This window comes from Lysobacter oryzae DSM 21044 (genome assembly GCF_059568595.1).
Window position 1 is genome coordinate 397,726 of the sequence record NZ_JCANTQ010000010.1, and the last position, 56,463, is coordinate 454,188.

Below are 56,463 nucleotides of genomic sequence, written 5' to 3' on the forward strand. Positions count from 1 at the left end.
GGTAGCATCGTGGTCATGCGCACCGAGACGCTTCCATCGGAGCCCCGGATCGTCGAGATCGTGCAACAGCTCGCATCATGCGACGCCGTGGAAGACGTCGTGCGCGTGGTGGCCACGTCGACGCGGCGCTACGTCGGCGCCGACGGCGCGACCGTGGTGATGCGCGACGGCGACCGCTGCCGCTACCTCGAGGAGGATGCGATCGGTGCGCTGTGGAAGGGCCGCGACTTCCTGGCCGAGGAATGCGTGTCCGGCTGGGCAATGCTGCAGGGCCGCCAGGTCGTGATCCCGGACACCCGCGACGAGCCGCGCATCCCGCGCCCGCTCTACGACACGACGTTCGTGCGCAGCCTGGTGATGACGCCGATCGCGTGCGCGGGAGAAGTCGTCGGGGCGCTGGGCGCCTACTGGTCGCAGCCGCGCACGCCCTCCGACGCCGAATGCGCGGTCCTGGCGGCGATCGCGAATTCCGCCGCGCTGGCGCTGGTCAATGTGCGCCTGCTGGCCGAGATCCGCCTCGACGAGCAACGCAAGGAACGCTTCCTCGACGGGCTCGCCAACGAACTCAGCGCGCTGGTCGGCCCATTGCGCACCTCGCTGCACACGCAACGCCACTCCACCGACGCCACGGCGATCCGGCGCGCGGGCGAGGTCATTACCCGTCAGCTCGCGGGCCACGCGCGCCTGATCGACCATCTGCGCGACGGCAGCGCGCTGCTTTCGGGCAAGGACGATCCGTCGTTCTGGCCGATCGACCTCGCCGGCCCGATCCAACGCGCACTGGAAATGCGCGGCGAGGCCGCCGCCGCTGCCGAGGTCGAACTCGTGTTCCGCACCCCGTCAACCCCGTTGCCCGTGCTTGGCGACGAGCACCGGCTGGCACAGGCCTTCGGCCACGTGCTCGACAACAGCCTGCGGTTCACCCCGCCGGGCGGGACGATCGCCATCACGGCCGCGGTCGCGGGTCCCTCGGTGCTCGTGGACATCGCCGACACGGGCGTGGGCATTTCGCGCGAGGTGTTGCCGCGCCTGTTCGAGCCGTTCTATCGGCCGGAGCACGAGCCGGAAAGCAGCATGTCCCGCCTGGGGCTGGGGCTCAGCCTGGTGGCGCGCATCGCCCGCATGCATGGCGGCGACGCCAGCATCGACAGCGCAGGCGCGGGGCTGGGCACGCGGGTGACGCTGCGCATTCCGCTGCTCGACCTGCGCGAGGATGCGCCGGACCGGAAGGTACGCGCGACGACCCGGTGAGCTTCACGGATCCGCCTGCGATGCGCGGGTGTCGTGGGCCGGCAGGACCAGTTTCGCCCGCAGTCCCGGCGCACGGCCCAGCAACAACACGCGGCCGCCGTGGCGCTGTGCGATCGCGCGCACGAGGCTCAGGCCCAGGCCGACGCCCGGCGAACCGCGATGGCTCTCCAGGCGCTGGAAACGGTCGAAGACACGTTCGCGGTCGGCCTCCGGGATGCCTGGCCCGCTGTCGTCGACCCGCAGTTCCACGCCTTCGGCGTCCGTGTGCAGGGCGACTTCGACCTCGCTGTCGGCAGGCGCGTACTTGACCGCGTTGTCGAGCAGGTTGACCACGGCCTGGAACAGCTGGTCGCGATCGCCGCGCGTGCAGGCCGGCTGCAGCCCGGCGACCACGCGCACGCCGCGCTCGGCGGCGCTCGGCGCGTACAGTTCCACCGCATCCGCGACCAGCGCGCGCAGGTCCACCACCGGATCGTGCGGCGCCGGCACCTGCGCCTCGATGCGCGCCAGGCGTAGCAGTGCGCCGAAGGACTGCAGCAGTTGGTCGGTTTCCGCGACGGCACCCTCGAGCGCCGTGCGCTGCGACGCATCGATGGGCTGCTGCCGCAGTTCCTCCAGGCGGTTGCGCAGGCGCGTCAGCGGCGTGCGCAGGTCATGGGCGATGTGATCGGTGGCATGGCGCACGCCGCCAAGCAGTTCCTCGATGCGGTCGAGCATGCCGTTGAAGCGGCGCGCGAGCCGGTCGAACGCGTCGTCGCTGTGGTCGAGCGCGGCGCGCAACCCCAGTTCGCCGCTGCCCACGCGTTCGGCGGTGGCGTCCAGGCCGCGCAGCCGGCGGGAAACCCAGCGCGAGGTCAGCCAGCCGACCAGGGCGCCGAGGCTGGTCGCGAACACGAACGCCACCAGCGCGGTGCGCTGCATCAGCCCCAGGAAGCGGTCCTGCGAGCGCAGGCGCAGGCCAGTGAGCAACTGGCTGCCATCGGGCAGCCGCTGCGCGTAGGCGATCACGCGCAGCGCCGCGTCGCCGCCATCGCGCTGGGTTTCGTCGTATTCGAGCCAGTGGGCGCGCGCGGTCCGATGCATGGGCACGAGGTCGCCGATGAGCCTGCGGCCCTGCGGCGAGACCAGCGCGTACACCGCATCGGGGTCGTCCGGCTGCGCCTGCCGGCGCCGCAGTTCCTCCACCAGCGCGCCGGGCCCGTCCCCGCGATACAGGTCGACCAGCCCCACCGCATCGGTGCGCACGAGTTCGCGCGCGTCGTGCAGCAACAGGGTGGAGACCGCGTAGTACACGCCACCGCCGAGCAGCACGAAGGCGAGCAGGAACGAGCCCATCACCGCCAGCGCCAGCCGCGTGCTGGTGGAGAGCGTCCGCTTCATTCGCCCAGCCGGTAGCCCGCGCCGCGCACGGTATGCAGCAGCGGCCGCGCGAAGCCGTGGTCGATCTTCTGGCGCAGGCGGCTGATGTGCACGTCGATGACGTTGGTCTGCGGGTCGAAGTGGTAGTCCCACACCGCCTCCAGCAGCATCGTGCGCGTGACCACGCGCTCGGCCTGGCGCATCAGGTATTCGAGCAGGCGGAACTCGCGCGGTTGCAGTTCGATGCGTCGATCGCCGCGGCGCGCCTCGCGGCTGAGCAGGTCCAGTTCCAGTTCGCCCACGCGCAGGCGCGTGGGTTCGCGTTCGTCGCCGGCGCGGTGGCGGCGCACGACGCTGTCCAGGCGCGCGCTCAGCTCGGCATAGGCGAACGGCTTGACCAGGTAGTCGTCGGCGCCCGCGCGCAGGCCCTCGACGCGGTGGTCGACTTCGCCCAGCGCCGTCAGCAGCACCAGCGGCGTGCGATTGCCGGCCCCGCGCAGCGTCTGCAGCACGACCAGGCCGTCAAGGCCGGGCAGCATGCGATCGAGCACGATCGCGTCGTAGCTCTCGGTGGTGGCGAGGAACAGGCCCTGCTTGCCGTCGCCGGCGTGGTCGACCACGTGCCCATCCTCGCGCAGGCCCTTGAGGATGAAGCTCGCGGTGTGGGGATCGTCTTCGACCAGCAGGACGCGCATGTCAGCTCCCGGCTCGCAAAAAGGATACCCCGCCGAAATTCTCCGGCGGGGTATCCGGCCCGCATCCACCCACGGGCCGTCGGGGAAGCGGTTCAGCCCTTGCCGCCGTCAGCCGGCTTCTGCGTGGTGGTCTTGGCGTCCTGCTTCTTCAGCTTGGCGACGTGCTTGTGCTTGGCCGTCGCCGGCATGGTCTTGGCCGGTGCGGATGCGGGCGCGGCTGGCGTCGTGGCCGGCGCGGCGGCGAGCGCCGAGCCGGTCAGCGCGGTCAGGGCAACGGCGAACAGGGTCTTGCGGAGGGTGCTCATGGCTTGGCTCCTGGTTGGGAAGGTTTCGAGGCCGGTGGGGTCGTCCCCATCGCAGGTGCAGGTTGCGCGCGCGGCGTTTGCGCCGCCCTTTCCGCGGCATGAACAATCGGTAATGTTCGAGGCCGCATCCGGCCCCGCCCCAGCAACGAGAACGCCACCCGCAGGTGGCGTTCGGGTCACCGCACGGCGTCGGGCTCAGCCGACGCCACTGCCCCGCCGCAGCGGTACCGGCGCGGTCGCGATGCGACTCTTGAGGCCCGCCATCTCGCCGGGCATCACCACCAGGTACTGGATCAACTGCTCGGCCAGCTCCAGCAGGTGCTCGGCGGTGACCTTGTCGATCGCCGTTTCGTCGTCGAAGTGGCGGCCGAATGCGCCATCGGGCGCCATCAGCTCGGCGATGCCCTGCAGGGGCCGGCTGAGGTCGACCTCGCGCGGCAGGGCCTCGAGCTGGCGCGTGAGCGGCATTTCGCGCTTGTCGGCGGGCAGCAGCCGCGCGGCCAGGCCTTCGAGCAGGTGCCGCACCGTCAACGCGGTCGCGCCCCACTCGGCATGGTTGTACAGCTTGAGCGCCGAGTCGTAGCTGCGCGCGAGCGGTCCGGACAATGCCTGCAGGTGCTCCGTGCCCCCCATGCTGCTGCGCCCGCCCGGCGCGGGATACATGAAGAGCGATGCGGGCTTGCAGTTGCCGAAGTCGTCGACGAGTTGCACCAGCAGCGCTTCGAACTCGCAGCGCGTGCAGGCCATCTCGGTGGCGACGATCTGGCGCCCGTGCTCCTGCCACGGCCGGGCCTCGAAGATGGCCTTCTCGTGGCAACGCGGACAGATCAATTCAATCGAACGCGCGAAGCTGTTGGCGAAGCGCGCGTAGACGCTGCTGTCGGGAATCGGATGCATGGCGCACTCTCCCTCGAAGTTACGCAACCGGCATCTGGGGACATCCTTGCGGCGGGCACTGCGAGCGACCCGGCTCGCCGCGCACGCAGTGAATCCTGCTTTCTGTGAATAAAACGTTGAGGCACGCGGCGACCGGACGCGGACGCCGCCTTGAATGCCAGCCCGCGACGAACGGCGGGCGCGGGACGACGGACGCAGCGCGTCCGTTAACGGTTCACAGACCGCGCGCCGCCTCGGCCACGGCGCGGAACAGCGCGCGGCCCTTGTTCATCGTCTCCTCCCATTCCTTCGCGGGGTCGGAGTCGTAGACGATGCCGGCGCCGGCCTGCACGTGCAGGCGGCCGTCCTGGATGACGGCGGTGCGGATGGCGATCGCCGTATCGGCGTCGCCGTGCCAGCCGATGTAGCCGACCGCGCCGGAGTAGACGTTGCGGCGGATCGGCTCGAGTTCGCGGATCACTTCCAGCGCGCGGATCTTCGGCGCGCCGCTGACGGTGCCGGCCGGGAACGTCGCGCGCAGCACGTCGGCGTAACTCAGCCCACCCTTCAGCCTGCCGGTGACTTCGCTGACGATGTGCATGACGTGGCTGTAGCGTTCGATCACGAACTGCTCGCCGACCTGCACCGTGCCCGGCTCGCTGACGCGGCCGACATCGTTGCGGCCCAGGTCGATCAGCATCAGGTGTTCGGCGCGCTCCTTCGGATCGGCCAGCAGTTCGGCTTCCAGCGCCTGGTCCTCTTCGAGCGTGGCGCCGCGCGGCCGGGTACCGGCGATCGGGCGCACGGTGACCTCGTCGCCGACCAGGCGCACCAGGATCTCGGGCGACGATCCGACGACCTGGGTCCCGCCGACATCGAGGAAGTACATGTAGGGCGAGGGATTCAACGCGCGCAATGCCCGGTACACGTCGACCGGGCGTGCCTTGAACGGCACCGAGAGGCGCTGGCTCAGCACCACCTGGAAGATGTCGCCGGCGCGGATCAGCTCCTTGGATTTCTCCACCGCGGCGATGAAACCGTCGCGGGTGAAGCCGGACACGAAGTCGGCTTCGTCGAGAAGGTTGGCATCGCGCGTTTCCGGATAGCCGGGCCCACCCTGGCGCAGGCGGTGGTTGAGTTCGTCCAGCCGCCGCTGCGCGCGCGCGAACGCGCGTTCCTCGCGCGGGTCGGCGTGCACGATCAGGTAGAGACGGCCCTTGAGGTTGTCGAAGACCGCCAGCTCCTCGCTGAGCATCAGCAGGATGTCGGGCGTGCCCAGTTCGTCGGGCTTGTGCTCGCCATCGGCGTGCGCGTCGGCCAGGCGCGGCTCGATGTATTGCACGCATTCGAAGCCGAACCAGCCCACCAGCCCGCCGGTGAAGCCGGGCAGCCCGGCGATCTTCGGCACCGAATGCGCCGCGCGCAGGCGCTCGACTTCCGCGAACGGATCCTCGACGACGCGATGGTCGACCAGTTCGCCGTCCTCGGTCACGAACAGCGTGTGCCCGGCGAAGGCGTACACGCGCCGCGCCGGCAGGCCGATGATCGAATAGCGGCCGAAGCGCTCGCCGCCCTCCACCGATTCGAACAGGTACGTGTGCGGGCCATCGGCGAGCTTGAGGTAGACCGACAGTGGCGTGTCGAGATCGGAGAAGACTTCGCGCACCACCGGAATACGGGTGTGGCCGGCGTCGGCGAGCTGGCGGAACTGTTCGGCGTCGAGCTGCATGGCAACGCTGGGAGGCGCGATAGCGGCGGGGCAGTATGCCACCGGCCTCCCCCCGGCGCTCATGACATGTCGGCGCAAGCGCGGCAACCCATAGAATGCGCGTTCGCTCGATCCAGGCCTTTCAATGCGCTCTGTAGAACACCCGCCCGCGTTGCCGCGGCTGCTTGCGGCACTCGCGCTGGCGTACCTGCTCGCCGGCCTTGCAGCGATGCTGTGGTTGTCTGCGAAGGTTCCGTATGCCGACGGCTGGCGCCTGCTCGGCGAAATGGCCGGACAGGCGTTTCCCGGCAACCTCGTGCACGCGGGCGGCGGCCATCGCGAAGTACTGCCGAACCTGGTGCGGCTGGTCGAGCTGCGCATGTTCGGCGCGAACCAATGGCTGCAGATCGGCGTCGGGGCTGCGCTGGCGCTGGCCACCGCGCTGATGCTGGTGCGAGCGATGCGCATGCTCGAGGAGGACGCGCTGCGCGTGCGTGCGGCGGTGTGCGCCGCGCTGGTGGCGCTGTTCTGGCTCGGCAGCCAGCGCACGCTGGCGCACGGCCACGAAGCCGTGCACGCGTACCTGGTCACGCTCTGCCTCGCGATCGGCCTCGGCCTGGTGCATGCGCGCCGGGACGCGCCCGCGGTACTGGTGGCGGTGGTCCTGGCCGTAGTCGCCGCGTCCAGCTTCGACACCGGCCTTGCCTGCTTCGCCGGCCTGGCGATGGTGGCCTGGCTGCGCCGCCACGGCGCAGGAACCTGGCTGCTGCTGGTGGCCGGCACGGTACTGGGCGCATGCGCCTGGCTCGCCGGCAATGCGGGGGCCGGCGGCCTGCAGTTCGCGCCGGCGACCCAGGCGCCACTGCTGTTGCGCTGGCTGGCGGCGCCGTTCGCCTATGCGCTGTGGCCGGCGATCGATGTCGACGTCGCGGCGCAGGTTCCGGGCACATTGGGCGCGGCGGTGGCGGTGCCGATGGCGCGCACGTGGGAAAGCGTGTTCGGTGCATTCGAGACTGCGACATGGCCGTGGTTGGGCCTGGGCGCGATCGGCATCGCGCTGTTCGTCGCCCTGGCCGCGCGCGCACGACGTCTGGCCGACAACCGCGGCATCACCACCGTGGGCCTCGGACTTGCCGCATTCGCCTTGGCCGCGGGCGCGGTTGTCGTCGCCCGGGCCCACTATTTCAGCCAACTGCATCCGGAGCAGTTGCTGGCCACGGGGTACGTCGTGTGGTCGGTCCTGTTCTGGGGCGGGCTGCTGCTTGCCGCCACGGGCCTGGCAAAGCAGGCGCGCCGTGCCGCCGTGCTCGTCGCCACGGTCGCGATCGTGCTGCTGCCGAGCGAGCTGTGGATGTCGCAACTGGCCTTGCGCATGCGCGCGGCCGCCGAGCGTGGCGCAGCGATGGCCGCCAACAACGTGGTCGATCCGAACGTATCGATCGGCGAGACCGTTCCGGCCGAACTGGTTGCTGCGATGCCGCTGCTGCAACGCGATGGCGCTGCGGCATACGCATGGCCGGAGGTGGCCTACCTGGGCCGGACATTGGATCCGGCCGGACTCGCCGCGGTCGCCACGAGCGCGTGGGAAGTCACCCCGATCACGGGCGCGGACGGGCATGCGGCGGTGCGCGTGGCGTTCCGCACGGAATCGCATGCGCGCCGCCTGCTGATCGTCGACGCCACCGGCATCGTGCGGGGCTTGGCCATCCGCGATCGCAGCAGGCCCGGGTATTGGCTGGGCTGGTCGAAGGACGCGGCATTGTCCGGCGCGTTGCAGGCCACGCCGCTGCCGGCGCACTGAGGCGCGCGCGTCACATCGCCGTCATCGTGGCTCCGGAGAATGGGAGTCCATCCCCAGGGACGACGGGCGGAGGCGGGATTGCCTCCAATCTCCAGCGGCGAACCGGCAACGGTTCGCCGCTTTTCATTGGCGCGGTCGCAATGCGCGATCAGCGCACGCCGGCCACCGCCGCCTTCATCCGGGCGATCACGTCGGCGTAGTCGGCGGCGTTGAAGATCGCCGAACCCGCGACGAACGTGTCGGCACCGGCAGCGGCGATTTCCGCGATGTTGTCCGCCTTGACGCCGCCGTCGATCTCCAGGCGGATCGGCTTGCCGGTGCGGTCGATCATCTCGCGCACGCGGCGCAGCTTGGCCAGCGCGGAGGGAATGAACGACTGGCCGCCGAATCCGGGATTCACCGACATCAGCAGTACCAGGTCGAGGTCCTCGAGCACGTAGTCCAGCACTTCCACCGGCGTGGCGGGGTTCAACACCAGCCCGGCCTGGCAACCGCTGGCCTTGATCAGCTGGATCGTGCGATGCACGTGCGCGCTGGCTTCGGGATGGAAGCTGATCAGCGACGCACCGGCCTTGGCGAAATCGGGAACGATGCGGTCGACCGGCTCCACCATCAGGTGCACGTCGATCGGCGCGGTCACCCCATGCTTGCGCAGGGCCTCGCACACCATCGGTCCGATGGTGAGGTTGGGCACGTAGTGGTTGTCCATCACGTCGAAATGCACCCAGTCGGCGCCGGCCTTCAGCACGGTGTCGACTTCCTCGCCGAGCCGGGCGAAGTTGGCCGAGAGGATGGACGGGGCGATGACGGTGGCTTGCATGGCGGGTTACTTCCTGCGCAGGGACTGGATGCGGTCGTAGGCGGCGTTGATTTCGCGGGCCTTGGCTTCGGCCTGGCGGCGCAGTTCTTCGGCGGCCCCCGCCATGCGGTCGGGGTGGTACTGCGAGATCAGGCGGCGGTAGGCCTGGTCGATCTCCGCATCGCTGGCCTCGTCGGTCAGGCCAAGCACGGTGTAGGGGTTGTCGCGGCGCAGCTTGAACCAGTCGGTGTCGAAGGCGTGGCCGATGAGCAGGCCGATCAGCGCGCCCAACGGCGGGTTGCTCCTGAGCAGGGCCGCGCCGGCGAAGAATCCGAGCAATTTGCCGTACCAGCGTTTCATCGGGCAGCGGGTGGCGAAGGGAGGCGGGCAGTTTACGGCAACACCAAACGTCTTCCGCGGGTTACGACCGCGGCCCGGCGCAGCGCGCCGCGCGTTCGCGTGGCCGCGCCGTGCCGCACGAAAGGTGGCCTGGAGTCACCCTGCACGCCCCGCCCGACCGGCGTACACTGCCCGGCCCTGTCGCGCCCGCGCGCGCGGAGCGCAGGCAGGCACGAGCCATTGCGGCTGCTTTTCGAGGATGTTGCCTTGCCCACCACCGTGTCCCGCCCTTACCTGCTCGAGTCGGATCTTCCCGGCCTGAACCTGCGCCATCGCGGCAAGGTCCGCGACGTGTTCGACCTGCCGGGCGACCGGCTGCCGGCCGGCCATCCCGGCGACCATCTCCTCATCGTCGCCACCGACCGCCTCAGCGCGTTCGACGTGGTGCTGCCCGACCCGATCCCGGGCAAGGGCGAGATGCTCTGCCAGATCAGCAATTTCTGGTTCGGCCTGACCGAGAACATCGTGCCCAACCACCTCACCGGCATCGACGTGGCATCGGTGCTGCCCGCGAACGTCGACGCATCGCTGTACGCGAAGCGCGCGGTGGTGACCAAGCGGCTCAAGCCGGTGTCGGTGGAATGCATCGCGCGCGGTTACGTGATCGGCAGCGGCTGGAAGGATTACCAGCGCACCGGCCGCATCAGCGGCATCGCCCTGCCCGATGGCCTGCGCCAGGCCGAGCAGTTGGCCGAACCGATCTTCACGCCCTCGACCAAGGCCGCGGTCGGCGACCACGACGAGAACATCGACTTCGACACCGTCGTGCGCACGGTCGGCGCGGATCTCGCCGAGCAGGTGCGCGACGCGACGCTGCGCCTGTACAAGTTCGCGCGCGACTACGCGGCGCAGCGCGGCATCCTGCTGGCGGACACCAAGTTCGAATTCGGCACCGACGCCGATGGCCGCCTGTACGTGATGGACGAGATGCTCACGCCGGATTCCTCGCGCTACTGGCCCGCGGACGAATACCAGGTCGGCACCAGCCCGCCCAGCTACGACAAGCAGATCGTGCGCGACTACCTGGAAACCCTGGACTGGGACAAGACGCCGCCCGGCCCGAAGCTGCCGGTCGAGGTGATCGAGCGCACGCGCGCGCGCTACGCCGAAGCGCTGCAGAAACTGGCGGGAATTTCCGTCGACTGATCGCACGGAGCCGGGCACTGCCCGGCTTCTTCTCTGTCCACCTGCGCACACGCGCGTGCGCCGCGCCCACGGCGGCTGACAGCCTGGGGGCCGCGGCGTACAGTTCCCGCCATCCACTCCGGAGCCTGCGATGAACGCCACCGCCGACCGCCCGATCGACCGCTGGTTCGCCAGCTATTCGGGCGATCATCGCAACGAGACCAACCAGTTGATCCACGTGGTCTGCGTGCCGGCGATCCTGTGGAGCGTGATCGCGCTGCTGTGGTGCGTGCCGGTGCCGCCGGGACTGTTCGTACCGGGTGCGTGGGCGGCGATCGCGATGTTCGCCGCGTGGATGTTCTATTACCGCGCGTCGCGTCCGCTCGGTTTCGGCATGCTGGCGACGTTCGTGCTGATGGGCTTCCTGACCCGCTGGCTGTACGACACCCTGGGTCCGACGCGCCTGCTGTACGCCGCGATCGCGGTGTTCGTCGTGGCCTGGATCGGCCAGTTCCTCGGCCACAAGATCGAAGGACGCAAGCCGAGCTTCCTCACCGACCTCACCTACCTGCTGATCGGCCCGGCCTGGGTGCTGGCGAAGCTGTACCGCAAGCTCGGCTGGCAGTACTGAGCGACGGCGACCGCCGACGCACAACCAAACGCATCCCGATGCCCGCACGCGACATTGGCCTGGTCCTGCTGATCTGCCTGGCCTGGGCGCTCAACTTCCTCACGTCCGCGCTGGCGATGCGGGAGATTCCACCGTTCCTGTTCACCGCGTTGCGCTTCGCGCTGCTCGCGATGCCGTTGGTGTTCCTGCTCAAGCGTCCCGCACCGGGGCAGTGGCCGCGGCTGGTGACGGTGGCCCTATGCATTGGCGTGCTGCATTTCGGCCTGAGCTTCAGCGCGTTGCGCCTGGCCGGCGACCTGTCCTCGCCGGCGATCGTGATGCAGAGCTACATCCCGATGACCGCGCTGCTGGCGTGGTGGGTGCTCGGTGAGCGCTTCGCCTGGCGCACCGGCGTGGCCATCGCGGTGAGCTTCGCGGGCGTGCTGGTACTGGGGTTCGACCCGCTCGTGCTCGACCAGCCGATGTCGCTGCTGCTGATGCTGGTGTCGGCGGTGTTCCTCGCCATCGGCACGGTGCTGATGAAGGGACTGCGCGGCCTGGACGTCTTCAGCCAGCAGGGCTGGACCGCGGTCTTCAGTGTGCTGCCGCTGCTGGCGATCAGCACCGTGCTGGAACCGGGCGCGCTGGCGCAGCTGCCGCAGGTGAGCTGGGTGGCATGGGCGGGCGCGCTGTACGCCGCGTTCGTGTCCTCGCTGCTCGGCCATGGCCTGTACTACGTGCTGGTGCAGCGGCACCCGGTGGCGCAGGTGACGCCGTGGCTGCTGCTGGTGCCGGTGCTGGCGGTCGCGCTGGGCATCGTGTTCTGGGGCGATCGCCCCGGCACGCGCCTGTGGCTCGGCGGTGCGATGGTTCTGGGCGGCGTGCTGATCATCGCGCTGCGCGCGATCGCGAAGGCACGGGTGATCCCCGCCAGCGACACGCCGTAGGACGGGCTAAAGCCTGCCAACTGCGTGCATGGCTGCACGGCGGCGGGTTTGAGCCGCCCTACTGCTCCTCGACTTCCTGACGCGTCTCGAACATCCGCGCGGTCGGATGAAACGTGCGCGGCGCATAGCCCAGGTCGCGCCGCGCCGGCGTCGCGTCGAACACCAGGTCCGAACGCATCCGCTGCACCGCCGCCTCGCCCAGGCCGGTACCGCCGGCGAGCTTCGCCGCGGCGAGCGCGAGGTTGAACAGCGGCGACGGCAACTCGACCAGCGCAGGCGGCGGATCGAGCACGGCGAGCACGCGCCGCACCATCTCGCGATAGGCCAGCGTTTCACCGCCGGGCAGCGCATACGTCTGGCCGTGCGCCGCCGCGCTGCCCAGCGCGGCGAACGCCGCGGTAGCCAGGTCGTCGACGTGCACCGGCTGGCGCAATCCGTCGGCGTGGCGCGGCAATGGAAAGCGCCCCCAGCGCCGCGCGAGCTGGGCGATGCGGGTCAGCGTGGCATCACGTCCCGCGCCGTAGACCAATGTCGGCCGCAACAGCGTCGCCTGGGCCAAACGCCGCGCCGCCGCCGCCAATACGCCTTCCTCGCCCGCGCGCAGGCGCTGTGCCACGTCGCGTTCGCGCGGATCGGCGGAGCCGCGCTTGACCTCGACGCTGGTCGAACCGAAGGCGACCACGCGCTCGCATTCCAGTGCCGATGCGGCGTACCACGTGGCAAAGGCATCGAGCGGACCGCAACTGACGATGGCGTCGACGCGCGATGGCAATGCCGGCGCCGTGGCCAGGTCGCCCTGCAACCAGTGCAGCCCCGGGCGATCGTGCTGCGGCTGCCGCGACACCGCGGTGACGCGCCAGCCATCGCGCAGCAGCCGCGCCAGCAGCGGCCGGCCGATCTGTCCGCTTCCTCCGAACACCAGCGCGTGCTTCATGCCGACCTCGCGCTCCGCTGCGGCAATACCGCGCGCAGCCAGAGGAAGCCCAGCACCGCGGACAGCACCGACGCAGCGAGGATGCCGAGCACCGACTCGTCATAGCGCAGGCGTTCGTCGTACGCCAGCGAGGCGATGAACAGGCTCATGGTGAAGCCGATGCCGCACAACACGCCCAAGCCGAGCATGGCGCGCAGGTCCATGCCCGCGGGGAAGCGCGCCCACCCGGCGGCGCGCATGGCGAGCGCGGCCGTGACGATGCCCACCGGCTTGCCCAGCACCAGGCCCAGGGCGATGCCCAGCGGCAAGGGTGCGAGCGCATCGTCCAGGCGCATGCCGCCGAGCACCAGTCCGGCATTGGCGAACGCGAACACCGGCAGGATCGCGTAGGCCACCCACGGGTGCAGGGCATGCTCGAGTGTCTCCAGCGGCGAGTGCTCGACGTCGTCGGGGACGGCGTTGCCGCGATCGACGTGTGGAATCAGCAGCCCGGTGGCCACGCCGGCCAGGGTGGCATGCACGCCCGACTTCAATACGCACACCCACAGCACCAGGCCGAGCAGCAGGTACGGCCACAGCGCGATGACCTTGAAGCGGTTGAGCCCCCACATCGCCGCCAGCACCAGGGCCGCCAGTCCGAGAGCGAGGAACGACAGCCCGTGCGAATAGAACAGCGCGATGATCAGGATCGCGATCAGGTCGTCCACCACCGCGATCGTCGACAGCAGCAGCTTCATTCCCACCGGGACGCGCGAGCCCAGCAGCGCCAGCACGCCCAGGGCGAAGGCGATATCGGTTGCCGTCGGCACCGCCCAGCCGCGCATCGCCACCGCATCGCCGTGGTTGAGTGCCGCGAACAGCGCCGCCGGCGCGAGCACGCCGGCGCAGGCGCAGACCATCGGCAGGATCAGCTGCTCGCGGCCGGCGAGTTGGCCGCTGAGCGTCTCGCGCTTGATCTCCAGCGCGACCAGCAGGAAGAAGATCGCCATCAGGCCGTCGTTGATCCACAGCAGCAACGGCTTGGCGATGGCGTAGTCGCCCAGGCCGACCTTCAGCACCAACCCGCGGAAGGCCTCGTAGCCGTCGTGCACCGGGGAATTCGCCACGACCAGCGCGAGGGCCGCGGCGGCGATGAGGGTGATGCCGCCGGCGGCTTCGAGGCGGAAGAATTCGACCAGTGCGTGCAACGGGCGCGGCAGGCGCCGCGCCGGAATGCGGGGATCACTCATGCCTGAAGCTTACTTGCCCGCGATCAGCAACTCGAAGGCGATCCACACGCCGTAGGCGACGAGCAGGAGCACGCCCTCGCCCTTGCTCACGCGCAGGTCGCCGCGCAGCACCGGATACAGCATGAGTGCGAACGCGAGCGCCGCGAGCAACTCATAGCCCAGCGGCAGGGCGAAGTGCCCCGGGCCCATCATCGTCATCGGCAGCGTCAGCGCGCCGCATGCGGCCATGCCGCCGACGATGACCAGGATGTTGAAGACGCTCGCGCCGATGACATGCCCCATCACCATGTCGCCGTGGCCGCGACGCGCGGCGGCGATGGCGGCGGCGACTTCCGGCAGCGCGGTGCCGATGGCGACCGGCAGCAGGCCCGTCAGCACCGGCGACAGCCCCATGCCCTCGCCGATGACCGCCGCCCCGGAGCCGCCCAGGTCCATGCCGAACAGATGCACGCCTTCGCCGCCCACCACCAGCAGCGAGCCCAGCCACGCGAGCGCGGCCCCGAGGACGAAACGGATCAGGTTCTGCGCCAGCATCGTGCTGGTCTGCGCGTACTGCACGAGCGATCCGCGCACCTCCTCGCTTTCGTGGCGGGTGCGCGCCAGGGCGAAGAACAACACCGCGACGAATGCCAGCAGGAGCAGCACGCCTTCCAGCCGCGACAGGTGGCCGTCCGCGCCCAGGCCCAGCACCGCGATCGTGCCGAGCACCAGCACCAGCAGCAGCGGCCGCAGCGCGCGCCAGCGCACCACGATCGGCGCGGCCAGCGCGGCGGCGCCCAGGGTCAGGCCGATGTTCGCGACGTTGCTGCCGACCGCATTGCCGAGCGCCAGCTCGTCCTGACCGTGGAGCACTGCCACCAGGTTCACCGCCAGCTCCGGCAACGACGTCGCGAACGCGACCAGCACCAGTCCGGTGGTGAAGGCGCTCAGGCCGAGCCGCTGGGCCAGGCCCGCGGCCCCCTTCACGATCGAATCGCCACCGAGTGCGAGCAACACCAGGCCGAGCACGAACAAGCCGACGGCAGTAAGCATGGCAGTCCCCTCCAGAGGTTGCCGGGATCTTACGGGGTTTGGTGAATGCGGGCGTCGAGGCGGCGCGGGCCGCGCGACGCACCCCTATCCGCAGCCAGCCACGCGCGCGCCGCCGGTGCCGGAGCGGCAGGCGCGCACATGTTCACGAGCAGCCCTCGACGTAATCGACTTCCGGTGGCAGTCCCACGCGCCACGCGGTGACCTTGGCCGCGTCGGTCTTGCCATCGGTTTCGAACACCAGCACCCCGGCCCCGCCCGCGGGATCCTTGATGCGCAGGTATTCGCCATCGGTGTACTTGTGCGGCCGCGCCTCGACCGCGCCGGCGTAGCGCTTGAGGATCTCCGACTTGGTCATGCCGATCGCGCCGCCGCCGGGCGCCACGTACTTGCTGCTCTGCGTGCCGAAGCGGGCGAACTTGCCGCCGGAGATCATGAAATTGAATTCCGCCGGCACCTTCACCCAGGTCGGCGTCATGAAGTAGCACTCGGCATTGGCGTCCTTGCCGACGGTGGTGAGCTTGCCGCCCCACGCCTTTTCCATCTCCGCAGCGACCGTGCCGAAACGGACGTCGCCGTACCCGATAAAGCTGGCGCCATCGCTCGCCGGCGGCTCGGCGGGCGGCGTGTCGCTCGCCGGCGGCGCCGGGCTCACCGGTGGCGTGTCGGCAGCCGGCGGGGCCGTATCACCCAGCGCTGCGGCAGTCGTATCTCCGGCCGGCGCGCTTGCGGTCGCTGGCGTGCGCTCGGCCGAGCACGCGGCCAACAAGGTGAGCAGGGCAACTGCGAGCAGGGTGCGGGACATGGGCGGCTCCTGGCGGGCTGGCCCGCAGGCTCGGGCAACCCGGGTGAAACCGCCGCGAACGCGTGCGCGTATGTTCAGCCCGGCACGGCGAAGTGCTTCTGCAAGCCGGTCCAGCACGCCTGGTAGTCGCGCTGGCGGTACGCGGCATCGATGGCCTGGCGCGTCGGCCGGATCACCGCGCGCGACTCGAACATGAAGGCCATCGTGTCCTTGATCACGTCCGGCTTCGACAGGTCGGCCGCGCTCGCCTTCTCGAACGTCGCCGCGTCCGGGCCGTGTCCGGTCATCGAGTTGTGCAGCGAGCAGCCGCCCGGCGCGAAACCCTCGGCCTTGGCGTCGTACACGCCCGTGATCAGGCCCATGAACTCGCTGGCGATGTTGCGGTGGAACCACGGCGGGCGGAACGTGTCCTGCGCCACCAGCCAGCGCGGCGGGAAGATCACGAAGTCCATGTTGCTGGTCCCCGCCGTGTCGCTGGGCGAATGCAGGACGAGGAAGATCGACGGATCGGGATGGTCGTAGCTGATCGAGCCGATCGTGTTGAAGCGGCGCAGGTCGTACTTGTACGGCACGTAGTTGCCGTGCCAGCCGACCACGTCGAGCGGCGAATGCCCGATCGGCGCGCGCCACAAATGGCCCTGGAATTTCGCGATCAGCTCGAACTCGCCTTCGACGTCTTCGTACGCGGCGTTCGGCGCGAGGAAGTCGCGCGGGTTGGCCAGACCGTTGGAACCGATCGGCCCCAGGTCGGGCAGCTGCAGCATCGCGCCGAAGTTCTCGCACACGTAGCCGCGCGCCTCGCCGTCCGGCAGGTCGACGCTGAAGCGCACGCCGCGCGGGATCACCGCGATCTCCTGCGGCTCCACCTCGACCACGCCGAACTCGGTGGCGATGTGCAGGCGGCCCTGCTGCGGGACGATCAGCAGTTCGCCATCGGCGTCGTAGAAATAACGGCCCTGCATCGGCTTGTTCGCCGCGTACAGGTGCACGCCGATGCCGGTCTGGCCTTCCGGCGAACCGTTGCCGGCGATGGTGAACAGTCCGTCGACGAAGTCCACCGGCGCCTGCGGCATCGGCGGCGGACTCCAGCGCAGCTGGTCCGGGGTGACCGGATCGCGGCCGAAGTCGCTGTGGAAATGCGAGTGCAGGTACGGCGCGAACGTCCCGTGCATGGCTGCCGGACGGATCCGGTACAGCCAGCTGCGGCGGTTGTGCGAACGCGGCGCGGTGAACGCGGTTCCACTCAACTGCTCCGCGTACAGGCCGTGCGCGACGCGCTGCGGGGAGTTGCGTCCTTCCGGCAGCGTCCCGGCGACCGCTTCGGTCGCGAACTCGTTGCCGAAGCCGGATTGGTAGCCGTTGCCTGCGATCGCCATCGCTGTGTTGTCCCTGTCGCCGAGGAGGAAACCTTAAAGAACGCCGCGCTTCATCTGGTCGCGCTCGATGCTCTCGAACAGCGCCTGGAAGTTGCCTTCGCCGAAGCCCTCGTTGCCCTTGCGCTGGATGATCTCGAAGAAGATCGGGCCGATCGCGTTCTGGGTGAAGATCTGCAACAGCTTGCGCTGCTTGGTCTCGGCGTCGGCGTCGATCAGGATCTTGTTCCTGGCCAGGCGCGCGACGTCCTCGCCGTGGTTGGGCACGCGCTGGTCGATGACCTCGAAGTAGGTGTCCGGCGTATCCAGGAACTCCACGCCCTGCGCGCGCATCGCCTCGACCGTGTCGTAGATGTTGTCGGTGAAGCAGGCGATGTGCTGGATGCCCTCGCCCTTGTAGGCGTCGAGGTATTCATTGATCTGCGACTTCGGGTCGCTGGATTCGTTGAGCGGGATGCGTACGACGCCGTCCGGCGCGGTCATCGCCTTCGACACCAGGCCGGTCTTGGCGCCCTTGATGTCGAAGTAGCGGATCTCGCGGAAGTTGAACAGGCGCTCGTAGTAGTCCGACCACTTCTGCATGTTGCCGAAGTACAGGTTGTGGGTCAGGTGGTCGATGAAGGTCAGGCCGAAGCCCTTGGGGTCCTGGTCGGCGCCCTGCACCGGCAGGTAGTCCTCGTACATCGAGCCCTTGTCGCCGTAACGGTCGACCAGGTACAGCATGCAGTCGCCGATGCCCTTCACCACCGGCGCGTCGACGGCCTTGCTGTCGGCCTTGTCGGTGATCGCCTCGCCGCCGTTGTTGACGACGGTGTCGAACACGACGCGGGCCGGCTTCTGGAAGCGGATCGCGAAGCCGCAGGCGCTGGGGCCGTGCTTGCGCGCGAAATCGGCGGCGAAGCTGTGCGGGTCTTCGTTGACCAGGAAGTTGACGCCGCCCTGGCGGTAGACCGTGATCGGGCGCGTCTTGTGGTGGAGCACCGCGGTGAAACCCATCTTGCGGAAGTAGTCGTGCAGCAGTTCGCCCTGGCCTTCCGGCGCGGCGAATTCGACGAACTCGAAGCCGTTGATGCCGAGCGGATTCTCGAAGGTGGTGACCTGCATGCCGAGATTCGGACCGGTGCTGGTGCCGGTGGAGGCGGTCTGGACGCTCATGCGGGATCTCCTGTTAACGTGGGTCGCGAACGCTGCCCGCAACTGCACGGGCATGGCTGGGGACACTATAGTTTCACATGAAACCAACAACAAGCCACGATAGCACTGATGCTTCAGGCAAGGGCAACCCTCCGTCGGGGCCGAGCGAGGAGCACGCGCGCTGGGAACTGGACCGGTTCCTGCCCTACCGCCTGAGCATCCTGTCCAACCGGGTCAGCCAGACCATCGCCGGCGCCTATGCGCGCCGGTTCGGCCTGGGCGTGACCGAATGGCGCGTGATCGCCGTCCTCGGCCGCTATCCCGGCCTGTCCGCGAACGCGGTGGCCGCCCGCACCGCCATGGACAAGGTCGCGGTCAGCCGCACGGTGGCGCGCCTGCTCGAACGCGGCCTGCTGCAGCGCGACACCCACGACGACGACCGCCGCCGCTCGGTGCTGGAACTTAGCCGCGACGGGTACGGGATCTACGACGAAGTGGTACCGGTGGCGCTGGACTACGAACGCCGCCTGCTCGCGCCGCTGGATGCGGAGGAACGCGCGCAGCTCGACCGCTTGCTGCGCAAGCTCAACGAGGGCGTGGCGCAGCTGGAGGTCGAGCCCGACACGCCGCTGCCGCGCGATTGAGCGGCGGCATCCGCAAACGAGAACGGCGGCCCGAAGGCCGCCGTTCTTTCAACTGCCGGACGATGCCTCGTCGGCGGGCTACTTGACCCCGTGCATCAACCGCTGGATCAGCGGCGCGATCAGGAACAGCAGCGCGCCCGGGATCACCAGGGCCCAGAAGCCGAAGGTGTAGCCCGACAACGCGGAGGCGGCCGTCATGCCGGTCTCGCCGCTGACGTGGCCGGCAAAGATGCCGGACAGGTTGTTGCCGATGCCGGTGGACAGGAACCAGCCGCCCATGCCGAAGCCGACCAGGCGCAGCGGCGCCAGCTTGGTCACCATCGACAGGCCGATCGGCGACAGGCACAGCTCGCCGACGGACTGGATCACGTAGACCATGAACAGCGTCCAGAACGGGATCATCCCGGCGGCGTTGAGCAGCGAGGTCAGCGCGAACATCAGCAACAGGAACGCCAGGCCGTTGAAGATCAGGCCGAGGCCGAACTTGCGCGGGATCGACGGGTTCGCCTTGCCCAGCCGCACCCACAGCCAGGCCATGATCGGCGCGAAGGTGATGATCGCCAGCGAATTCACCGACTGGAACCAGGCCACCGGGAAGGCGAAGCCGAAGATGTTCTTGTCGACGATCTTCTCGGCGAGGAAGGTGAAGGAGCTGCCGGCCTGCTCGAAGAACATCCAGAACAGGATGTTGAAGGTGAAGATGATCAGCATCGCGATGGCGCGGTCGCGCTGCACCGGGCCCTCCTTGACGCCTTCGATCAGGATCATGATGCACAGCAGGGCGAACATCGGGAACAGCACGAACCACTGCAGCGTGGTCGCCTTGATCGAGAGCAGGAAGTAGATCAGCGGGATCGCGACCAGCGCGCCGATGGCGGTGAACAGCACCCGGCCCTTGTGCTCGCCGCCTTCGTTCGGGCGGCCGATGCCGCCGAGCTGGCGGCGGCCGAACCAGAACCACACCAGCGAGATCAGCATGCCGACGCCGGCGGAGATGAAGACCATCTTGTAGGCGGGCATCTCGTCCGTGCCGAACACCTTGCTGGCCAGCCAGCCGGTGAAGATCGGCGCGAGCATCGCGCCCAGGTTGATGCCCATGTAGAAGATGGTGAAGCCCGAATCGCGGCGCTCGTCGGTCGGCGAGTACAGCTTGCCCACCATGGTCGAGATGTTCGGCTTGAACAGGCCGTTGCCGGCGATGATCGTGGCCAGGCCGAACGTGAAGACCTGCGGATTCGGCATGGAGATCATGAACAAGCCGATCGCCATGATCACCGCGCCCAGCAGGATGGAGCGCTGGTAGCCCAGCACCCGGTCCGCGACGTAACCGCCGAAGATTGCGCCTGCATACACGAGCGCCAGGTACGCGCCATAGGTCTGGTTGGCCGAGGCCTCGCCGGTCGCGCTGCCACCGTAGAACTGCGCCACGATGTAGAGCACCAGCGCCCAGCGGATGCCGTAGAAGGCGAAGCGCTCCCAGAACTCGGTCATGAAGAGCATCCACAGCGGACGCGGATGTCCCATCACCTGCTTGAATTCCGGGATCGGAGCACCCGGTGTCGTCGTACTTGCACCGCTCATGCGGCTTCCCCCGTCGAAATGTTCAGAAAAGGCCCGGCGTTTTGCGCGGGACGGGCGAGGATTACCGACGCCATGTGCATGCGTCAAACCCGGAAATCGTTGCTGCAACGCAACAGTCGGCGATTTGCCGGGTCATTCCGGCTAACCGCCAAGGTCGGTCAGGATGTCGTTCAGGCCGGAGTCGGTGGTGTCCCGTAGCCGGTGCCCGGACCGATCGCCGTGCGCACTTCGAACAGTTCGGGGAAGAACGTCAGCTCCAGCGCCTGCTTGAGGAAGCCAACCCCGGACGAGCCCCCGGTGCCGCGCTTGAAGCCGATGATGCGCAGCACCGTGCGCATGTGGCGGAAGCGCCACAGCTGGAATTGCGTTTCCAGGTCGACCAGGTCCTCGCACAGCGCGTACTCGCGCCAGTAGGTGTCGGTGTCCTCGTAGATGCGTTCGAACACCCCGACCAGGGCCGGATCGGATACGTGCGGCCGCGACCAGTCGCGTTCGCGCAGCTGCGCCGGGACGGCATGGCCCCAGCGCGCGAGGTAGATGAGGAACTCGTCGTACAGGCTCGGCGCCTCCAGGGCGCCCTTTAGCGACGCATGGCCGGCTTCGTCGTGCGCGAACACCTTGAGCATCTGCGCATTCTTGTTGCCGAGCAGGAACTCGATGGTGCGGTACTGCAGCGACTGGAAACCCGAGGACGGCCCGAGCACCTCGCGGAATTCCATGTACTCCGACGGCGTCAGCGTCTCCAGCACCGACCACATGTTCGTGAGCTGGTCGAGCACGCGCTTGCAGCGCGCCAGCACCTTGCGGCATTGCCACACCTGGTCGCCGCGCAGGTAGACCACGGCGGCGCGCAGCTCGTGGATCATCAGCTTCATCCACAGCTCCGAGACCTGGTGCTGGACGATGAAGAGCATCTCGTCGTGGTGCGCCGGGCTCGACAGCGGGTGCTGTGCGGACAGCAGGCGATCCAGCTGCAGGTAGCCGCCGTAAGTGGTCCGCCCGGCCAGGTCGGTGTGGATGCCCGACTCGAGCGAGCGCTGGTTGTCTTCGATGCTCATGGCGACCCTGCTGCAATGCAGTAAACAGGGTACCGCCCCGATGCCCGCTGCGTCACATTCGTGACCCGGGAATCGGGCACAATGGCCGCGCTTGGCCGTGATACCGCCCGGCCATCCACCAGGGGAATCCAACGTAATGAAGACGAACTGGCGCCACCGGGCGCTTGCAATGGGTCTTTGCGCGCCGTTCCTGGCCGCGCAGGCGGACACCATGATCAAGGTCCTGCCGTTCCAGCAGGACTGGACCCTCACCACCCAGATCGTAATCAACGACAACTGGAGCGGCGTCCAGGGCATCGAGGGCTACCTCGGCCAGGACCTCACCACGACCACCGGGACCGATCCGCAGACCCTGCTGGGCACCAGCGCGGTCCCGAACGACCTGGATGTCGTCGCCAACCAGACCAACACGTCGACCACCACCGGCGGCGTGCTCGAATTCGAAACCCCGAATCCGACGATCGCGCTGCAGGGCTCGGGCACCGCCGACGCCCCCTACATCGTCATCAACATCGACACGCGCAGCAAGACCAACATCAACGTCGCCTACAACCTGCGCGACATGGACGGCAGCACCGACAATGCCGTGCAGCCGGTCGCCCTGCAGTACCGCGTCGGCGCGCTCGGCAGCTTCACCAACGTGCCGGCCGGCTTCGTCGCCGACGCCACCACCGGCCCCAGCCTCGCCAGCCTGGTCACGGCGGTGTCCGCCACGCTGCCGGCCAACGCCAACAACCAGCCGCTGGTCCAGGTCCGCATCATCACGGCGAACGCGATCGGCAATGACGAGAGCGTCGGCATCGACGACATCTCGATCACCGGCACCTACGCGGGCGGCGTACCGATCCTTTCGATCTCGGACGCCGCCCAGGCGGAGGGTGACGGCGAGGGCTACAGCGGCATGCTCCTGGTCACGTTGAGCGAACCGGCCGGTCCGGGCGGCGTCAGCTTCCAGGCCGAAACCGCGGTCGGCACCGCCACGCCCGACGTGGACTACGTGCCGCAGACCGGCTGGGGCGCGACCATCCCCGAAGGCGAGACCATGATGGGTTTCGTCGTTCCGGTGCACGGCGATACCACGCCGGAAGCGGACGAAACCTTCTTCATCAACGTCTACAACGTCACCGGCGCCGTCGTCGGCGACGGCCAGGGCGTCGGCACGATCGTCAACGACGATTTCGTCGTCACCCCGATCCATGACGTGCAGGGCGCCGGCGCCACCTCGCCGATGGGGAGCCAGTTCGTGACCCTCGAAGGCATCGTGACCGGGCGCAAGGGCAACGGCTTCTTCCTGCAGGCCAGCGATGCCGAAGCGGACACCGATGCGGACACCTCGGAAGGCGTGTTCGTCTTCACCGGCAGCGCGCCGCCCGCGGCCGCCGCGATCGGCAACCGCGTGCGCGTGCAGGGCACGGTGGTCGAGTACATCCCGGCCGCCGATCCCTACCAGCTGCCCTTCACCGAGATCAGTGGGGGCCCGACGGTCACCGAACTCTCCACCGGCAATCCGCTGCCGGCGCCGGTGCCGCTCACGGCGGAGATGAACCGCCCCGACGGCGGCCTGGGCCAGCTGGAGCGTTTCGAGGGCATGCGCGTCACCGTCGCCAGCCTGACCACGATCGCGGCAACCGAAGGCAACGCCACGCCGTACAACGCGACCGGTTCGGCCAACGGCATCATCCATGCGGTGATCACCGGCGTCGCGCGTCCGTTCCGCGAACCCGGCATCCAGTTCCCGGATCCGGCGCCGGGCGGCGGCAGCGTGCCGCCGATCCCGCGCTGGGACGCGAACCCGGAAATCCTCACCATCGACAGCGACTCGCTCGGCGGTCCGGCGTACCTGCTCGACCTTCCGGCCGGCAGCGTGATCCAGGGCCTCACCGGCCCGCTCGACTACGGCTTCCGCCGCTACACCCTGCACCGCGATCCGGCCGTGGCGATCAATGTCGTCGCCGGGCCGGAACCGCGCGCCGCGCGCGCGCCGCTGGCGAGCGAGTTCACCGTCGCCTCCTACAACCTGGAACGCTTCTACGACGACTTCAACGACGCCAACGTCGACGACAGCATCGCCACGACCGCCGCGTACCAGAAGCGCCTGCAGAAGGCCTCGCTCGGCATCCGCGATTACCTGCACACGCCTGACGTACTGGTGACCGTGGAAGTCGAGAAGCTGGAAGTCCTGCAGGCGCTGGCTGCACGCATCAACGCCGATGCGGTCCAGGCCGGCCAGCCGGATCCGCAGTACGTGGCGTACCTGGTCGAAGGCAACGACGTCGGCGGCATCGACATCGGCATGCTGGTGAAGACGGCCACGGTCGGCAACGCGGTTCCGCGCGTCGAAGTCGTCGCCGTCAACCAGATCGGCAAGGACACGACCTGGCAGCAGCCCGATGGCACCACCGGCACCCTCAACGACCGCCCGCCGCTGGCGATGGATGCGGTCGTGCACTTCGCCGACGGCCGCGCCTTCCCGATCACGGTGATCGGCGTGCACCAGCGTTCGCTGATCGACTCGGAACTGGACACGGCCGCGGGCGACCGCGTGCGCAAGAAGCGCCAGCGCCAGGCCGAGTTCCTGGCCGGCTACATCCAGCAGCGCCAGGCGGCATCGCCGACGACGCGCATCGTCACCCTCGGCGACTTCAACGCGTTCGCCTTCAACGACGGACTCGCCGACACGATGAATGTCGTCGCCGGCACGCCGACCCCGGACGCGGAAACTGCCGTCCCCGGCGACGGCATCGACCTGGTCGACCCGGACCTGGTCAACCTGGGCGAGCTGGGTCGCGCAGACCAGCGCTACTCGTTCGTGTTCGACGGCAACGCGCAGACGCTCGACCACGTGCTGGTCAACGAGGAGCTGATCGTCAACACGCGCGGTGCCGAGGTCGATCACGCCCGCATCAACGCGGACTTCTCGGAAACCAACCGCAGCGATGCGGACACTGCCACGCGCACTGCCGACCACGACCCGGTCATCGCCTACTTCGACCCGCGCGCCGTGGCCGACCTGTCGATCGAGGCGAGCGCCACGAAGACCTCGGTCAGCGCCGCGGGCACGATGCAGTTCCTTGCCACCGTGCACAACGCGGGGCCGGAAGCCGCCGAAGCGGTAGGCGTCGGCTTCGCCATCGACGCCGCGCTGCCGACGATGGCGGTCACGGCGCCGGCCGGCTGGAACTGCGACGCCGCGCTGGTCGAGAACGGCCGCACGTCGATCGCCTGCAACGCCACGGACATGGCCGCGGACGCCGATGCGACGTTCGCCATCACCGCGGACGTCACCGCCGAGTCGGTGCAGTCGGTCGTGAACCTGGCGGCGGTGGTCACCGCCAAGTCGCTCGACCCGGTCACCGGGAACGACGAGGCGACCGCGTCCATCGACGCGATCGCCCGCGCCGACCTGTACACCCAGCTCGCCGGTCCGCGCCGGACGCTGCGCGCCGGCAGCGTCGCGCCGATCTCGGTGACGGTGCGCAACGCCGGGCCGTACGACGCCCAGCGCCCGACCCTGACGATCGCCGGCAACGCGCCGGTCACCGGCGTGGTCCTCAACAAGCCCGAGGACTGGGACTGCGTGGTGGCCGCCAACGGCAACAGTGCCTTCACGGCGACGTGCACGACCGCCAAGCTGTTCGCGCCCAAGACGTCGCGCCGCTTCGACCTGAGCATCCCGGTGCCTTCGCAGGCAGCGCTGACGGTCTCGGCCACCGCCGAGTCGACGACGATCGACCTGGCGCCTGCCAACAACGGCGTGACCTACAGCAGCCAGATCGCGCCCTGACCCACCGGCGCCGAAAAGGCAAGTGCAGAAAGCGCGGCTACGGCCGCGCTTTTTGTTTGCGCGGCCGCCTACATCCGGCCCCGTCTTGCCGCATTGCGCAACGGGCTGTTTACACCCGGCGGGTATCATCGCAGGGCTAACAACGTGAGTCGGTCCAGGACCTTCGAATGACGATCGCCGCCACCTACCAGATTGAATACCTGCAATACCTCGGGGCCGACGGCAAGCTCGTCGCCGAATTACCGCCCGCCTTCCGCGATGCCAAGGCACTGCTGCCGCTGTTCAAGCAGATGCTGTTCGTACGCGTGTTCGACACCAAGGCGATCGCGCTGCAACGCACCGGCAAGCTCGGCACCTATGCCTCCTGCCTCGGCCACGAGGCGACGCACGTGGGCATCGGCGCATCCACGCGCCCGGAGGACGTGTTCGCCCCGAGCTACCGCGAATACGGCGCGCAGTTCATGCGCGGGGTGAAGCCGCGCGAAGTACTGCTGTACTGGGGCGGCGACGAACGCGGCAACGACTTCTCGGGGCCTAAGCACGACTACCCCTGGTGCGTACCGATCTCGACCCAATGCCTGATGGCGGCCGGCGCCGCGCTGTCGTTCAAGCTGCGCAAGCAGGACCGCATCGCGGTGGCCTGCTGCGGTGACGGCGGCTCGTCCAAGACCGACTTCTATGCCGCGCTGAATTCCGCTGGCGCGTATACCGCGCCGCTGGTCCTGTGCGTGGTCAACAACGGCTGGGCGATCTCGGTGCCGCGTTCGGCCCAGACCGGCGCTGCCACGCTCGCCCAGAAGGGCCTGGCCGGCGGGCTGTACTGCCTGCAGGTCGACGGCAACGACCTGTTCGCGGTGATGGAAGGCATGCGTCGCGCCACCGAGCGCGCGCGCAACGGCGAAGGCGGCACCGTGATCGAGTTCCTGACCTACCGCCTGCACGACCACACCACCGCCGACGACGCCCGCCGTTACCGCGCCGACGAGGAAGTGAAGGCCGCCTGGGCGCGGGATCCGATTCCGCGCCTGCGCACCTTCCTGACCGGACAGGGGTTGTGGAGCGAGGCCGAGGAACAGGCCTGGGCCGACGAATCCGGCAAGCGCGTCGACGAGGAAATCAACGCCTACCTCAACACGCCGGTGCAGCCGGTCGAAGCGATGTTCGATTACCTGTACGCCGACATGCCGCCGGACGTCGCCGCGCACCGCGCCGCGGCGCTGGCGCTGGAGGGCCGCTCGTGAACAAGGCCGACACCATGCCCCAGATCGATTCCAACGCCGCGACGTCCACTCCCATCACCCTGATCGAAGCGATCACGCAGGCGCTCGCCTACGAGATGCGCAACGACGATGCGGTCGTCGTGCTCGGCGAGGACGTCGGCGTCAACGGTGGCGTGTTCCGCGCGACCGCCGGCCTGCAGCAGAGCTTCGGACCCGAACGCGTGCTCGACACGCCGCTGGACGAAACCACCATCGCCGGCCTGACCGTCGGCATGGCCTCGCAAGGGATGAAGCCCGTCGCGGAGGCGCAGTTCGATGGCTTCATGTATCCGATGGTCGACTTCATCGTCTGCCACGCCGCGCGCATGCGCTACCGCACCCGCGGCCGGCTCAGCTGCCCGATGGTGCTGCGCGTGCCGTGGGGCGGCGGCATCCGCGCGCCCGAGCACCATAGCGAAGCCAACGAAGCGATCTTCACCAACGTCCCGGGCCTGCGCGTGGTGATGCCCTCTTCGCCGGCGCGCGCCTATGGCCTGCTGCTGGCGGCGATCCGCGACCCGGACCCGGTGATCTTCTTCGAGCCCAAGCGCATCTACCGCCAGTACAAGGAACTCGTGCCCGACGACGGCGAGGCGCTGCCGCTGGACGTGTGCTACGTGCTGCGCGATGGCACCGACGTGACCCTGGTGACTTGGGGCGCGCAGGTGAAGGAAGCGCTGGAAGCCGCCGAGAAGCTCGCCGGCGAAGGCATCAGCGCCGAAGTCATCGACGTCGCCACGCTGCGCCCGCTCGACTTCGCCACCATCGCCGAATCGGTCAGCCGCACCGGCCGCTGCGTGATCGTGCACGAAGCGCCGAAGACCGCCGGTTTCGGCGCCGAGATCGCCGCGCGCTTGGCGGAGGAATCGATGTACGACCTGCTCGCGCCGGTCGAACGCGTCACCGGCTACGACACCCACATCCCGCTGTTCCGCCTGGAAATGAAATACCTGCCGGGCGTGGACCGGATCGTGGCGGCGGCCAAGCGCACGCTGGCCGCCGGCTGAGCATGCCGCGCCGGCATCGAGCCCAGCGCGCGCAACGGTGCACGGGCACGATGCGCGCCATGGCGGGTGGTGGACCGAAGACGCCGATGGCCGCCGTGGCTGCATGGCCGCGGAACGCCGGCAAACGTATTGCGCCCGCACCCGACCGGCGGGCCGCAGCAGGGGCATCGCATCAACGCCCTTGAACCAGCGAATCGAACCAGGACAAGAGAGAGCCGCATGAGCAACACGAAGACCTTCCTGCTTCCCGACCTCGGCGAAGGCCTGCCCGATGCGACCATCGTCGAGTGGTACGTGAAGGTGGGCGACACCATCCGCCTCGACGACAACCTGGTGTCGATGGAGACCGCCAAGGCGGTCGTCGACGTGCCCTCGCCCGTCTCGGGCAAGGTGCTCAAGCTCGCCGGCGGACCGGGCGACGTGATCGTCACCGGCAAGATGCTGGCGGAATTCGAGATCGACCCGAACCTGCCGCAGCGCGCGGAAGGCCAGGACACCGGTCACCACCATGGCGGACACGCGCCGGAAGCGCCGGCGCCAGCCCAGGCCGCGCAACCGGAAACCAAGACCGAGGCCGTGCGCGAGGACAGCGGCACCGTGGTCGGGGCGATGCAGAGCTCCGACGCGGTGCGTGCCGAAGCCGCGGTCGCCGTGGGTGGCGTCAAGGCGATGCCGGCGGTGCGCGCGCAGGCGCGCAAGCTCGGCGTCGACATCGCACGCGTGCGCCCCACCGGGGCCGATGGCGTGGTGACGATGGACGATGTGAAGCGCGCCGCCGCCGACGGCAGCGCGAAGATGGGCGCGGCCGCACCGGTGGCGCGGACCGCGGCACCGGCGCCGGTCGCGGCAGCCGCGGCCGCTCCCGCGGCACGCAGCACCCTGTCGCAGGCGGGCAAGCCGATGCGTACGCAGCCGCCGGGCGCAGCCGCCAGCGGCCAGCCGGAACAGCTCAAGGGCGTGCGCCGCAACATGGCGCGGGTGATGGCCGACGCGCACAGCAAGGTGGTGCCGACCACGCTGGTCGATGATGCCGACCTGCACGACTGGATCGGCAAGCAGGACATCACCGCGCGCCTGGTGCGCGCGATCGTGACCGCCTGCAAGACCGTGCCGGCGCTGAATGCCTGGTTCGACGGCGACAACCTCACGCGGACGCAGCATCCGCACGTCGACGTCGGCATCGCGGTCGATACCGACGACGGCCTGTTCGTGCCCGCGCTGCGCAATGCCGACATGCTCGATGGCGCCGGCGTGCGCACCGCCATCCAGCGCCTGCGCGCACAGGTGGAGGACCGCAGCATCCCGCCCAGCGAACTGAGCGGCTACACCATCTCGCTGTCGAATTTCGGCATGTTCGCCGGCCGCTACGCGACGCCCGTGGTGGTGCCGCCGTGCGTGGCGATCGTGGGCGCCGGCAAGCTCTCGCACGACGTGGTTGCGGTCATCGGTGGCATCGAAGTGCACCGGCGCATGCCGATCTCGCTGACCTTCGATCATCGCGCCTGCACGGGCGGCGAAGCGGCGCGCTTCCTCAAGGCCCTGCTGGACGACATGTCCCTGCCCAACTGAACCCGATGACGCCGCCCGGGTGAGCGCAGCGCGCCCGGGAGCTGCACGACGTGGAATGGCCACGAGCCGGGCGCGCTGCGCTGCCCGGCCAGCAGAGGAAGGAGCAGTGCCATGGCCCATCGCAGCCGCCTCGCCGGTTTCATCATCGACTGCAACACCGGCGACCTCGACGCCGCCGCCGATTTCTGGAGCCAGGCACTGGGCGTCAGCATCGCCGACCGCGACGCCGGCGACGGCACCGCGCAGTACCAGCAGTTCGGCGACACCCCCGGCGACCTCCACATCGAAGTACAGAAGGTCGACCATCCCTCGCGCGTGCACCTCGACATCGAGGCGGACGACGTCGATGCGGAAGCGGCTCGGCTGGAGCAGCTGGGCGCGCGCAAGATCGCGTTCGTGAAGCGCTGGTGGGTGATGGAAGCGCCGACCGGCCACCGCTTCTGCGTGGTGCGGATGAAGCACCCCGAGCAGGGCGCGGCGCCCAACGAGTGGGCTTAGGCGGCGTTCGCGCGGCCCCGGGGAATCCCCTCAGCGCGGATTGATGCTGGTGAACAACGGCGTGTCGTCGATGACGACGCGATCGCGGCCGCCGGCTTTCGCGCGGTACAGGGCCTGGTCGGCGCGGTCGAAGGTCTGTTCGGGACGATCGCGCATGGGATCGCCGGCCGCGATGCCGATCGACACGGTGATCGCGAACGGCAATGGCGCACGCGCCACCCGCTCGCGGATCCGGTGCGCGACTTCCGACGCGCCGTCGAGCGCGGTCCCCGGCAGGTACACCAGGATTTCCTCGCCGCCGTAGCGCACGGCGATGTCGCTCTTGCGGATCGAGGCCGTCACCGCGTCGGCGACTGCGCGCAGCGCCTGATCGCCGGCCAGGTGGCCATGCGCGTCGTTGACCAGCTTGAAGTGGTCGATGTCGAGCAACAGCAGCGTATACGGCGGCCGTTCGGACGCGTCACGCTTGAGCGTGTCACTCAGCACTTCCTCCATCGCGGCGCGGTTGAGCAGGCCGGTGAGCGGGTCGCGGGTGGCGGCCTGCTGCAGTTCCTCGTGGCGGCGCTGCAGTTCCGCGCGCGCCTGCTCGGCGTGCTGCGCGGCGGCTTCGCGCGCGCTCAGCAACTGCCCCTGCTCGAGCATCAGCCGGCGCAGCTCCAGCAGGTGCTGGGTCTGGCGCGCGAGGAGCTCCAAGCCCTGGACCTGCGCCGCGGTGAGATGGCGCGGCACCACGTCGGCCACGCTCAGCGTGCCCAGCGGGTAGCGCCGCGGATCCAGCAGCGGAACGCCCGCGTAGAAGCGCGGCGGCTTGCCGCCGAGGCGACGGCGCTTCGCCGCCGGGATCGGATCGATGTCCAGGTCGGCGATGACCAGGGTGCGGTCGGGCTGGTCGATGGCGTGGTTGCACAACGACAGCTCGCGTGCGACCTGCGACTGGTCGACGCCGATCTGCGCCTTGAACCAGACCCGGTCGCGATCGATCAGGGAGATCGAAGCGGCGGATACGCCGCAGAGCATCACCGCCAGGTGGACGATGTCGTCGAAGGCCTGTTCCGGCGCGGTATCGACGATCGCATAGGCGTCCAGCGCCGCCTGCCTCGCGGTCTCGTTGTCGTTGGTCTGCGCCGGCAACCGTACTGACATGGCGCACCACGATTGCGCCGCCGCATGGCGCGCGTCAAGTGGAAACGACGGCGATCACGCCTCTTCCAGCAGTTGCGCCAGCGCCTCGACCACCTCGGCCAGTTCAGCCGCCTCGTGCAGGTGCCCGACGAGGTCCTCGTCCAGGTGCAGCGAGCCCGTTTCGGTCTGGCGCAGGAGGGCGCCGCCCTCCCGCTTGAGGCGCGCGATCAGCTGGCCCGCCTCCTTGGGCGAAGCGAAACCGGTGCTCTGCACGAGCACGCGATCGCCATCGACGAACTTGAAATAGAAGCGGCCGTCGGCCTCGCGGTACTGCTTGAACAGGGGCAGCGTCGCCTTCTCCTTGCGGATGCGGGCCGGCGTCGCGCTGCTCGACAGGTCGCGTAGTCCCACCGACTCGCGCAGTCGCGCCAGCAGCGGCGTCGCGTGGCGGGCGCGCAGGCGCGCGGCGCCTTCGCGCAGGATCGCCTCGATCTCCGCCGGCTTGGCCATCAGCGTTTCGTACCGCTCGCGCAGCGGCGCGACTTCGCTGTCGATGCGCTCGAACAGCTTCTGCTTGGCGTCGCCCCAACCGATCCCGTCGGCGTACGCCTGGCGCATGGCCGCGGTTTCCTCGGCGGAAGCAAAGGCCTGGTAGAGCTGGAACACGTTGGAGTTGTCCGCGTCCTTCGGCTCGCCCGGCGCGCGCGAATCGGTGACGATGCCGGCGATAAGCTTCTTCAGTTGCTCGCGCGGCACGAACAGCGGAATGGTGTTGTCGTAGCTCTTGCTCATCTTGCGGCCGTCGAGGCCCGGCAGCGTCGCCACGTGCTCCTCGATCGCCGCTTCGGGCAGGGTGAAGTGCTCGCCATACAAGTGGTTGAAGCGCTGGCCGAAGTCGCGCGCCATCTCGATGTGCTGCACCTGGTCGCGCCCCACCGGCACCTTGTGCGCGTTGAACAGCAGGATGTCCGCGGCCATCAGCACCGGGTACATGAACAAGCCCGCGGTGATCGCAGCATCGTCGTCGACGCCCTCGGCGCGGTTCTTGTCGACCGATGCCTTGTAGGCGTGCGCGCGATTGAGGATGCCCTTGCCCGCCACGCAACTGAGGAACCAGGTGAGCTCGGGAATCTCGGGAATGTCGCTCTGCCGGTAGAACCACACCGACTGCGGATCGAGTCCGCAGGCCAGCCACGTCGCGGCGATCTCCAGCGTCGAACGCTGCACGCGGGCCGGATCGGTGACCTTGATCAGCGCGTGGTAGTCGGCGAGGAAGTAGTAGCTCTCCACCTGCGGGTCGCGGCTGGCGGCGACGGCCGGGCGGATCGCGCCGACGTAATTGCCAAGGTGCGGCGTGCCGGAGGTGGTGATGCCGGTGAGGACACGGATGCGGGACATGCGAAGCCGGTTCATGAAGCGGAGCGGCAGTTTAACCGCTGCTACCCGCATCCCAGGCCGTAGCGCGCGGAAACCCCGTTCGCGGTGGCGGCGCGTTTGCCCGGCTACCTCATCCGGAGACCACGCCATGTTCCGCCGCTTCGCTACCGCTGCCGTTTGCTTCGCACTCGCCGCCTGCAGCGCGGCACAGGCCAGCCCGCTGGTGGACATCGGCGTGATCGACCGCGACAGCGGCGAGTGGCTGGGCCCGATCCGCCACCGCGGCCAGGACTGGATCGAAGGCGAACCCGGCCATCGCTACGGCGTGCGCCTGACCAACACCACCGGCGGCCGCGTCCTCGTGGTGTTGTCCGTCGACGGGGTGAACGCGGTGACCGGCCAGACCGCCCACCCCGCCCAAGCCGGCTACGTCCTCGACCCCTGGGAGAGCACCGAGATCAATGGCTGGCGCAAGTCGCTCGATGACGTCGCCCAGTTCGTGTTCACCGACCTGCCCGACAGCTACGCGGCCCGCACCGGGCGGCCCGACAACGTTGGCGTGATCGGTATCGCCGTGTTCGAGGAAGCACGCCCTGCGTACTACGAGGACGCACCGACCTGGCGTCGCCAGGGGCCCGCGGCGCGCGATGCCGTCGGCGCCGCGAAGGCATCGGCGCCACCCGCCGCGGAAGCGAGCGGCATGGCGCGCGACGAGGCGGCGGCACAGCAGTCGCTCGGTACCGGCCACGGCGACCGCGAATGGTCGCCGGTGTCGCGCACCGGTTTCGTGCGTGCCACGCGTGCCCCTGCGCAAGTGATCCAGTTGCGCTACGACGACTACCGCACGCTGGTCGCGCGCGGCGTGCTGCCGCGCGAGCCTCGCTACGGCTGGCGCGCACCCGAACCCGATGCGTTTCCCGGCGGTTTCGTCGCCGACCCGCCGCGTTGATCATTGGCCAGGCGCCACCGCGCAAAAAGAAACGGGCCGCCGAGCGGCCCGTTCCGGTTGCGATCCTGTCACTGGGTTCAGTGCAGCGACCGCGTGAAATCCTCGACCTCGCGATCGGCCCGATCACGATCCCAGCCGTAGCGTTCCTGCAGCTTGCCCGACAGGTACTGCGAGTTGCCCTCGCTGACGTCGAACACGTCGTCGGTCAGGTCGCCCCAACGCGCCTGGATCTGTCCCTTGAGCTGCGTCCACTTGCCCTGGATGACGTCTTTGTTCATGCGTGTGCTCCTCGTACGGAAGTTGGCGCATCGCCAGGCGATGCCCGCGCAGCATGCAAGCGGCCGCGTTCGCGATGAATCACGATGGCGTTAGCGGCCGGTTCCACCGGGATGAATGCGGAAAAGGCGGCGTGCACAAAAAAGGCCGGAAGCCCGGCCTTTTTCGTATGCGCGATCGTTACGCGATCAGCACTGGGCGTCCTTGCAATCCTCGGCCTTGTCTTCGACCTTTTCGCCGACCTTCTGCACGTCCTTGCCCGCGCCCGCCATGGTGTTGCAGGCGGTGAGGAAGCCGGACGAGAACGCAACGAGCAGCAGCAGGGAAATCAGACGCTTCATGTTTTTCTCCTTCGGATGTCGGGGGAATCTCGACCTTGCGATTCGGCGTTCGCCTAGTCCGCCCCCGCATCTAACGCGGGGGCGCATGAACTCCCCGTGCAGACAGCCTCACCTGTTCAGCTGCCGGAAGGCCGCCAAACCGCACCCAAGAAAAAAGGCCGGATCGCTCCGGCCTTTGCTACGTCGGTTGCGGCCCGCTCAGTGGCTGGCCTTGTCTTCGACCTTTTCGCCCAGCTTCTTCACGTCCTTGCCCAGGCCTTCCATGGTGTTGCAGGCCGACAGGACCGACATCGAGAACAGGGCCAGCAGGGCCGCGGCCATCAGACGCTTCATTCGATTGCTCTCCAAAAACTAAGGGTACGGATAGGGCGGGGTGCCGCGCCGGCGCATGGTGTGACGACCGCGTGAGCCGTGCAAGAGGCTCCGCGCTGGCCTGGCAGCGGCCATTCAGCGTGTCAGTCCCGCATCAGCGTCGACTTGCCGAACAGGCTCTCGACCAGGTCGACGGCCACTTCCGCGGTGCGGTTGCGGGTGTCGAGGACCGGGTTGAGTTCCATGATGTCCAGCGAGGCCAGGCGGCCGCTGTCGGCGATCATCTCCATCACCAGCTGCGCCTCGCGGTAACTCGGGCCGCCAGGCACCGTGGTGCCCACGCCGGGCGCGATCGCCGGATCCAGGAAATCGACATCGAAGCTCACGTGCAGGTGGGTGTTCTCATCCACGCCATCGAGCGCTTCCTCCATCGCCCGCTTCATCCCGACCTCGTCGATGTAGCGCATGTCGTACACGTCGAGGCCGTGCTCCTTCACCAGGCGCTTCTCGCCCTCGTCGACCGAGCGGATGCCGATCTGGCGGATCACCTCCGGATCGATCGCCGGCGCCGATCCGCCCAGGTGGGTGAGTTCGCGCGGACCCAGCCCGCACAGGCACGCCACCGGCATGCCGTGGATGTTGCCGGACGGCGTGACATCGCTGGTGTTGAAGTCGGCGTGGGCATCGAGCCAGAGCACGCGCAGCTTCTTGTTCGCTTCGCGGCAATAGCGCGCGACCGCGGTGATCGATCCCAAGCCGAGGCAATGGTCGCCGCCGAGCAGGATCGGCATGCGGCCGCCACGAAGTTCGGCGAGCACGGCGTCCATCACCGCCTGGTTCCAGGCCACGACTTCGGGCAGGTGGCGATAGCCTTCGGTCGGCGGCTGCCACGGGTTGCGCGGACCGTCGAGGTTGCCGCGATCGATCACGTCGATGCCGCGTCCGACCAGGGCCTGGTGCAGGCCGGCGATGCGCAGCGCCTCGGGACCAATGCGCGCACCGAGGTGTCCCGCACCGATGTCGGTGGGTGCGCCGATCAGGGAAACAGGGGGGAAGGTTCGGCTCATGCACCCGGTCCATGTGGTGCCGGCTTTCGGAATCGAACCGAAGACCTACCGCTTACAAGGCGGTTGCTCTACCAACTGAGCTAAGCCGGCGTGGGAATGTGCGGCCCGCAGGCCGTGCGCGGCATTCTAGCCTGCCGCGGCGCGGCGCCGGTCAGCGCTGCCGCGGGCAATCGACCTTGCGGTGCTGGGCGGCGGCGATCGCGGCCTGTGCGGGGCGCGGATCGAAGGCGCCATCGGCGACCACGTCCACCCAGGTCTCAGTCGCTTCGCCCAATGCAGCGACCTGCGCGGGGAAGCCGGCGGCCTTGAGCGACTCGGCGCGCTTCTTCGCGCCGGCCTCGCTGCTGTAGCGGCCCAGTGCGATCGAGTTGGCTTCGGTGCCGTCGCGCACGACCAGGAAATCGCTGAAGCCCGCGGCGCCGATGCGTTCGGCCTCCGCGCGCGCCTGTTCGGGCGATGCCAGCGCGGGCAGGTAGACGCGCCAGCCCCGCGCGGCACCGGCGGCCTCTTCGCGTGAGGCCAGCGACTGCACGAGCGGCTTGAGCTTCGCCGCCGCGGCTGCGCCGGCGTCGCGGGTCGCGAACGGGCCAAAGCTGAAGCATTGCTGCGGTGACGGCGTCGCGGTGGCGGTGGGTGGCACCGCTTCGTTCGACGCTACCGCAGCTGGCGCCGCGACGATCGCGGCCACGGCCGGCCGCTCGCTGACCAACTGCAGTCGCGCCACGCCCGCGGGCGTCCGTGCCGGTGGCGGCGGAGCCGGTGGATCGCGCGTGATCCACCACGCGGCCGCGCCCAGGTTGAGCACGGAGAGCAAAACGATGAGGGCGCGTGCAAGCATGCGGGGATTCTAGGGGGAAGGCTCTAGGCCGTGGTATCGACGGCAGCCCAGATCGCGAGGCCTTCGAGCACCAACGAGGGCACCGGAGTCGCCGCGGGCAGGCGCGCTGCGATCTCGCCCAGGCCGCCGCCATGCAGGAGCAGGCGCGGGCGCTGCCCGATGTGCCGGGTCGCCGCCTCCACGCTGGATTCGATCAGCGCCAGCGCCGCGCCCTCGCAACCGGACGCCAGCGCATCCTCGGTGTCCGTGGCGAAGTCCGCGTACGCGCCGCCCTGCGATGGCAGCTGGGGCGCGCGATCGTGCAGCGCGGCGCGCATCAAGGCGGGCGACGGCGCGATACGCCCTCCGACGTGCCGTCCGGTCGCATCGACCAGGTCCACGGTGAGCGCGGTGCCGATCCCGCACACCAGCACCGCTTCGCGGTAGCGGGTATGCGCGCCGAGCATGGCGAGGAAGCGATCGACGCCGAGCTTGTGCGGCTGTGCGTAGGCAATGCGCAGACCGCCGAACGATGCCTGCGTCCGCGCCAGGGATATGCGGCGCGCGCGTTGCGCCAAGGCCAGCAGCAGGGTGACGCGCAGGGTGTCGCCCGCCACGCTGGCGACGTGGGCGACGTCGATGCGTTCGGGCAACGTGCCTGCAAGCGCGGCAGCGAGGTCCCCCTCGCGGTGCGGCAGCGCGATGACCTCGCCGATGCGGCCGTCGAGCAACGGCGCGCATTTCAGTCGGGTATTGCCCAGGTCGAACAGCCAGGCCGTCACGCGAGGGCCGCCCTGCGCACGCTGACTTCACCGGCATGCACGCGTTGCTCGCGGCCGTCGTCCAGGCGCAGGCGCAAGGCGCCGTCCTCGGCCACGCCCAAGGCCGTTCCGGCCTGCCGCGTGGTGTCCGATTGCAGGGTGATGGCCTGGCCCGCCAGGGCATCGAGCGCGGCATAGCGCGGCAGGAACGGAGCGAGCCCCTCGGCGTCGAACAGATCCAGCGCCGGCAACAGGTGCGCGATGACCGCGGCCGCGGCGGCGTTGCGCTCCGGAACCGCGCGCGCGTGGTGTTCCGCGAGCCCGGCCAGGTCGCACCACGGCTGGTCGATCGCGAGCGCGGCCACTTCCGGCATGCGGATGTTGAGCCCCAGCCCGATCACCGCGCGCGCCGGGCCGGCGTGTTCGCCGCTGCCCTCGATCAGCAACCCGCCGAGCTTGCGCAGTCCGTGCGCCGATGCCTCGACGACGTCGTTCGGCCACTTCAGGCGGACGCAATCGAATCCGAGTGCCCGCAACGCTTCGGCGGTCGCCACGCCGGCCACCAGGCTGAGGCCGCCCAGCCGCGCCAGGCCACCGGCGAACGGACGCGACACCGACAGATAAAGGTGCGCGGCCAGCGGCGACGCCCAGCTGCGCCCCCGACGCCCGCGGCCGCCGGTCTGGCGCTCGGCGAGCAGCACGTCGACCCCCGCCGCCGGGTCGACCGGGCGGCGCAGCAATTCGCTGTTGGTCGAGTCGATGGACCAGGCGACCTCGAGGCTGCCAACGCGGGCCGCCACGGCCGCCGGCAGGGTGGCGCGGATGCGGTGCGCATCGAGTAGGTCGAGCGGCTGGGTCAAGGCATAGCCGCGGCCGGGCTGGGCGGCGATGCCGACCCCAGCCTGGCGCAGGCCCTCGATCCGCTTCCAGACCGCGGCCCGGGTCTGGCCGGCGGCCTTGGCGAGGGCATCGCCGCTGGCGGGGCCACGAATCAGGTGTTCCAGGAGGGCGCGGTCGTCCATGCCGCGATTATGCGGGCCGTCACGCCCTGCTGCAGCGCATCACGAGCCGCCCGACGAATGCAAGTCCAGCGGCCGCAGGAGTGCGATATAGTCCGGCCGGTCCCGACATCCGGGAGAGGACTCCCATGCGCCGCATCGCCGTATTCCTGCTCATCGCCCTGACCAGCGCGAGCGTCGCCGCGCGCGAAAGCAAGCTGAGCGACGCCGACGGCGGCAGCTGCCCGACCCGGACGCAGACCGCGGTGACGCGAGCCCCGGACCGCGACCCGGCCTCGATGGCGCTGCCGGTGAAGAGGAACAAGACCGTCGTCCCCGCCGGCAGCACCGGTGGCGGTGGCGACGACGTCCGCCTGCCCTCGCCGCGCTGGCACCGTTTCCTGCCGGGCATGTTCCGCTAAGTTGCTGCGCTGGCTTTTCGGGCGACCCCCGCAACCCATAGCTCCCGAACTCTGGCGCGACGTCCGCGCCGCATTGCCGTGGGCGGCCGCCCTGGACCCGGCGCGCGATGCCCGCCTGGCCCAGCTCGCCGCGGGCTTCCTGCATGCGAAGACCATCACCCAGATCGGCGACCTCGTGCTCGACGAGCGCGACCGCGCTCTGCTCGCCGCGGCCTGCTGCCTGCCGCTGCTCGAGATCGGCGAGTCCGGCCTGCGGGGCTGGTCGCAGCTCATCGTCTACCCCGAGGCGTTCCGCGTTAACCGCACGCACATGGATGCCGCGGGCGTGCTGCACGAGTGGGAAGACGAACTGATCGGCGAATCCTGGGACGCGGGCCCGCTGATCCTGTCCTGGGCCGACGTACTGGCCGATTGCGCCGATCCGCGCGCGGGCTTCTGCGTGGCGGTCCACGAGATGGCGCACAAGATCGACGTACTCGACGGCGAACTCGATGGCACACCTCCGTTGCCCGGGCCGTGGCAACGCGGCTGGGCGCGCGATTTCCAGGCGGCTTACGACGCGCTGGCGGCAGCGGCCGATGCCGGGCGCGACACCGCCATCGACGCGTATGCGGCCGAGGCGCCAGAGGAATTCTTCGCCGTGACCAGCGAATACCACTTCAGCGACCCGCGCCTGCTGCGCGCGGAAATGCCCCAGGTCGCCGCGCACCTGGAACGCTTCTACGGGCCCTCGCCCTTCGCCTGAGCCGGGTTACAGCCCCGGCGGCAACCGCGCCTCGAAGCGCGCACCACCCAGTTCCTCCGACGCCAGCACGTCCAGCGTGCCGCGGTAGCCGCGCACCAGGTCCTGCACGATCGCCAGACCGATGCCGTGGCCCTGCACGCGTTCGTCGCCGCGCACGCCGCGCTGCAGGATCAGCGCGACCTTGTCGGGCGGGATGCCCGGCCCGTCGTCGTCGACCGCGACCAGCAGCCCGGGTCGGCGGTTGGCCACCTGCTCGCCCGGCTGCACGGTCAGCAGCACCCGCGAACGCGCCCACTTGAACGCGTTCTCGAGCAGGTTGCCGAGCAGCTCCTGCAGGTCGCCCGGTTCGCCGAAGAATTGCGCGCCCGGGGCGATGTCGAATTCGCACAGCACGCCCTTGCCCAGGTACACCTTCTCCAGTCCCTTCACGATCTGCTCGGCGTGCGGCTCGATCGCGACGGGCGCGGCGAACAACTGGTGGCCGGAGCGGGCCGCGCGCGCAAGCTGGTACGACACCATGTCGTTCATGCGCCGCAGCTGCACGTCCACTTCCTCGCGCAGTTCCGTATCCGAGCCCGGATGGTCCAGGCGCGCGCGCAGTACCGCGAGCGGTGTCTTCAGGCTGTGCGCGAGGTCGGCGAGCGTGTTGCGCTGGCGGTCGAGGTTCTCGCGCTCGCTCTCGATGAAGGCGTTGATGCTTTCCGTCAGTGGTTCCAGCTCGCGCGGATGCCGCTCGCTCATCCGCGATGCGACGCCGCGCTGCACGCGCTTGAGTTCATGGATCACGTTGCGCAGCGGGCGCAGGCTCCAGCGCAGCACCACGGTCTGCAACAGCATCAGGATGAGCCCGGCGCCGCCCAGGTAACGCCACAACGCCGCACGGAACACCGCTACCTGCTGGCTCAGGGCCGTGGTGTCCTCGAGGATGTAGATCGTGTACGGGAACTCCGCCTTCGCATCGCCCTCGGCGCTCCAGATGAAGCCGCGTCCGTAGCGGAACACTTCGCCCGGCGTGCCCTTGATCTGCGTCATCGGCAATGGGCCTTCGAAACGCTCCTCGTTCGGGCTGAGCATCCGCGACGCCGGCAGCATCGGCCCCTGTCCGGAGTGCGAATCCCAGTGCGCCTTGGGCAAGACCACTTCCGCATACAGGCCGCTGCCGGGACGCTCGAAGCGCGGGTCGATCGGGTCGTAGGGCGGGATGAATTCGCCATTGCGGGCGAAATCGCTCTTGTCGGCATAAGCCAGCGCGTAGTTCTCCAGGCGCTGGCGCAGGTTGTCCTTCGCCGTCTGCAGGAACGCGCGATCCAGCGCATAACCCGCCAGGGCGAGGAACGCGATCAAGCCCAGGCTCGCCGCCAGCAACTGGCGGATCTGCAGGGAACGTGGCTGGCGCCAGCTCACGGCGTGGCCTCATCGCATCGGCGAGTAACGCTGGCGGCCCGGGTCGTCATGGGCCGCCAGCGTACAAAGAGCGCGCACCGGGCGCGATCGGCGGCGGTGCGAAACCGGACGCCGGTCGCGGGACGCGCGCCTTGGGTCAATCGCCGCTCCGCGGAATGGCGAAGCGATAGCCACGGCCGCGCACCGTCTCGATCGGCTTGAGCGAACCATCGGGATCCAGCTTCTTGCGCAGGCGCCCGATGAAGACTTCCAGCACGTTCGAATCGCGGTCGAAATCCTGCTGGTAGATGTGCTCGGTGAGATCGGCCTTCGACACCAGCTCGCCGGCGTGCATCATCAGGTACTCGAGCACCTTGTACTCGTAGCTGGTCAGGTCGACGTTGCCGCCGCTGACACTGACGGTCTGCGCGGCGAGGTCGAGCGTGACCGGGCCGCATTCGAGCGAGGGCTTGCTCCAGCCGGCCGCACGACGGACCAGCGCATTGATGCGCGCCAGCAGTTCCTCGACGTGGAAGGGCTTGACGAGGTAATCGTCGGCGCCTTGCTTCAGGCCCTCGACCTTGTCCTGCCAGCTCGATCGCGCAGTCAGGATCAGCACGGGAAACTTCTTGCCCTCTTCACGCAGGGCCTTGATCAGGTCCATGCCGGACATCTTGGGCAGGCCCAGATCGATGATGCCGAGGTCGAACGGGACCTCGCGGCCCATGTACAGCCCCTCTTCGCCATCCTGGGCCGCATCGACGGCAAAGCCCTCGCGCTTGAGGCGGGCGGCCAGGGTCTCGCGGAGGGGAGCTTCGTCCTCGACCAGAAGAATGCGCATGGCGGACTCCTTCAGCAGTGCGGCCGTCACTGGCCGGGTGCATTCAGGTTAGTCGTTCAGCTTGTCGGCGCGACGTGTAGGGGCATCGGCACCCCTGTTTATGTTCAGCTTAGTGAACGCGCACCCAATGGGGTCCAGCAGCGCTGGGCTACTCGTCTTCGCCCCGTGGCGGCTTGCGCTGGCGCTGCTGCCCCTGCGGATCGTCCATGTAGACGCGAACGCGGCCACTGGAATCTATGACCTTGACCCGATTGACGTTGCGGCCGTCGAAGGGCACCCGCTCGGCGCTCAGGACCTGGCCACCGGTGCGGCGCTCGACCCGACGCACCGCGTCGGACAGCGCGCGGTGGTCTTCACCGCGGTCATGGCGGTCGTCGAGACGTCGTGCCCGCTCGGCTTGGTCGCCAACCTCGCGGCCGACGCCGCTGCGATCCAGCACGCCGCCCAGGCTCTGCGCCATTGCCTGGCCGGCCGGTGCCACGAGGGCGACGGCAAGCAGCAGCGGAGCGATGTGGGAAACGGAACGTGGCATTGGCTTCGATGGGCGGCACGCGCCCGCAGGGAAGAACGATGGTGTGCATTCTTGGAACGAGGCAGTGAATCCGGTCTGAACTTTTCCTTCACACGACGGTCGTGGTTCAGCCCGCGGCCGAGCACGCATCAAAGCAACGCTGCGCCAGGCCCAGCGCCACGCAGCACGCGCGACCTTCAGAAGATCTCGCCCACGCAGCAGCGCAACGAGCCGCCGCCGGCCTCGATCGCGTCCAGTTCCACCGTGGCGACCTCGAACCCCGCGCCACGCAGGCATTCGCGGTTCGCCGCGGACAGCGAGCGTCCCGCGTGGGCGCTCATCCAGACCGTGTCCGGCGACAGCGCGATGGCGTTGCCGACGAAGGCGGCGTGTTCGGTATCGGAGCAGTGCACCACGTGCGGCGCATACAACGCCCCGATCGCACCCACGACCGCGGGATCGGCGAAACCGCGCGGGCACACGATGGCCGCGCGGCCTGCGAGGACGGCCAGGATCACGTTGGCGTGGTACTCGCCCGGGGCGAGGTCGAACAGCAGCGTCGCGCGCAGTCCGAAGGCGTCGTGCATCAGCCGCGCGCCCTCCTCGTCGCAACGCTCCGACAGGCCGCAGAAGCCGATGCCGCGCGCGCGGTCGATGACCAGGGCACCGGTGAGTTCGCAGGGATGCTCCTGCGCCGAGAGGTCGATCTCGGCGTAGTCGAGCACGGCGGCGAAGAAGCCGCGGATGTCGTCGCGGCCAGCCTCGCGTTGCCGCACTTCGTGGCGCATGCGGCCGACGACATACCGCCCCGCGGCGGTGCCGAACACGTTGTTCGGGAACAGCGCATCGGGCGTCTCCGCGCGCCCGGCAAAACACACCGTCGGCAGGATCGCCGAGAACGCGCGATGCAGGTCGCGGTGTTGCGCGGATGCGCGCGCCGCATCGAACGCGACGGCCGGCGCCATGTAGCGGTTGTCCTGCGCGGACTGCTCGGCCAGGGCGAAACCGTCCGGGGCGACCAGGAAGGCGGCGCGCGCCGTGGTCGGGCCGAAATCGAGGTCGCAGCCGCGGGCGAAAGCGAGGAACGCCTGGGTATCGCGGGTCAGCATGCGGATTCTCGCAAGATCAGGCTGCGGCGGTGGCGAAGGACTCGGTCAGGGCCAGTGCCTGCTCGACCAGCGACCAGTCCGCTCCGGATTTGTGCGCGCCTTCGCTCAGGACCTGACGGAAGGCGCGGCCACCGCGTTCGCCTCCGAACAGCCCGAGGATGTGGCGCGTGATGTGTTTCAGGTGGGCACCGTTCGCAAGTTGCGCTTCGACGTAGGGACGATAGGCACGCAGCAGTTCGGCGCGGCTGCGTTGCGCGCCGCCGAACCACGCCACGTCGAGCCGGTGCAGCAGGTAGGGATCGTGGTACGCGGCACGCCCGAGCATCGCCCCATCCGCATGGTGCAGATGTTGCGTGGCTTCTTCGATCGAGGCGATGCCACCATTGACGACGACCTGCAACTGCGGCCGTTCCCGTTTCAGGCGGTAGGCCCAGTCGTAGCGCAGCGGCGGCACTTCGCGGTTCTCCTTGGGCGACAGCCCCTGCAGCCAGGCATTGCGCGCGTGGACCACGAACATGCGGCAGCCCGCGGCCGCCACGCTGTCGATGAAGTGGACGAAGCGCTCCCAGTCATGGTCGTCGTCGACGCCGAGGCGGCACTTCACCGTGACCGGCACGTCGCAGGCGTCGACCATCGCCGCCACGCTCGCCGCCACCAGCGCCGGCTCGCGCATCAGGCAGGCACCGAAGCGCCCGGCCTGCACGCGGTCGGACGGACAGCCGCAATTGAGGTTGACCTCGTCAAAGCCGGCGTCCGCGCCGATGCTTGCGGCCTGCGCGAGCAATTCCGGCTCACTGCCGCCCAGTTGCAGCGCCACGGGATGCTCGCTGGTGTCCATCGCCAGAAGTTTCGCGCGGTCGCCATGGATCACGGCATTGGCATGGACCATCTCGGTGTAGAGACGGGCGTGCGGCGCCAGCACGCGATGGAACGCGCGGCAATGTGAATCCGTCCAATCCATCATCGGGGCGACGGACAGGCGCAATTGCGGCGGGGAGATGAGCTGAGCTGCAGTCATTTACGCCAATTGTAAGCGTTGACTCTCTTCACGCGACGCTGACACCGCCATGGGTGATTCGAAACACGACGGCATGCACGCATCATCTCGCCACTCGCGCCGGGGCAGAGATGAGCGACTCTCCTCACCATCCTCCGCGCATCGGCCCCGTAGTTCCCCGGCGCGGCGCCCTGAGCGGATTCGCATTGTTCCTGGTCGGCCTGCTGACCTGGGCCGCCATGGATGTGGTTGGCGACCAGTCCTCGGGCCGAATGGATGCCGACACCCACGAGCGTGACTGGGACAAGGCGCTGGAGGCCGCGCGCGGCGATCCGCTGATCCTCGCGGCGTTGCAGACCCCCGCCAACCAGAACCGGATCATGCATGGCGACGCCGAGGCGCTCGCTGCCTTCCGGACCACCCAGCCGATCGGTGCGTTGACGGCGTTGCCGGCGCAAGGCGACCCGGTAAAGGGCACGTTTTCCCCGGTGGCGGATTGGCCCCTGGTGGGCATCCACGCGGCGCTGACGCCTGACGGCCGCGTGCTGACCTACGGCACCACGAGCGCCGGCGTACGCACCGCCTACTTCATCTACGACGTGTGGGATCCGCAACTGGGCCTGGGTAGCGAGTCGCACACCACGCTGCCCAATGCCACCGCCGTCGACATTTTCTGCAACGCGCAATTGCTGTTGCCCAACGGCGACATCGAGATGTGGGGCGGCGACGTGCTCAACCTGACCAGCGGCAAGTCCTCGCTGCTGCCCAACGACGATTCCACGGTCTTCCATCCGCTCGACAACACGCTGGTCAAGACCGGCAAGATGTTCCGCCAGCGCTGGTATGCGACGGCCACGACCCTCGCCAACGGCGAGGTCTACATCCAGGGCGGCGACGGCGGCGGCGACTTTCCCGAAGTGCGTACCAGCACCGGCAACTTCCGCCTGCTGACGGGCGCCTCGACCACGTACCTGGGCACCTTGTACCCGCGCAACTTCCTTGCCCCGGACGGGAACATCTTCGGCACGCGCTACGAAGGGATGTATCGCGTGGATGCCCGCGGGCAGGGCTTCCTGGCGTCGCTGGGGCGGTACACGCCCAGCAACATGGGCGCCAGTTCGACGGCCGTGATGTTCCGTCCCGGGCGGATCCTGCAGACCGGCGGCGGCTACGACACGCAGTTCGCCAGTCCGAACGCGCACGTGATCAACATCAACCAGCCCGCTCCGATCGTGCAGGCCGTGGCGTCGCCGCTCCAGCGCCGCCACTGGGCGACCAGCACGATGCTGGCGGACGGCCGCGTGTTCCTCTCGGGCGGCAGCGTCGCGGACAACGACCCCGTCAATGGCGTGGCCTACACCAGCGAACTGTATGACCCGGTAACCAACGCCTGGTCGGAAGGCGCGACCGCACAGCGCATGCGTCTCTACCACTCCACCGCGCTGCTGCTGCCCGATGCGACGGTGCTGACCGTGGGCGGCGGCGCCAACGGACCCGAGCTCAACCTCAATGCCGAGATCTACTATCCGGGCTACCTGTTCGACGCCAGCGGCGCACCCGCGACGCGCCCGATCATTTCGACATCCCCGATGTCCGCGGACCCCGGCACCACGCTCGCGATCGGCACGCCCGACCCCGCCCGCATCAGCCGCGTGACGATGCTCAAGTCGGGTTCGGCCACCCACTCCTTCAACATGGACCAGCGCTTCCTCGAACTGTCCTTCACGGTGTCGGGCGGCGCGGTGCTGGCCAGCCTGCCCGCCAACGCGTTCGAGACGCCACCTGGCTACTACATGGTGTTCGTCTTCAACGACCAGGGCGTGCCATCGGAAGCGGCCATGCTGCGCGTCAACGTGCCAGCGCCCGCCAGCCTGACCGTCACCAAGGTGGTGGTGAACAACGACGGCGGCACCAGGACGGCGGCGGACTTCACGTTCTCGGTCAACGGCTGGGCCCCGATCGCGTTCGAAGGCGATGGCAGCAACACGCTCGCCGTGTCGCCCGGCGCCTACGCCATCACCGAGCCCGCCGTCGCGGGCTATACGGCGAGCTACGCCAACTGCAGCGGCCTGGTGCTTGCCCCGGGCGCCAGCGCCACGTGCACCATCACCAACAACGATCTTGCCGCGCCGGCGCTATCGACCACCGCGGAATCGAGCAAGGCCACCTACACGGCGGGCGAGACCGTGACGCTCTCGGCGCGCGTGCTCAACAATGGCGCGCCGGTGTCCGGCGCGCAGGTGAACTTCAACTCGCTCAAGCCGAACGGGGTCAACCGCGTCATCCTCAATGGAGTGACGAACAGCAGCGGCATCGCCACGGTCTCGTTCGTGTCGGGAACCGGCCCGAGTTCGATCGGCATCTACCAGTTGGCCGTCACCGCGACCAGCGGCGGCCTGACGGCGACCGCGTCGACCACCTACACGGTGGTGAGTACTTCGCAGCCGGCCACGCTCACCGTGACCAAGGTCGTCGTCAACAATGACGGCGGCAGCAAGATCGCCTCGGAGTTCACGTTCTCGGTCAACGGCGCTACCCCGGTGACCTTCGAATCCGATGCCAGCAACGCGCTCAGCGTGCCAGCCGGGACCTACACCGTCACCGAACCCGCCGTCGCCGGTTACAGTGCCAGCTACGCCGGATGCAGCAACGTCGTGCTCGCCGCCGGCGGCAGCGCCACCTGCACCATCACCAACAATGACGTCGTCCCGGCCGCGCCGGCCACGCTGACAGTGGCCAAGGTGGTGGTCAACGACGATGGCGGCACCCGGATCGCATCCGACTTCGGGTTCTCGGTCAACGGCGCGGCGGCCGTTGCGTTCGAGGCCGACGGCAGCAACGCGCTCACCGTTCCGGCCGGAACCTACACCGTCACCGAACCTGCCGCCGCGGGCTACACCACCAGCTATACCGGTTGCAGCACCGTCGTGCTCGCCGCCGGCGGCAGTGCCACCTGCACCATCACCAACAACGACGTCGCGCCGGCCGCGCCCCCGACGCTGACCGTGACCAAGGTGGTGGTGAACAACGATGGCGGCACCCGGGTCGCGTCCGACTTCGGCTTCTCGGTCAACGGCGCGGCGGCCGTGGCGTTCGAGTCCGACGGCAGCAACGCGCTGAGTGTTCCCGCCGGGACCTACACCGTCACCGAACCCGCGGCCGCCGGCTACACCACCAGCTACGCCGGTTGCAGCAATGTCGTGCTCGCCGCCGGCGGCAGCGCCACCTGCACGATCACCAACAACGACGTCGCCGCCTCGACGCTCACCACCACCGCGGAGAGCAGCAAGCCGGTGTATGTGCGCGGGGAGACGGTCACGCTGAGCGCACGCGTGCTCAACAGCGGCGCGCCGGTGGCGGGCGCGCGGGTCAACTTCAGCGCGCTCAAGCCCAACGGCACCAGCCGCGTGATCCTCAACGCCACCAGCAACAGCAACGGCGTCGCCACCGCCTCGTTCGTGTCGGGCACGGGCAACAGTTCAATCGGCACCTACCAGCTGACCGTCACCGCCACCAGCGGCAGCCTCAGCGCGCAGGCGTTCGCCACCTTCATCGTGCAGCGCGACCCGATCAGCCAGCCGGCGACGCTGACCGTCACCAAGACGGTTACGAACGATGAAGGCGGCACCAAGGTCGCGTCCGACTTCAGCTTCTCGGTCAACGGCGCGGCCCCGGTGGCATTCGAGTCCGACGGCAGCAATGCGATCACCCTGCCCGCCGGCACCTACACGGTGATCGAACCCGCCGTGTCCGGTTATGCCGCCAGTTACGCCAACTGCAGCGGCATCGTGCTCGCGGCGGGCGGCAGTGCCACGTGCACCATCAGCAACAACGACCAGGCGCCGGCCGCGCCTGCCGTCCTCACCGTGACCAAGGCCGTGGTGAACGACAACGGAGGCAGCAAGACCGCGGCCGACTTCGGCTTCTCGATCAACGGCGCCGCACCCGTCGCGTTCGAGTCCGACGGCAGCAATGCGATCACCCTGCCCGCCGGCACCTACAACGTCACCGAGCCGCTGGCGGCGGGCTACACCACCAGCTATTCGGGTTGCAGCAACGTGGTGCTGGTCGCCGGCGGCAACGCTACCTGCACGATCACCAACAACGACCTCGCGCCATCCGCGTTGTCGACCACGGCCGAAACGAGCAAGCCCGTGTACGTGCGTGGAGAAACCGTGACGATGTCGGCCAGGGTGCTCAACAACGGCGCGCCGGTCACCGGCGCGCAGGTGAACTTCAACGCCCTCAAGCCGAACCTGGTCAACCGCGTGATCCTCAGCGCGGTCACGAACAGTAGCGGCGTCGCGACGGTCTCGTTCGTTTCGGGTACCGGGCCGAGTTCCATCGGCACCTACCAACTCACCGTGACCGCCACCACCAACGGCCTGACCGCGCAGGCTTTCGCCACGTTCGTCGTCCAGTAACGTCCATCATGCTGACGCCGGCATCACACACGGCGGTCGTCGTGCCGCGCCTGTCCGTCGCCACGCGCGCAGCGCGTTACCCAAATAGGGGGTGATCCCAGCATCTCAGGCTTCACGAAACGGATACAGGCATGAGCGACGGTTCCAATCCTCGGCGGCATCGCGGCATCGCAACCGCGGTGCTGCTGATTTTCCTGGCGGCCCTGGTCTGGGCGGGCATCAACGCAATCGGGGGCTTCACCCAGCGCGAGCGCAACGTGGCCGCGGCCGTGGCCGCCGCCAGCGGCGATCCGCTGATCCTGGCTGCCGTGCAGACGCGCGCAAATGAGAACCGCGTGATGCGCGGCGACGCGGACGCAGTCGCGGCCTTCGATACGATGCATCCGATCGGCGCGCTCACCGCCCTGCCCGCCCAGGGCGATCCGGTCAAGGGCACTTTCTCGCCGGTCGTGGACTGGCCACTCGTCGGCATCCATGCCGTGCTGACGCCGGATGGACGCGTGCTCACGTATGGCACCAACGCCGCCGGCCTGCGCACGGGCTACTACATCTACGACGTGTGGGACCCGCAACTGGGTTTCGGCAGCGATGCGCACACGACCCTGTCCAACGCGACCCAGGTCGACATCTTCTGCAACGCGCAGCTGCTGCTTCCGTCCGGCAACATCGAGATGTGGGGCGGGGACGTCCTGGACGTGGCCACGGGCCGCGCCTCGCTCGATCCCAATGACGACTCCGCCGTATTCAATCCGCTCGACAACAGCCTGACGCGGACCGCCAAGATGTTCCGCAAGCGCTGGTACGCGACGGCGACGACGTTGCCCAGCGGCGAGGTCTACATCCAGGGCGGCACCGGTGGCGAGGACTTCCCCGAAGTACGCACCGCCACGGGCGCCTTCCGTCTCCTCAGCAATACGCCGACGACCTACCTGGGCGGTCTCTACCCGCGCAACTTCGCGGCTCCCGACGGCAACGTCTTCGGCATGCGCTACGAGGAGATGTACCGCGTCGATCCCGTCGGCACCGGCACCATCGCCAAGGCCGGCCGGTTCACCGCGGGCAACATGGGTGCAAGCTCGACCGCGGTGATGTTCCGCCCGGGCAGGATCCTCCAGGTGGGCGGTGGCTACGACCTGGATTTCGCCAGCCCGAACGCGCATGTCTTCGACATCAACAGCGCCACGCCGGTGGTCACGCAGGTGCCATCACCGCTGTACCGCCGGCATTGGGGCAACAGCACCGTGCTTCCGGACGGCCGCGTGTTCCTGTCCGGCGGGAGCGTCGCCGACAACGATCCGATCAACGGCGTCGCCTACACCAGCGAGATCTACGACCCGGTGGCGAACACCTGGTCGGAGGCGGCGACGGCGCAGCGCATGCGCCTGTACCACTCGTCGGCATTGCTGCTGCCGGATGCGACCGTGCTCACCCTAGGCGGCGGCGCCAACGGCCCGCAGCTGAACCTCAACGCCGAGGTCTACTACCCGCCGTATCTGTTCAACAGCGACGGCACGCCAGCGGCGCGTCCGATCATCACCACCGCGCCGATGACGGCGAATCCCGGCCAAAAGATCACGATCGGCACCCCGGCGCCCGCATCGATCGCGCGGGTGACGCTCGTCAAGACCGGCTCGGTCACCCATTCCTTCGACATGGACCAGCGCTTCCTGGAGCTGGCCTTCACCGTATCGGGCGACACCCTGCAGGCCAGCCTGCCGGCGAATCCGTTCGAGACGCCGCCGGGTTACTACATGGTGTTCGTGATCAATGCGCAGGGCGTTCCGTCCGAGGCGGCAATGCTGCGCATCAACCAGAGCACGCCCGCGCGCCTGACCGTCAGCAAGGTGATGGTCAACAACGACGGCGGCAACAAGGTCGCCTCGAACTTCAGCTTCGCGGTCAACGGCGGCGCCCCGATCCAGTTCGAGGCCGACGGCAGCAACGTGGTCAACCTGCCCCCTGGCACCTACACGATCACCGAGCCTGATCCGGGCGATTACACGCCGACCTACTCCAACTGCAGCGGGCTCGTGCTGGCGGCAGGGGGCAGCGCGTCCTGCACCATCACCAACAACGACATCGCCGGCTTCATCGTGTCGGTCGGCTCGACGAAGCCTAGCTACCTGCCCGGCGAGACGGTGACGCTGACAGCGCGCGTGGTCAACATGGGCACGCCAGTCCCGGGCGCGAGCGTCCGGTTCGACTCGCTCAAGCCGAACGGGATCAATCGCGTGATCCTCAACGCCACGACCGATGCGAGCGGGAACGCCAGCGCCTCGTTCGTTTCAGGCACCGGGCCGAGCTCGATCGGCACGTACCAGCTCACTGCGACCATCTCCAGCGGCAGCCGGACCGTGCAGGCCTTTGCGACCTATGCAGTGCAGCAGCCGCAGCCGCAGCCGGCGACGTTGACGGTGCGCAAGGTGATGGTCAACGAGAACGGCGGGACCAAGGAGCCACAGGACTTCAGCTTCTCGGTCAACGGCGGCGCGCCGATTGCCTTCGAGGCCGATGGCAGCAACGTGCTTGCGCTGGCGGCCGGAACCTACAGCGTCGCCGAGACCCCCGCCGCGGACTACACGCCCAGCTACGCCAACTGCAGCGACGTCGTGCTGGCGGCCGGCGAGAGCGCCACCTGCACGATCACCAATGCCGACACGGCCGCGTTCACCGCGACCGCCGACACAACCAAGCCGATCTACACCGGCGGCGAGGTCGTCACCATGACCGCGCACGTCATCAACGGAGGGTTGCCGGTAAGTGGCGCGCGCGTGAGTTTCGACGCGCTCAAGCCCAACGGCGTGAACCACGTGCTGCTGACCGCCACCACGAACGCGAGTGGCGACGCGAGCGCTTCGTTCATATCGGGCAGCGGCTCGAGCTCCATCGGCACCTACCACCTGACCGCGACCGTGACCAGCGGCAGCCTGTCGACGCGCGCGTACGCCACGTTCGCGGTGGAAAAGCCCGCGGCTACGCTGATCGTGACCAAGGTCGTCGTCAACGACAATGGCGGGAGCAAGGTGGCTTCGGACTTCAGCTTCTCGGTCAACGGCGCGGCGGCGGTCCCGTTCGAAAGCGATGGGAGCAATGCGCTCAGCGTGCCGGCCGGGACCTACACGGTCACCGAGCCCGCATCGGCCGGCTACAGCGCCAGCCTGTCGAATTGCAGCAACATCGTCCTGGCATCGGGCGGCTCGGCCACATGCACCGTTACCAATGACGACTCGGCGCCGCTGGTCCTGTCCACCGGTAGCAGCAAGCCGACGTACGTGCGCGGGGAAACCGTCACCCTGACCGCGCGCGCAACCCGGGGCGGCGTCCCGGTCGCCGGGGCCCGCGTGAACTTCGACGCGGTCAAGCCCAACGGGGTCAACCACATCATCCTCACGGCGACCACCGACGGCAATGGCGATGCAACGGCGTCGTTCGTATCGGGCACCGGGCCGAGTTCGATCGGCACCTACCAGCTCAGCACCAGCGCGACGAGTTCGGGCGAGACGGCCCAGGCCACCGCCTCCTTCGTCGTGCAGTAGCGGTCACTCCGCCGCGGAGGCGGCGGAGAGATGTGCGATGGCCGCGGTCGCGGCGTCGCGGTTGTTGTCGTCGAACGGCTCGATCGTCATCTGCACCACCGTGCCCTCGTCGAGGCAGCGGGCATTGACGTCGAATCCGTCCGGATTGCTGCGTGGCACGTAGAAGCTCTTGATGCCGCAATGGCCGCAGAACAGGTGGCGCGCGGCGCCAGTATTGAAGCTGTATTCGCGCAGGTCCCCGGCACCGGACAGCAGCCGGAAGCGCGACGCCGGCACGATCAGGTGCAGGAAGCCGCTCATGCGGCAGATCGAGCAGTTGCAGTCGAGGACGTCCAGCTGCGCGGGTGCGTCGACTTCAAAGCGCACGCGGCGGCAGTGGCAGCCGCCGCGATGCGTGACCAGGGGTTGGGCATCGGCGTTCATCTGATGTGGCTCAGCCCTTGCCTTGGCCCTTCTTCTTGCCGTTCGATCCTTTTCCCTGACCACCGCCGTCGCGGGCCGGGGCGTGCCCCTTGCCCGCGCCCGCAGCGCCATTCGACCGCGCCGGCTTGGCGGGGCCGCGTGCGTTCGCGGCGGAACCCTTGGGCTTGGCATGCGCACGGTCCTTGCCATGGTTCGGGAAGTCCCGGCGCAGGTCGGCATCCAGGTCGATCGGACGCGCCCAGCGATCGTAGGTCGGCACGAAGCCCTTCTTGAGCTGGTGGAATTCGCGCGAGCCCGGCTTGATGCCGAGCTGTTGCGCGACCGCGCCCCAGCCCTGGCCACGATCGGCTTCGTAGAGGTCGACGACGTAGCGGCACGGGCGTCCCAGCACGGATGCCAACGCACAGGCGTAGTACACGTCACCGGGGTTCCAGTGGCGGGATTGCAGCAGCTCCAGCACCAGCGGCCGCGGTGCGTTGTGGTAGCGCACCATCTCGTCGATGAAAGGCTCCGGATAGCGCGCGCCGTAGCGGTTCATGTCGCCAAGCCAGGTGTCGACCCAGGCATCGCCGCTGCGCGGGCTCCAGCCAACGGCGAGGTCCTGCGCCGCTGCACCGCCTCCCCATAGCGCCGAAACGGCCAGGGCCAGCGCCAGCAACCGTCGCTGCAACATCGAAAGGGAACGCGTACGCATCTGGGGGCTCCGTTGCAGTGCGCGGCGATGCTGGTGCGCCGCCAATGAATCCGTCATGAGTTCGGCGGCGGGCCCGTCAGGGCTCGATCACGAACTTGCCGAAGGCGACGCCCAGGTCCCAGCCCTGGCCCTTGCCCGCCAGCGCGAGCGACACGCTGCCCTTGGTCATCGCCATGGCCTTGGCCGACCTGGCCGCGCCGGCATGGGCCTCGCTGCTGGCATAGGTGCCCAGCACGTCGTTGATGGTGTAGACACCCGAGAATTCGCCGGTGCCGTTTTCGATCCGCGACTTGCCGATCGTGAGGCCACCGCCCTTGGCGTGGATCCGCACCGACATGCTCTGCCCGTTGTCGCAGGTCACCACGCCGGCGCCGCTTGCGGTCTTGTAGAACACCGACCATCCGGCGAGGTTGAAACTGAGCTTGCAGGTGATCGGGCCGCTGGCGAAGGCGGCCGGGGAAGCCAGCAGCACGAGCGTGCCGAGCAGTGCGGCCAGGCGGGATTTCAACGGACGGGGTTTCATTCGCGCGCTCCTGTGGCGTCGGTGCGCGAAGGCTACCACCCGGCTCATTACCAGACAGCAAAGAACGCTGGCGGCCAAAGCGGAGACGGCGCCCTGAGGCGCCGTCCCGTACTTCACCGGCGATACCGGTCAATCATCGTCGTAGTCGCGCCAGCGCCGACCGTCCCAGTAGCGTCCATCGCGGTCGTACCGGTCATGGCGGCGGTCATAGCTGTAGTAGCGGTTGTCGTAGGAGCGGCGGTCATACCGCGGGTCGTAGTAGCGCGTCACGCAGCGGCCCTTGCTGTCGCATTTCACGCGCGACTGCTGGCGGGACTGGTCATGCTTCTTCCAGTAGCCGTAGGCGTTGCCGTACGGCGGACCGCTGCGGTAGTTGTTCGGCGCATAGCGGTAGTACACCGGGCGTCCGTAGCGGTCGCGCTCGACCAGCAGGCGGTCGTCGTAGCCGTAGTCGCCGTAGCGGTAATACGGATCGCCGCCGCGGAAGATCACGTCGGCGACGTCGACGATCACCCGCGTCAGGTCGTCCTGCGCCTGGGCCGGGGCCGGAACGGCCAGCGTCGCCATGCCGAGGCCGGCAGCCAGGGCGGTGGAAGCAAGCCAGCGGGTCACGATGGCCATAGCGGTTCTCCTTTCACGCCCACCACCGTTTGGCGGGCACGGTGCGACGATGCGACCGTGGCGGTGAACCGATTTGTAATTTCCGTGTGAACCGTAAGCGCCGCTCAGATTCCAGTTAGGAGGCCGTGGAGCTGCCGCCTATACCGTTGCCGGCAACGCCAGCGACTTCACCGCGGCCGGCAACTCCGACGGTGCGGCCACGCGGCGCAGGCGCGGCGCGCGCTCGTCGACCTGCGCTTCGGTCTCATGCGCCCAGGTCACGTGGTACGGCATGTACACGCCCCACCCGCCCAGTTCGAGCACGGGGGCGATGTCCGAGCGCAGGGAGTTGCCGATCATGGCGAAGCGCGATGCCGGCAGGTTGAACTCGGCGAGCACGCGCGCATAGGTCGAGGCGTCCTTCTCGCTCACGATCTCGATGCGGTGGAACAGGTCGGCGAGGCCCGACTGGCGGACCTTGTTTTCCTGGTGGAACAGGTCGCCCTTGGTGATCAGCACGATGTCGTGCTCGGCGGCGATCGCTTCGACCGCCTCGCGGATGCCGGGCAGCAATTCCACCGGATGCTGCAGCAGTGCCTTGCCCAGCGAGACGATGCGATGCAGGTCGGTGGCGCTGATGCGCGCGTCGGTGATCTCCACCGCGGCCTCCACCATCGACAGGGTCATGCTTTTGACGCCGTAGCCGAACAGCGCGAGGTTGCGCATCTCCACTGCGTACAGGCGCTCGTGGGTGCGTCCATCCTGCAGGTCGACGTAGTGCCCCACGATGCGTTCGAAGTCGGCCTGCGCGGCGTGGTAGTAGTCCTCGCTGCGCCAGAGCGTGTCATCGCCGTCGAAGCCGACGAGGCGGATGGTGGTGGTGTCCCGGGTCATGCGCGCAGTATGCCAGCCGGTCCGGCGCGACCCGCCGCAGAAGGGACGAAAGGCGGCCGGGGGCCGCCTTTCGCGTGGGGGGCGCCGCTGGACGGCGCGAGCGATGAAACCGGCGGGACGCCGATGCGAGATCAGCGTCCCGCCGCTGCCGGCAGGTCAGGTCGCCGGCCAACCGTGACGCGAAGGCTTACTTCTTGCCTTCCTTCGTCTTGACATAGGCCTTGTATTCGTCGGCGCTCAGTGCGCCGTCGGCGTTGGCATCCGCCTTGTCGAAGACCTGGCCCAGCGCCGGGATCGCGGCTGCCTCGGCCTTGCTCAGGTTACCGTCCTTGTTGAGATCGACATCGTTCCAGCTCTTCTTGCCGGGCTCGCCCGCGGTGGCGGCGGCCGCGTCGTTGGACGTGGTGGGCTGGGCGGCGGCATCGGTCGCGCTCGTCGATTGCGCCGTGGCGCCGGTCGAGGCGGCGTCGGTCTGCGATTGCGCGAAGGCCAGCGGGGCGGACAGGGTGGCGGCGAGGGCGAACGTACCGATCAGGGTCTTGCGATTCATCAGTCTTTTCTCCTTAAGGGGTGTGCGCGGCGAGTTGCGGATCGGGGGATGTGCCCCGCACCCGGCGACCATGCCCATGCGCGGATGAACGCCTGCAGCGTCGCGCGCGCGGCCTCCACATGGGGTTAACCACAACGAAGGTGAAACCGTTTATGGCTGCGCGCTGAACCCCGCCCTAGCGTGACGGGCTTTGAAAAGCCGCAGCGTGCGCGGGCTGAATGGAACACAACCTTTACGAAAATGGCGCGCGCGTGCCTTCCAGGTTCGCGACACGCGCCACGCCACCGTCGCTGTCACGCGTGGTTGTCACGCATCGCTGTCACGCATCGCTGTCACGCGTCGCTGTCACGCGTCGCGCTCACCAGCACCTCGCCGCCCGCGCCGAAGGCGACGGCGATTTCCATCGGCTGGCAACACACCGGACAGTCCTCGATGTAACGCTGCAGGTCGCTGGCCTCGTCGATCATGAGCTCGACGCGCTCGCCGCAATACGGGCATGGCACCGCGATGGTGGGCAGCATGGCGTGGGGTCTCCGGGACAATCGGTCACCAGCCTAGCGCGGCACGCGTGCGGATGCGGTCCGTGACCCATCACGCTTCACTAACCTTTTCGGAGCAAAGCTGCCTGCACGCGCTGGGGAGCCGCGCGGCGCGCTGCACCCCAAGCGATCGCGGCCGATATCTAGGAGTGCGCATGAAGACTCGCCGCGTTTTCAGCACGCCCGATCTGATCACGGCCCGCGCCGCCATCCAGGCCGCGCGCGAAGCCGGCATCCACGACGACGACATTTCGCTGGTTGCCAGGCCGGACATCGAGGTTAGCCACATCCCCAACCGGCGCAAGGAAGCCGACAGCGACTTCGTGCCGGCGGCACTGCGTGGCGCGTTGTTCGGAGGCATCGCCGGGCTGGTGGCAGGCGCCATTGCCGTGCTGGTGTTTCCGTCGGTCGGCATGAGCTGGTCGGGCGCCGGACTGGTCGCGCTCGCGGGCGTGCTCGTGGGCGCATTCGCC

General features: G+C 68.8%; 51 protein-coding genes, 1 tRNA gene and 1 pseudogene (1 of these 53 only partly in view). 16 read left to right on the plus strand and 37 right to left on the minus strand.

What is annotated here, in order from left to right; genetic code table 11:
* Positions 1–15 precede the first annotated feature (15 nt).
* Entirely contained in the window at positions 16–1,251 is a 1,236-nt protein-coding gene (locus BP05_RS07925; protein ID WP_496362182.1) for a GAF domain-containing sensor histidine kinase, read from the plus strand.
* Between the two features lie 3 nt (positions 1,252–1,254).
* Here the strand turns inward: BP05_RS07925 and BP05_RS07930 are convergent, their stop codons facing one another.
* The 5 genes from BP05_RS07930 to trpE form a co-directional block, all read right to left on the minus strand.
* Positions 1,255–2,631, minus strand: a complete 1,377-nt coding sequence (locus BP05_RS07930) for a sensor histidine kinase (protein WP_496362184.1) — start codon at positions 2,629–2,631, stop codon at positions 1,255–1,257.
* Positions 2,628–3,305 carry a winged helix-turn-helix domain-containing protein gene (locus tag BP05_RS07935; protein ID WP_496362186.1) on the minus strand — a complete coding sequence of 226 codons (678 nt, stop codon included), beginning with the start codon at positions 3,303–3,305 and terminating at the stop codon, positions 2,628–2,630. The genes BP05_RS07930 and BP05_RS07935 overlap by 4 nt, the downstream gene beginning before the upstream one ends.
* A 92-nt stretch (positions 3,306–3,397) precedes the next feature.
* Entirely contained in the window at positions 3,398–3,610 is a 213-nt protein-coding gene (locus BP05_RS07940; RefSeq protein ID WP_496362188.1) for a hypothetical protein, read from the minus strand.
* A 195-nt stretch (positions 3,611–3,805) separates the two neighbouring features.
* Positions 3,806–4,507 (minus strand): hypothetical protein, encoded by a 702-nt coding sequence (locus tag BP05_RS07945; RefSeq protein WP_496362190.1) that lies wholly within the window; start codon positions 4,505–4,507, stop codon positions 3,806–3,808.
* A 214-nt stretch (positions 4,508–4,721) separates the two neighbouring features.
* Complete coding sequence (trpE, locus tag BP05_RS07950) at positions 4,722–6,215, minus strand: anthranilate synthase component I (RefSeq protein WP_496362192.1); 1,494 nt, start codon at positions 6,213–6,215, stop codon at positions 4,722–4,724.
* A 124-nt stretch (positions 6,216–6,339) separates the two neighbouring features.
* On the opposite strand from trpE, the gene BP05_RS07955 reads away from it, so the two are divergent.
* Entirely contained in the window at positions 6,340–7,995 is a 1,656-nt protein-coding gene (locus BP05_RS07955; protein WP_496362194.1) for a hypothetical protein, read from the plus strand.
* A 148-nt stretch (positions 7,996–8,143) separates the two neighbouring features.
* Here the strand turns inward: BP05_RS07955 and rpe are convergent, their stop codons facing one another.
* On the minus strand, positions 8,144–8,815 hold the full coding sequence (rpe, locus tag BP05_RS07960) for a ribulose-phosphate 3-epimerase (protein WP_496362196.1): 672 nt from the start codon (positions 8,813–8,815) through the stop codon (positions 8,144–8,146).
* Between the two features lie 6 nt (positions 8,816–8,821).
* Positions 8,822–9,154: a J domain-containing protein gene (locus tag BP05_RS07965; RefSeq protein WP_496362198.1), complete on the minus strand. Its 333-nt coding sequence runs from the start codon at positions 9,152–9,154 to the stop codon at positions 8,822–8,824.
* Between the two features lie 258 nt (positions 9,155–9,412).
* Between BP05_RS07965 and BP05_RS07970 the strand changes: the two genes are divergently transcribed.
* From BP05_RS07970 to BP05_RS07980, 3 genes are all read left to right on the plus strand, one after another.
* A complete protein-coding gene (locus BP05_RS07970) occupies positions 9,413–10,339 on the plus strand; it encodes a phosphoribosylaminoimidazolesuccinocarboxamide synthase (RefSeq protein ID WP_496362331.1) in 927 nt (308 codons plus the stop codon).
* Positions 10,340–10,469: 130 nt separating this feature from the next.
* Complete coding sequence (locus BP05_RS07975) at positions 10,470–10,949, plus strand: Mpo1 family 2-hydroxy fatty acid dioxygenase (protein ID WP_496362200.1); 480 nt, start codon at positions 10,470–10,472, stop codon at positions 10,947–10,949.
* Positions 10,950–10,987: 38 nt separating this feature from the next.
* Positions 10,988–11,875, plus strand: coding sequence for a DMT family transporter (locus BP05_RS07980; RefSeq protein WP_496362202.1), 888 nt, complete (start codon positions 10,988–10,990; stop codon positions 11,873–11,875).
* 58 nt (positions 11,876–11,933) lie between these two features.
* Here the strand turns inward: BP05_RS07980 and BP05_RS07985 are convergent, their stop codons facing one another.
* The 6 genes from BP05_RS07985 to hppD all read right to left on the minus strand — a co-directional run bounded on the left by BP05_RS07985 (position 11,934) and on the right by hppD (position 18,400).
* Entirely contained in the window at positions 11,934–12,809 is an 876-nt protein-coding gene (locus BP05_RS07985) for an NAD-dependent epimerase/dehydratase family protein (RefSeq protein ID WP_496362203.1), read from the minus strand.
* Positions 12,806–14,038: a Na+/H+ antiporter NhaA gene (gene nhaA, locus BP05_RS07990; RefSeq protein ID WP_496362204.1), complete on the minus strand. Its 1,233-nt coding sequence runs from the start codon at positions 14,036–14,038 to the stop codon at positions 12,806–12,808. Before nhaA ends, BP05_RS07985 begins: the two co-directional genes overlap by 4 nt.
* Before the next feature lie 9 nt (positions 14,039–14,047).
* A complete protein-coding gene (locus BP05_RS07995; RefSeq protein ID WP_496362206.1) occupies positions 14,048–15,070 on the minus strand; it encodes a sodium:calcium antiporter in 1,023 nt (340 codons plus the stop codon).
* A gap of 142 nt (positions 15,071–15,212) precedes the next feature.
* The gene (locus BP05_RS08000; protein ID WP_496362208.1) at positions 15,213–15,872 is read right to left on the minus strand and encodes a lectin; all 660 of its coding nucleotides are present in this window, start codon (positions 15,870–15,872) and stop codon (positions 15,213–15,215) included.
* A 74-nt stretch (positions 15,873–15,946) separates the two neighbouring features.
* On the minus strand, positions 15,947–17,248 hold the full coding sequence (gene hmgA, locus BP05_RS08005; protein WP_496362210.1) for a homogentisate 1,2-dioxygenase: 1,302 nt from the start codon (positions 17,246–17,248) through the stop codon (positions 15,947–15,949).
* A gap of 33 nt (positions 17,249–17,281) precedes the next feature.
* Positions 17,282–18,400 (minus strand): 4-hydroxyphenylpyruvate dioxygenase, encoded by a 1,119-nt coding sequence (hppD, locus tag BP05_RS08010; protein ID WP_496362212.1) that lies wholly within the window; start codon positions 18,398–18,400, stop codon positions 17,282–17,284.
* A gap of 77 nt (positions 18,401–18,477) precedes the next feature.
* On the opposite strand from hppD, the gene BP05_RS08015 reads away from it, so the two are divergent.
* The gene (locus BP05_RS08015) at positions 18,478–19,023 is read left to right on the plus strand and encodes a MarR family winged helix-turn-helix transcriptional regulator (protein ID WP_496362214.1); all 546 of its coding nucleotides are present in this window, start codon (positions 18,478–18,480) and stop codon (positions 19,021–19,023) included.
* 78 nt (positions 19,024–19,101) lie between these two features.
* Here the strand turns inward: BP05_RS08015 and BP05_RS08020 are convergent, their stop codons facing one another.
* Entirely contained in the window at positions 19,102–20,604 is a 1,503-nt protein-coding gene (locus tag BP05_RS08020; protein WP_496362216.1) for a peptide MFS transporter, read from the minus strand.
* Positions 20,605–20,774: 170 nt separating this feature from the next.
* Positions 20,775–21,662 carry a tryptophan 2,3-dioxygenase gene (locus tag BP05_RS08025; RefSeq protein WP_496362218.1) on the minus strand — a complete coding sequence of 296 codons (888 nt, stop codon included), beginning with the start codon at positions 21,660–21,662 and terminating at the stop codon, positions 20,775–20,777.
* 136 nt (positions 21,663–21,798) lie between these two features.
* Between BP05_RS08025 and BP05_RS08030 the strand changes: the two genes are divergently transcribed.
* The 5 genes from BP05_RS08030 to BP05_RS08050 all read left to right on the plus strand — a co-directional run bounded on the left by BP05_RS08030 (position 21,799) and on the right by BP05_RS08050 (position 29,779).
* Positions 21,799–25,446: a lamin tail domain-containing protein gene (locus tag BP05_RS08030; RefSeq protein WP_496362220.1), complete on the plus strand. Its 3,648-nt coding sequence runs from the start codon at positions 21,799–21,801 to the stop codon at positions 25,444–25,446.
* Positions 25,447–25,613: 167 nt separating this feature from the next.
* Positions 25,614–26,687 carry a pyruvate dehydrogenase (acetyl-transferring) E1 component subunit alpha gene (gene pdhA, locus BP05_RS08035; RefSeq protein ID WP_496362222.1) on the plus strand — a complete coding sequence of 358 codons (1,074 nt, stop codon included), beginning with the start codon at positions 25,614–25,616 and terminating at the stop codon, positions 26,685–26,687.
* A gap of 14 nt (positions 26,688–26,701) precedes the next feature.
* Positions 26,702–27,712, plus strand: a complete 1,011-nt coding sequence (locus tag BP05_RS08040; protein WP_496362333.1) for an alpha-ketoacid dehydrogenase subunit beta — start codon at positions 26,702–26,704, stop codon at positions 27,710–27,712.
* Positions 27,713–27,931: 219 nt separating this feature from the next.
* Complete coding sequence (locus BP05_RS08045) at positions 27,932–29,281, plus strand: dihydrolipoamide acetyltransferase family protein (protein ID WP_496362224.1); 1,350 nt, start codon at positions 27,932–27,934, stop codon at positions 29,279–29,281.
* 111 nt (positions 29,282–29,392) lie between these two features.
* Positions 29,393–29,779, plus strand: coding sequence for a VOC family protein (locus BP05_RS08050; RefSeq protein ID WP_496362226.1), 387 nt, complete (start codon positions 29,393–29,395; stop codon positions 29,777–29,779).
* Between the two features lie 30 nt (positions 29,780–29,809).
* On the opposite strand, the gene BP05_RS08055 is transcribed toward BP05_RS08050, so the two are convergent.
* Positions 29,810–30,922 carry a GGDEF domain-containing protein gene (locus tag BP05_RS08055; RefSeq protein WP_496362228.1) on the minus strand — a complete coding sequence of 371 codons (1,113 nt, stop codon included), beginning with the start codon at positions 30,920–30,922 and terminating at the stop codon, positions 29,810–29,812.
* A gap of 54 nt (positions 30,923–30,976) precedes the next feature.
* Positions 30,977–32,509: a tryptophan--tRNA ligase gene (locus tag BP05_RS08060; protein ID WP_496362230.1), complete on the minus strand. Its 1,533-nt coding sequence runs from the start codon at positions 32,507–32,509 to the stop codon at positions 30,977–30,979.
* On the opposite strand from BP05_RS08060, the gene BP05_RS08065 reads away from it, so the two are divergent.
* On the plus strand, positions 32,427–33,227 hold the full coding sequence (locus tag BP05_RS08065; RefSeq protein WP_496362232.1) for a hypothetical protein: 801 nt from the start codon (positions 32,427–32,429) through the stop codon (positions 33,225–33,227). The genes BP05_RS08060 and BP05_RS08065 overlap by 83 nt on opposite strands.
* A gap of 77 nt (positions 33,228–33,304) precedes the next feature.
* On the opposite strand, the gene BP05_RS08070 is transcribed toward BP05_RS08065, so the two are convergent.
* The 8 genes from BP05_RS08070 to birA form a co-directional block, all read right to left on the minus strand.
* Positions 33,305–33,505, minus strand: a complete 201-nt coding sequence (locus tag BP05_RS08070; RefSeq protein WP_496362234.1) for a CsbD family protein — start codon at positions 33,503–33,505, stop codon at positions 33,305–33,307.
* Between the two features lie 186 nt (positions 33,506–33,691).
* On the minus strand, positions 33,692–33,844 hold the full coding sequence (locus BP05_RS08075) for an entericidin A/B family lipoprotein (RefSeq protein WP_496362236.1): 153 nt from the start codon (positions 33,842–33,844) through the stop codon (positions 33,692–33,694).
* Positions 33,845–34,042: 198 nt separating this feature from the next.
* Entirely contained in the window at positions 34,043–34,177 is a 135-nt protein-coding gene (locus BP05_RS08080) for an entericidin A/B family lipoprotein (protein ID WP_496362238.1), read from the minus strand.
* Between the two features lie 122 nt (positions 34,178–34,299).
* Positions 34,300–35,223 (minus strand): arginase, encoded by a 924-nt coding sequence (gene rocF, locus BP05_RS08085; RefSeq protein WP_496362240.1) that lies wholly within the window; start codon positions 35,221–35,223, stop codon positions 34,300–34,302.
* Positions 35,224–35,237: 14 nt separating this feature from the next.
* Positions 35,238–35,313, minus strand: a tRNA-Thr gene (locus BP05_RS08090).
* 61 nt (positions 35,314–35,374) lie between these two features.
* Positions 35,375–36,061, minus strand: coding sequence for an SPOR domain-containing protein (locus BP05_RS08095; protein ID WP_496362242.1), 687 nt, complete (start codon positions 36,059–36,061; stop codon positions 35,375–35,377).
* Positions 36,062–36,084: 23 nt separating this feature from the next.
* Positions 36,085–36,822: a type III pantothenate kinase gene (locus BP05_RS08100; RefSeq protein ID WP_496362244.1), complete on the minus strand. Its 738-nt coding sequence runs from the start codon at positions 36,820–36,822 to the stop codon at positions 36,085–36,087.
* Positions 36,819–37,823: a bifunctional biotin--[acetyl-CoA-carboxylase] ligase/biotin operon repressor BirA gene (gene birA / locus BP05_RS08105; protein WP_496362246.1), complete on the minus strand. Its 1,005-nt coding sequence runs from the start codon at positions 37,821–37,823 to the stop codon at positions 36,819–36,821. The genes BP05_RS08100 and birA overlap by 4 nt, the downstream gene beginning before the upstream one ends.
* Positions 37,824–38,187: 364 nt before the next feature.
* On the opposite strand from birA, the pseudogene BP05_RS08110 reads away from it, so the two are divergent.
* A pseudogene (locus BP05_RS08110) lies at positions 38,188–38,966 on the plus strand (M90 family metallopeptidase).
* Between the two features lie 6 nt (positions 38,967–38,972).
* Here the strand turns inward: BP05_RS08110 and BP05_RS08115 are convergent.
* From BP05_RS08115 to dusA, 5 genes are all read right to left on the minus strand, one after another.
* Positions 38,973–40,370 carry an ATP-binding protein gene (locus BP05_RS08115; RefSeq protein WP_496362248.1) on the minus strand — a complete coding sequence of 466 codons (1,398 nt, stop codon included), beginning with the start codon at positions 40,368–40,370 and terminating at the stop codon, positions 38,973–38,975.
* 136 nt (positions 40,371–40,506) lie between these two features.
* Positions 40,507–41,190: a response regulator transcription factor gene (locus tag BP05_RS08120; RefSeq protein WP_496362250.1), complete on the minus strand. Its 684-nt coding sequence runs from the start codon at positions 41,188–41,190 to the stop codon at positions 40,507–40,509.
* A gap of 148 nt (positions 41,191–41,338) precedes the next feature.
* The gene (locus tag BP05_RS08125; RefSeq protein ID WP_496362252.1) at positions 41,339–41,722 is read right to left on the minus strand and encodes a PepSY domain-containing protein; all 384 of its coding nucleotides are present in this window, start codon (positions 41,720–41,722) and stop codon (positions 41,339–41,341) included.
* A 176-nt stretch (positions 41,723–41,898) separates the two neighbouring features.
* Positions 41,899–42,810, minus strand: a complete 912-nt coding sequence (locus tag BP05_RS08130; RefSeq protein WP_496362254.1) for an arginine deiminase-related protein — start codon at positions 42,808–42,810, stop codon at positions 41,899–41,901.
* 16 nt (positions 42,811–42,826) lie between these two features.
* Complete coding sequence (dusA, locus tag BP05_RS08135) at positions 42,827–43,828, minus strand: tRNA dihydrouridine(20/20a) synthase DusA (protein WP_496362256.1); 1,002 nt, start codon at positions 43,826–43,828, stop codon at positions 42,827–42,829.
* Positions 43,829–43,938: 110 nt separating this feature from the next.
* Here dusA and BP05_RS08140 point away from each other — a divergent pair, with 110 nt between their 5' ends.
* The gene (locus tag BP05_RS08140; RefSeq protein ID WP_496362258.1) at positions 43,939–48,231 is read left to right on the plus strand and encodes a galactose oxidase-like domain-containing protein; all 4,293 of its coding nucleotides are present in this window, start codon (positions 43,939–43,941) and stop codon (positions 48,229–48,231) included.
* A 131-nt stretch (positions 48,232–48,362) separates the two neighbouring features.
* Complete coding sequence (locus BP05_RS08145) at positions 48,363–51,767, plus strand: galactose oxidase-like domain-containing protein (RefSeq protein WP_496362260.1); 3,405 nt, start codon at positions 48,363–48,365, stop codon at positions 51,765–51,767.
* Between the two features lie 3 nt (positions 51,768–51,770).
* Here BP05_RS08145 and BP05_RS08150 read toward each other — a convergent pair whose 3' ends face one another.
* The 7 genes from BP05_RS08150 to BP05_RS08180 all read right to left on the minus strand — a co-directional run bounded on the left by BP05_RS08150 (position 51,771) and on the right by BP05_RS08180 (position 55,972).
* The gene (locus tag BP05_RS08150) at positions 51,771–52,190 is read right to left on the minus strand and encodes a GFA family protein (protein ID WP_496362262.1); all 420 of its coding nucleotides are present in this window, start codon (positions 52,188–52,190) and stop codon (positions 51,771–51,773) included.
* Between the two features lie 10 nt (positions 52,191–52,200).
* Positions 52,201–52,884, minus strand: coding sequence for a hypothetical protein (locus tag BP05_RS08155; RefSeq protein WP_496362264.1), 684 nt, complete (start codon positions 52,882–52,884; stop codon positions 52,201–52,203).
* A 76-nt stretch (positions 52,885–52,960) separates the two neighbouring features.
* Positions 52,961–53,407 carry a hypothetical protein gene (locus tag BP05_RS08160; protein WP_496362266.1) on the minus strand — a complete coding sequence of 149 codons (447 nt, stop codon included), beginning with the start codon at positions 53,405–53,407 and terminating at the stop codon, positions 52,961–52,963.
* Positions 53,408–53,536: 129 nt separating this feature from the next.
* On the minus strand, positions 53,537–54,028 hold the full coding sequence (locus tag BP05_RS08165; protein WP_496362268.1) for a hypothetical protein: 492 nt from the start codon (positions 54,026–54,028) through the stop codon (positions 53,537–53,539).
* A 138-nt stretch (positions 54,029–54,166) separates the two neighbouring features.
* On the minus strand, positions 54,167–54,901 hold the full coding sequence (locus tag BP05_RS08170) for an HAD family hydrolase (protein ID WP_496362270.1): 735 nt from the start codon (positions 54,899–54,901) through the stop codon (positions 54,167–54,169).
* Positions 54,902–55,088: 187 nt separating this feature from the next.
* Positions 55,089–55,451, minus strand: coding sequence for an EF-hand domain-containing protein (locus BP05_RS08175; protein ID WP_496362272.1), 363 nt, complete (start codon positions 55,449–55,451; stop codon positions 55,089–55,091).
* A 332-nt stretch (positions 55,452–55,783) separates the two neighbouring features.
* On the minus strand, positions 55,784–55,972 hold the full coding sequence (locus BP05_RS08180) for a CPXCG motif-containing cysteine-rich protein (RefSeq protein ID WP_496362274.1): 189 nt from the start codon (positions 55,970–55,972) through the stop codon (positions 55,784–55,786).
* Positions 55,973–56,145: 173 nt separating this feature from the next.
* On the opposite strand from BP05_RS08180, the gene BP05_RS08185 reads away from it, so the two are divergent.
* A protein-coding gene (locus tag BP05_RS08185) for a hypothetical protein (protein ID WP_496362276.1) crosses the window boundary here: on the plus strand, positions 56,146–56,463 show its 5' portion. The gene runs 186 nt beyond the window's last position; only the first 318 of its 504 coding nucleotides appear in the window; it begins with the start codon at positions 56,146–56,148; its stop codon lies off the right edge, out of view.

Excerpts from the sequence above, each read along its gene's own strand:
- BP05_RS07925 (WP_496362182.1), top strand. The coding sequence starts at position 16 with ATGCGCACCGAGACGCTTCCATCGGAGCCCCGGATCGTCGAGATCGTG.
- BP05_RS07930 (WP_496362184.1), bottom strand. The coding sequence starts at position 2,631 with ATGAAGCGGACGCTCTCCACCAGCACGCGGCTGGCGCTGGCGGTGATG.
- BP05_RS07935 (WP_496362186.1), bottom strand. The coding sequence starts at position 3,305 with ATGCGCGTCCTGCTGGTCGAAGACGATCCCCACACCGCGAGCTTCATC.
- BP05_RS07940 (WP_496362188.1), bottom strand. The coding sequence starts at position 3,610 with ATGAGCACCCTCCGCAAGACCCTGTTCGCCGTTGCCCTGACCGCGCTG.
- BP05_RS07945 (WP_496362190.1), bottom strand. The coding sequence starts at position 4,507 with ATGCATCCGATTCCCGACAGCAGCGTCTACGCGCGCTTCGCCAACAGC.
- trpE (WP_496362192.1), bottom strand. The coding sequence starts at position 6,215 with ATGCAGCTCGACGCCGAACAGTTCCGCCAGCTCGCCGACGCCGGCCAC.
- BP05_RS07955 (WP_496362194.1), top strand. The coding sequence starts at position 6,340 with ATGCGCTCTGTAGAACACCCGCCCGCGTTGCCGCGGCTGCTTGCGGCA.
- rpe (WP_496362196.1), bottom strand. The coding sequence starts at position 8,815 with ATGCAAGCCACCGTCATCGCCCCGTCCATCCTCTCGGCCAACTTCGCC.
- BP05_RS07965 (WP_496362198.1), bottom strand. The coding sequence starts at position 9,154 with ATGAAACGCTGGTACGGCAAATTGCTCGGATTCTTCGCCGGCGCGGCC.
- BP05_RS07975 (WP_496362200.1), top strand. The coding sequence starts at position 10,470 with ATGAACGCCACCGCCGACCGCCCGATCGACCGCTGGTTCGCCAGCTAT.
- BP05_RS07980 (WP_496362202.1), top strand. The coding sequence starts at position 10,988 with ATGCCCGCACGCGACATTGGCCTGGTCCTGCTGATCTGCCTGGCCTGG.
- BP05_RS07985 (WP_496362203.1), bottom strand. The coding sequence starts at position 12,809 with ATGAAGCACGCGCTGGTGTTCGGAGGAAGCGGACAGATCGGCCGGCCG.
- nhaA (WP_496362204.1), bottom strand. The coding sequence starts at position 14,038 with ATGAGTGATCCCCGCATTCCGGCGCGGCGCCTGCCGCGCCCGTTGCAC.
- BP05_RS07995 (WP_496362206.1), bottom strand. The coding sequence starts at position 15,070 with ATGCTTACTGCCGTCGGCTTGTTCGTGCTCGGCCTGGTGTTGCTCGCA.
- BP05_RS08000 (WP_496362208.1), bottom strand. The coding sequence starts at position 15,872 with ATGTCCCGCACCCTGCTCGCAGTTGCCCTGCTCACCTTGTTGGCCGCG.
- hmgA (WP_496362210.1), bottom strand. The coding sequence starts at position 17,248 with ATGGCGATCGCAGGCAACGGCTACCAATCCGGCTTCGGCAACGAGTTC.
- hppD (WP_496362212.1), bottom strand. The coding sequence starts at position 18,400 with ATGAGCGTCCAGACCGCCTCCACCGGCACCAGCACCGGTCCGAATCTC.
- BP05_RS08015 (WP_496362214.1), top strand. The coding sequence starts at position 18,478 with ATGAAACCAACAACAAGCCACGATAGCACTGATGCTTCAGGCAAGGGC.
- BP05_RS08020 (WP_496362216.1), bottom strand. The coding sequence starts at position 20,604 with ATGAGCGGTGCAAGTACGACGACACCGGGTGCTCCGATCCCGGAATTC.
- BP05_RS08025 (WP_496362218.1), bottom strand. The coding sequence starts at position 21,662 with ATGAGCATCGAAGACAACCAGCGCTCGCTCGAGTCGGGCATCCACACC.
- BP05_RS08030 (WP_496362220.1), top strand. The coding sequence starts at position 21,799 with ATGAAGACGAACTGGCGCCACCGGGCGCTTGCAATGGGTCTTTGCGCG.
- pdhA (WP_496362222.1), top strand. The coding sequence starts at position 25,614 with ATGACGATCGCCGCCACCTACCAGATTGAATACCTGCAATACCTCGGG.
- BP05_RS08040 (WP_496362333.1), top strand. The coding sequence starts at position 26,702 with ATGCCCCAGATCGATTCCAACGCCGCGACGTCCACTCCCATCACCCTG.
- BP05_RS08045 (WP_496362224.1), top strand. The coding sequence starts at position 27,932 with ATGAGCAACACGAAGACCTTCCTGCTTCCCGACCTCGGCGAAGGCCTG.
- BP05_RS08050 (WP_496362226.1), top strand. The coding sequence starts at position 29,393 with ATGGCCCATCGCAGCCGCCTCGCCGGTTTCATCATCGACTGCAACACC.
- BP05_RS08055 (WP_496362228.1), bottom strand. The coding sequence starts at position 30,922 with ATGTCAGTACGGTTGCCGGCGCAGACCAACGACAACGAGACCGCGAGG.
- BP05_RS08065 (WP_496362232.1), top strand. The coding sequence starts at position 32,427 with ATGTTCCGCCGCTTCGCTACCGCTGCCGTTTGCTTCGCACTCGCCGCC.
- BP05_RS08060 (WP_496362230.1), bottom strand. The coding sequence starts at position 32,509 with ATGTCCACCAGCGGGCTGGCCTGTGCCGCGCTGCAGGCGGCGAGTGCG.
- BP05_RS08070 (WP_496362234.1), bottom strand. The coding sequence starts at position 33,505 with ATGAACAAAGACGTCATCCAGGGCAAGTGGACGCAGCTCAAGGGACAG.
- BP05_RS08075 (WP_496362236.1), bottom strand. The coding sequence starts at position 33,844 with ATGAAGCGTCTGATTTCCCTGCTGCTGCTCGTTGCGTTCTCGTCCGGC.
- BP05_RS08080 (WP_496362238.1), bottom strand. The coding sequence starts at position 34,177 with ATGAAGCGTCTGATGGCCGCGGCCCTGCTGGCCCTGTTCTCGATGTCG.
- rocF (WP_496362240.1), bottom strand. The coding sequence starts at position 35,223 with ATGAGCCGAACCTTCCCCCCTGTTTCCCTGATCGGCGCACCCACCGAC.
- BP05_RS08095 (WP_496362242.1), bottom strand. The coding sequence starts at position 36,061 with ATGCTTGCACGCGCCCTCATCGTTTTGCTCTCCGTGCTCAACCTGGGC.
- birA (WP_496362246.1), bottom strand. The coding sequence starts at position 37,823 with ATGGACGACCGCGCCCTCCTGGAACACCTGATTCGTGGCCCCGCCAGC.
- BP05_RS08120 (WP_496362250.1), bottom strand. The coding sequence starts at position 41,190 with ATGCGCATTCTTCTGGTCGAGGACGAAGCTCCCCTCCGCGAGACCCTG.
- BP05_RS08125 (WP_496362252.1), bottom strand. The coding sequence starts at position 41,722 with ATGCCACGTTCCGTTTCCCACATCGCTCCGCTGCTGCTTGCCGTCGCC.
- BP05_RS08130 (WP_496362254.1), bottom strand. The coding sequence starts at position 42,810 with ATGCTGACCCGCGATACCCAGGCGTTCCTCGCTTTCGCCCGCGGCTGC.
- dusA (WP_496362256.1), bottom strand. The coding sequence starts at position 43,828 with ATGACTGCAGCTCAGCTCATCTCCCCGCCGCAATTGCGCCTGTCCGTC.
- BP05_RS08140 (WP_496362258.1), top strand. The coding sequence starts at position 43,939 with ATGAGCGACTCTCCTCACCATCCTCCGCGCATCGGCCCCGTAGTTCCC.
- BP05_RS08145 (WP_496362260.1), top strand. The coding sequence starts at position 48,363 with ATGAGCGACGGTTCCAATCCTCGGCGGCATCGCGGCATCGCAACCGCG.
- BP05_RS08150 (WP_496362262.1), bottom strand. The coding sequence starts at position 52,190 with ATGAACGCCGATGCCCAACCCCTGGTCACGCATCGCGGCGGCTGCCAC.
- BP05_RS08155 (WP_496362264.1), bottom strand. The coding sequence starts at position 52,884 with ATGCGTACGCGTTCCCTTTCGATGTTGCAGCGACGGTTGCTGGCGCTG.
- BP05_RS08160 (WP_496362266.1), bottom strand. The coding sequence starts at position 53,407 with ATGAAACCCCGTCCGTTGAAATCCCGCCTGGCCGCACTGCTCGGCACG.
- BP05_RS08165 (WP_496362268.1), bottom strand. The coding sequence starts at position 54,028 with ATGGCCATCGTGACCCGCTGGCTTGCTTCCACCGCCCTGGCTGCCGGC.
- BP05_RS08170 (WP_496362270.1), bottom strand. The coding sequence starts at position 54,901 with ATGACCCGGGACACCACCACCATCCGCCTCGTCGGCTTCGACGGCGAT.
- BP05_RS08175 (WP_496362272.1), bottom strand. The coding sequence starts at position 55,451 with ATGAATCGCAAGACCCTGATCGGTACGTTCGCCCTCGCCGCCACCCTG.
- BP05_RS08180 (WP_496362274.1), bottom strand. The coding sequence starts at position 55,972 with ATGCTGCCCACCATCGCGGTGCCATGCCCGTATTGCGGCGAGCGCGTC.